Source organism: Eubacterium sp. AF36-5BH, assembly GCF_003460505.1.
Classification (GTDB): Bacteria; Bacillota; Clostridia; order Lachnospirales; family Lachnospiraceae; genus Eubacterium_G.
Window position 1 is genome coordinate 142058 of record NZ_QTVG01000007.1, and the last position, 57671, is coordinate 199728.

Consider the following 57671-nt stretch of genomic DNA (forward strand, 5'->3'; position numbering starts at 1 on the left):
AAAAGAAGCACATACAGCTTATAATCCAATTTCCAACAAAACATTATAATGTCTATGCTGACAAGGGAAAAATCGAGCAGGTTCTTTATAACCTTTTAGATAACGCCATTAAATTTAGTAATGTGGGTTCGAAAATTATATTAAAAGTTTATAACAAGGGCGAAAAAGTCTACTGTTCTGTTAAAGATTTTGGTATGGGTATTCCTAGCGACAGCATTGATAAAATTTGGCAAAGATTTTATAAAACAGACCTTTCAAGAGGCCGTGATAAAACCGGTTCCGGTATTGGTCTTGCCATTGTTAAAGAAATTATGATGGCTCATGGTGAAAACATTGACGTTATAAGCACTGAAGGTGTTGGAACAGAATTTGTATTTTCACTAAAACGTGCCAAGAAATAGTTATATGAAATAAACAGTTATGTGAAATAAATAGTTATATCAAATAAATAATCATATTCAATGAAACAAGATTCCTGCATTTGGCTGTTATCCCAATCTCTTGTAATTAGATTTTGAGATGAGACGTCAATTAACAGGAATCTTTTTTCATTTTTCCTTAGTTTTATTTAATTTTTGTTTTATATTTTTTTATTTATTTGTTAATTATTTTATTTTTAGTTTTCTTTTTTACTTAATCTCATAATTTTTAATACATTTCTATTGATTTTGTATTATGTCCTGGGTAATTTTTGCAATGAATTCCGAATTAGTAGGTCGGTATTTTCCTGAATCAATTATGTATCCACAATTTTCCTTATGGGCCTGATCATTCCAGGCGACCTCTATGGCATGCCTTATTGCTTTTTCAACTCTTTGTGCTGTAGAATGGTGTTTTTTTGCTACATCGGGATATAGAATCTTAGTCACTGCATCCAAAGCTTCCTCATTGTTTACAGCCTCTTTTACAGCAGTTATCATATATCTGTAGCCTTTTAATCTGGTTGGTATACCAACTGCATTAAGTTTTTCTGAAATAGCTTTATCAATTTTCTTATTGTCCTCAAAAACACTATAACTTAACCCTTTGGTGTTTTCTTTAGTCATAATTTCAGTTGTTGCAACTGTCCCCTCTTCAATTATTTCATTCATTCGTGCGTATATCTTCTTTACTTTCTTCACAACGATTTTTGTATCATAAGGTTTGGTGAGAATATAATCTACATTTCTGTGAAATGCCTCACAAATTAGCAAATCACTAGTAACTGTAGTTGTCATTATAAGTTTTGTCTTATCCGACACACCATACTCATTAATCTTATCTAACAATGTGTACCCATCGTATATAGGTAAAAGCAAATCAAATATAACGATATTGGGTTCTTCTCTTTTAAAAATTTCAAAAGCATCTTTTCCGTTGTCAGTAGCCCCCACTACTGCAATTTCTAAATCTTTTTCAAGTTCTTTTGTCAAATGTTGTTTTACAACAGTCTGACTTTCTGCAACCAATACTTTTAACTTCCCCATGTTGCCCCCTTCATTTATAAAACTTTTTCTTTTTGCATTCTTAGTTTTATTTTTTTCAACAATATTCGTTAAAAATATTTCTGTTTTTCATTTTGCAGGCATTTATCAATTGCCCTACAATCTCCTTTTTTGTACTTTACTTTTTGAATCTCCCCCCTTCGTTAAGTTTACAATAATATGTTGCAAGTTAATTTTTGCAGATATTTAAACAAAATATTGCAATTTAAAATCTGCATTTTTATAATAGCTGTATTAGGAAAAAATTGAAAGTTATTGTTTTACACCAAATCTTTGCTCTAATCAATTACCCGGTGCAATTCATTATCTTTATGAGAGGGGTATGAAAATGAATATTGAAGCTAATACCAAATACGCTGAACAAAATCTTTTAAAATCAAACATTATAAAAAACATTAATAAAATACTTAATACTAACAACTGGTCAATTAGGAAACTTTCTGATTTTTCGGGGCTCCCCTATGAATCTGTGAAGAAACTTCTTTCCGGCAAAATAAAAAATCCAACTATTTACACTTTATACAAAATCAGTCAGGCTCTAGGATGTGGCATGGATTATCTCATTGGCTACGATATTGGTTGCAGTATACCTGCCGGTGAATTACCTCCAAGAGCATTTACTCTTCTTCAGGAAATTGTCCGTTTTGAATATTCAATTCAGCAAAACAATCAAACTAACGGTGTAATGGAAATCCCCGTATTGGTTCCTACAGGATTAGTCAAAGATGGCATGATTTACGATAGTATTTACACAGAAACCATTAACGCCTATGCATACTCAGACATTTGCGATAATATAATTATGTGTGGCATAAAAATATTAGGCAACTATCTTACCCCTACATATCTTGATGGTGATACTCTACTTATTGCTAGAGACCGTTTTCCTGTCCCCGGAGAAGTTGGTATATTCTTAAAAGGGAAAGCTGTTTATATTAGAAGATATGAAATGGGACAACCTATGCGTCTGGTTCCTATTACTAATTGTGGGGATACACTTTTGATAAACAACATTGACGATATACATTTTTTCGGAAGAGTAATCACTGTTATTAGGACTTAAACTTATATTATCAAAACATAAAATCAGCGCATTATTAGAAAATAATTGTTGCAATTTATCAGAACATAAATGCGGTAAATTATCTGAACATAAACTCTGTAAATATAAATATAGGGAAATTACTAACTTTGTCACAAATCTTTTATAAAATTTGATATTTTCATCACTTTTTGCAGTATTTCACACTAATAAACGGTTATTTTAATACACATAATTTCCAATTTTGTTAGGAAGATTTTCTATATGTTTTTATATATTTTTCTAAATTTGTTAATAATTAAATTGTTGCAATCTATCAGTAATTGTATTATTATATGAATATAAATTTTATAATTTAAAGGAGGCTTTCATAATGGCTTACAAGATTAATGATGGATGCATCGGTTGTGGTGCATGCGCAGGCGCTTGCCCAGTTGGCGCTATTAGCGAAGGTGACGGAGCATTCGTTATCGATGCTAGTGCATGTATCGAATGTGGAGCTTGTACAGGATCATGTCCTACAGGTTCAATCGAATTAGATGCTTAATTAGAGATAGCAAAAGGAGACACCCCAAGGTTGTCTCCTTTTCTATTGCACATTATTCATTATTTAATTCTGCTAATAACCAACTTCTACATCTGTCCCATAGAGTTACTTAATAGTTACCTACTGAGCCGGTGCTTTCTTTCCGATTTTCAAATCTCCCTTTTTCTTCTCTGCTGCCAGCTTTTTCTGTTTTTCCTGTTTAAGTCTTTGTTCTTCTTTTTTAGTTTTCTTCAGTAGAAGTTTTTCAGCTTTAAGTTGTCGTCTTTTTTCTCTTCTTGAAAGTTTTTGTTTGGAACGCATTGCCATATCTAACTTTTTATAGCGTTCTTCCTCTCTTTCGTCCTGAGTCCGCATTAGATAATTCATTTCTTTTAAAACTTTTTCGCTTACGTTTCCACTTACTTCCTTGCCTAATTCTCCGGCACTCTTCTTTAACGCCTTAGAAACAACCTTATCCATTATTGCCTGAAACTGTTCCATCTTGCTTTCGCTACTCTCAATTGTCTCAACCTTCATCTGCTCTTTAAGCACCGGTGCACTAACTGCTGTAGCTGTTAAAGCCATGTTATTTCTGCAATTATTGTTTTTTCCTTCTTTTGTATCAGGGTCCGTCAGCATCATTTTAATTGTTCTAAGTCCATAGCCCTGATTTTTTAAGTCACGCACATTCTTCAACAAATTAATATGATTGTCGGTGTAATATCGATGCCCCATTTCATTTCTTGGTATAACTATATTAAGTTCTTCCTCCCAGTATCTTAAAACATGAGATTCTACTCCCAGCATCCTTGATGCATCTGAAATCATGTATCTCTTTTCCCCCATTTTAACCTCCTAAACCTGCCCCTTTACAGGGTTTGAAATTCATACTAATTTCTTAACACCACAATTATAAGTCCATTATATTCCCCTATCAATAAAAATAGCACTGCAAAAAATGTAACCTTTTGCGGAGGTGTCGAAGAAGATATATTTATATACTTGAGTATACAAAAAACCTTTGAGACAAATTTAAAATCTGTTTCAAAGGTTTTCTACATATTAGCATTATCTATTAAAAATACTTTATATCTTCTTAGGCATACAACGATTTAAATCTGATCACCAGGTTGTTCTGCATCTTCGAATTTTGTAAACTGTGGTAACCATACCAATTCAACTTCACCTACAGGGCCGTTTCTCTGTTTAGCTACGTTAAGAATAATTCTGTTTCTGTCTTCTTCTTTTTTCTCCTTGTCGTAATATCTTGACATAAGCATTACAACGTCGGCATCCTGCTCGATAGAACCGGATTCACGAAGATCCGCCATAATAGGCTTTCTGTCTTCTCTTGTTTCAGATGCACGGTTAAGCTGTGAAAGCGCAATTACCGGAACATTTAGCTCTCTGGCAATACCCTTTAATGTTCTTGATATTTCTGCAATTTCCTGTTCACGGCTTCCGTGAGGTGTGTTGGTTGTCATCAACTGTAAATAGTCTACAATAACCAACTGAATATCTTTTTCCAGTTTAAACTTTCTACACTTTGATCTCATTTCACCGATACTTATACCCGGAGTATCATCAATAATAATTCCTGAGTTACCAATAACATTGGCTGATTCTACTATATTTTCCCATTCGCTGTCACTTAAATCACCAATACGGATTTTCTGTGAACTAACCATTGAGTTCTGTGAAATCACACGGTTTATAAGCTGTTCGCTTGACATTTCCAAGCTGAATATTGCCACCGGAATGTTATGTTTAACTGCAATTGTTTCTGTTAAGTTGAGTACGAAAGCTGTTTTACCAACAGAAGGTCTGGCGGCTATAAGAATCAAATCTGAAGGCTGGAGACCTGACAACTGCTTGTCAAGCTTGGCAAATCCCGTTTCCAAACCTGTAATAGAACCTTTCGTCTGAGCTGCCTGTTCAATCTTGTCAAAAACATTTAAAACAATCTGTCTTACAGGAACATAATCTCCTGTATTACCTGTTTGAATCAAGTCAAAAATACTTTTCTCTGTTTCTTCAAGAATTGCCTCTAAAGGCTTGTTGCCTGCATAACATGTATTAGCAATACTCTCATTTGCCCTTATAAGATTTCTCATTACTGACTTTTCATATACAATATCCGCATACTGCTTTATGTTTGCAGATGTTGGAACCATATCTAAAATATTTCTAATAAAATCAATACTAATAACTTCTGAAGGAACGTCCATTTCTTCCAGTTTTGTTTTGATTGTAACCAGGTCACCCTCACGTCCTTCGTTATACAATTCAACCATTGCCTTAAACAATGAACCGTACTGTTTATTATAAAAATCCGCATCTGATAATTTTTCCATTGCAACTGTTATTGCTTCCTGGTCCATCATCATTGAGCCAATAACAGCCTGCTCCGCCTCGTTGCTATGAGGCATTATTCTTTTTACTACTGCTTCGTCCATAGTGCATCTCCATTCATAGTAAAATTATCGCAATACATCCTTAGACATATTGCGATTCTCTTAATTACTAATTATTTTGCTTCAACTTTTACTGCTAACTTTCCAACTACATCCTTGTGTAACTTAATGTTTACATTGTAAGTTCCAAGTGACTTAATTGCGTCAGGAATGACAATCTTCTTCTTATCAATGTCCTTTCCCAGCTGTTTCTTTGCTTCTAAAGCTATTTCTTTACTTGAAATTGAACCAAATACCTTGCCTTCAACTCCAGCCTGTATCTTAACAGTAATTGATTTGTCTTCTAAGTCCTTTGCCAAAGCCTGAGCAGTTTCTAATTTTTCTTTGGCAACTTTAGCTGCATTCTGCTGTTGAAGCTTTAAGTCATTTAAATTCTTTCCTGTTGCTTCTAAACCTAAATTCTTCTTTAATATAAAGTTTCTGGCATATCCATCATTTACATTTACTATCTCACCTTTTTTTCCAAGTGACTTTACGTCTTCTAATAAAATAACTTTCATTACATGTCTCCTTCTTCAATTCTTCTACTGATTGCGTTTTTAATCATCTGTGTTACTTCTCCTAAAGATGCGTCTTTAACCTGAGCTCCTGCCAGATTCATGTGACCGCCACCTCCAAACTCTTCCATAAGCACCTGAACATTAATTTTATCTAACGATCTTGCACTTATGTATATTAAATCATTGTATGGTGTACATACGAATGATGCTTTTACATTCTTAATGTTTAACAATTCATTAGCTGCCTGAGCACCTACAACTGTTGGTGATGAAACATTCTTTGCCGTACATACAGAAATTGCATAACAGTCCTTGTAAATTTCTGTATTCTGTACTGCTGTAGCTTTTGCCTTATAGTCATTAATATCATCTCTGAACATTCGTCTGACTCTTGTTATATCAGCACCATTTTTCTTAAGATATGCTGCTGCCTCAAAAGTTCTTACACCTGTTCTGTTAGTGAAGTTGTTTGTATCCACCATAATACCACCATAAAGTGCTTCGGCTTCCATTTTGTTAATCTTAACTGTTTCTGGTATGTATTGCATAATCTCTACAACCATTTCACATGTAGAAGATGATGCAAGTTCTATATATGACAACTGTGCGTTATCTATTACGTCTTCTGATTGTCTATGGTGATCAAAAACAACCAGGCACTGTGCTCTTCTGACTAATTCAGGATATTCTGTATAAGCAGCTCTGTTACAGTCAACAACTATTAAGGCGTCATTTTTTCCTATTTTGGAAACTGCTTCGCTACCTGAAATAAACATGTCTTCAGCATAAATATCTGACTCATGGAACATTTGAGCTATCGGTATTACGCTACCTGAAATATCTTCTATTACAATGTGGGCTTTTTTACCAATTGTCTGAGCTATTCTATAAAATCCTATGGAAGCACCAAATGAATCGTTATCTCCAATATGGTGTCCCATTATAAATATTGTTTCTTTTGTTTCAATTAAATCTCTAAATGCTGTAGCTTTTACTCTTGATTTTACTTTTGTGTTTTTTTCTACTGACTTGGACTTTCCACCATAATAATATACTTTGTTGCCTTCTTTTAGCACTGCCTGGTCACCACCACGTCCCAGTGCCATGTCAATGGCTGCTCTTGCGATCTCATAATTTGCCACTAAACCATTGCCACCTACACCTATACCAATACTAAGTGTAATTGGAAGTCCATTTCCAATATTTACTGTTTTTACTTCATCTAATATTGCAAACTTATTTGTCTGCATCTTGCTAACAAATTTTGTTTTAAACATGACGAAATATTTATCATTTTCAAGCTTTCGTACAATTCCGTCATACTGTGTGAAATACTTATTTATTTTTCTATCTATTAACGCTACAAGCAATGTTCTTCTTGTTGGATCGATACTATTAAGAACTTCATCATAGTTATCAATATAAATATGACCTGTTACTAATTTTTCCTCTTTGTTCTCTTTAGCTAACTGGTGAATCAATGTCTCGTCAAACATATACATGGAAATTAACGCCCCATCACCACCAATCAATGGCACTAAAGCACTTTCTACGTTTTCCTCATTCATTGAGAATAATTTGAGAATTACCTTATACACTTTATTCTCGTGTTTAACTTCAAATTCGCTTCTGCCCTCTTCATCAAATGAAAAGTCCTCTGCGGTTATTCCTTCAAAAACAGATGCAATAGGCTTATTTCTAATATTTTTTTCACATATTTTATCCATTTCATTATTAGTCCACATTACCTTGCCGCTTTCATCTAAAAGGCAATACGGAACTTCCATGTCACGTATCATTTTTCTTTGAACCTGACTGTACTCCGCCCCAAAATCAACAAGATTTCTCATAATATTAGGCTTAAACAATAAATACACCGTAGCAGATATACATAAATATAAAACTGCTGCAAATGTCATTAACACACCTGCCTTTATACTTATTGTAAACCCTAATGCTGCCATTACAAGCCAAATAAAATTCAAGTATAATGGCCATCTAATATATTGTGGTAAATTTCCTTTAGCTTTTAATTTCTTCTCGTCCACCATTTTTCTTCCTTTCAAAAAGGTATAAAAACCTAGTATCGTTTTGATTATACCATATTTTATCTTTACAGTTAATATATTTTCCTTTAAAATCAAAGAAGTTATTTGTGAAGGAGAGATTTTTATGTTCAGAGTTTGGGGTAGAACCTTTAAAAGCAACAAAATGCTACAAAGCACTACAATTGAATTAGATATAGACGACACAAGAACCCATAAGATTTTCAAGGCTCTTGAGATGATTTGCGACGAATTTGATTTAAGCAATCCTATATGGCTTGAATCTAATATTAAAGAATTCAAAAAAATTGCCCGCACAAGATTTTATGCGGACAGTTTTGTTGAATCTATTGATTTTGATTATCTGGATTTCTATGTAATCGAAGAAGACTAATTACATTGGTCCTCTCATAAGGAAATCCATAATTTTCTTTGAATCTTCTAATTCGTGAGCTACTATTTCCATTTCAGGAATCTGTGCTGATGAAGAGAAAATTGTTGAAAGTGAAACAAGCTGACATAACTTTGATTTAAGGTTAAGTCTGTCCCCGTCATCTGTGATAAGTTCAACCTTTCCCTGACAACTGTCTATTACTTTTAAAAATTCTTCCGGATTATCGATATTCTTAATCTTCATAATTGTGTTTCCTTTCCTTATTAATTTAATATTTATTTTAATTTAATATTTAACATCACGTTAAACATTAAATTATTATCATAAAATGCAAACTTAATTATAATTTTTATATTATAAATTTGTCTATTTATTTTTCTGCTTTTCTTCTATTTCTTTTAGCATGTCAATTCTAACCTGATGTCTTCCACCTTCATATTCTGCTTCAAGCCACTGGTCTACTATCATTTTGGCAAGTTCAATACCTACAACCCTTGCTCCAAAAGCAATTATGTTTGTATTATTGTGCTGTTTTGATAATTTTGCACTATATGGTTCACTACATACACATGCTCTTATTCCATTAACCTTGTTTGCAGAAAGTGAAATTCCAACTCCTGTTCCACAAATTAAAACACCACAGTCAACTTCACCTGCAACAATAGCATTTGCCACAGCTTCACCATATTCAGGATAGTTACATCTCTCTGTTGAATCTGTACCGAAATTAACGACCTCATGACCTTTTTCTTCAAGATATGCCTTAATTTCATTCTTCATTTCTACTGCAACATGATCATTTCCAATTCCAATTTTCATTTTTCTACCTCTCATAATTTTCATATTTTAGTCTAGAAAATATTAAGAAATATCTCCTTTAAAAATTAATATGTTATACAGTAAATAACCTGTTATACAATAATATATTCTTCTGCACCCTTTACAACGTCCGTTACTTCATTGCATATTATTGTTGCCTGATTTAAATCAAGCACTTTACATAATGTACTTTTCCCCGACTTGCTACTATCTGCTAAAATATAAGCTTTCTTGGCATTTTTACATACAATTCGCTTTTTTTCAGCTTCCAACAAATCCGGTGTATTATATCCAGCCTCAAGTGAAAAACCTGACATTCCAACAAATGCCTTATCAAAATAGTAACTCTTTAAGAAATTGTTTGTTGTAATTCCTCTAATTGATGCTGTTGCTATATTAATCTCTCCGCCGGCAATAATACATTTAATGTTAGGACTTTGTAGTTCAGAATATATTAATGCGTTCGTTGTCACTACTGTTATATTCTTATCTCTTAAATATTTCATCATATCTAAAGCAGTGCTTCCTGAATCAATATATATAGAATCACCATCTTCAACTAATTCTGCTGCTGCTTTAGCTATTCTATCTTTTTCACTGACATTTTTCATTTTCTTTGACATAACAGGGATTTCATAGCTGTCTCTTTTTAAACAAGCACCACCGCCTCTTAATAAAGTAATCTCACCTTCACGTTCCATTGTTTTAAGATCTCTTCTAACTGTGGATTCAGACACCCCACCTAAGGCATCGCAAAGCTCATCTAAAGATACAACCTCATTTTCCTCTAATAATTGTGCTATCTGCAATCTTCTCTCATAAGGTATCATATCTTTTTTCCTCCTGCTCTCTATAATATCCTTTCGCCAATAAAAATGTCAATAATAATCGGTGTTTACATAACTTCTTCTAATGTTGGCATAGATGGCTGTGCTCCATATCTGCATACAGTTACTGCACTGCACTTTGTTGCAAATCTGCAAGCCTCTGTTAATGTTAATCCTTCAACAATAGAATGACTTACTGCCCCAATATATGAATCTCCGGCTCCGGTTGTTTCAACTGCATCCACTTTCTTTGCCGGAATCACTTCGATTTTACCATTTTCATATACTACAGCTCCAAGTGATCCTAATGTGATAATCACGTTATTATTGTATTTTTCGGCTAATTTCTTTATTTCTTCTTTTGCTTTTTCTAATGAGTCAATATTTTCCTTACAGTAAAATGATGCCTCTACCTCATTTACTACAAGTATATCTACTTTTGCAAGATATTCGTCCGGTAACTCAATTGCAGGTGCTGCATTTAACACAACTATACATCCTGCTTCTTTTGCTTTGTCAATTCCATATTCTATCATTGGCACAGGAATTTCGTTTTGTAAAATACAAACCTTTGACTCCTTTAATGCCGGCATGGCTTTATCTATGTCTTCTTTTGTAATCTGGAAATTTGCACCTCGTACAATGCTGGCGTGAACGCTTCCATCTTCTAACGCATGTATAATTCCCATTCCACTGCTGCCTTCAACTTTTCTAATATATCTTGTATCAACTCCGTACTGTTTTGCTGTACAAATCAAAAATTCTGCTGATGCATCAGTTCCAACACACCCTACCATATATGTAGGAGTTTTAAGTTTTGCTGCCTGCACTGCCTGATTTGCGCCTTTTCCACCGGCACTAAATGTTGAATCTTCTACTGCCATTGTTTCACCTTTATAAGGTAATCTGTCTACTTTTAAGATAACATCATAATTTAAACTGCCTATTACAGTAATTTTATTTTTCACTTTCTTACCTCCTGTCATCTGCTAAAAAAGAAAGGCGCAAAGTTTAAATCCTTGCGCCTTTTTATAATTCAAATGCTTTGAAAATATATTAGTGCCGCAATACTGTGTGCTATTTGCGGTTTTAATTGTAGTTTAAAACTAAGCTGTCTTTTTATGTCTTGAAACAAATCCTTTAATATCCTGCTGAATAAATTCGAAGTATGAAGCTACGATGATGATAATACCAGTTACTACGAACTGCCAGAAAGAATCAACGTTGATTACTACCATACCTACTTTTAATACTGCAAGCATTAATGCTCCGAAGAATGTACCAAGTGCTGTACCTTTACCACCTGCCATTCTTGTTCCACCAATAGCTGCTGCTGCGATAGCATTTGTTTCATATGCCTGACCTGCTGTTGCTTCAGCTGATCCTAAACTTGCTAACATAATCATACCTGCAATTGCTGCACAAATTCCACAGAAAATGTATGCTACATATTTTGTTTTGATTACGTTTACACCTGAAAGTTTAGCAGCTTCTTCGTTACCACCGATTGCATATAAATAATCACCACTTCTCATCTTTGATAAGATAATATGTGCAATTACGAATACTACTACCATTACTACAATGTAACTTCTAACACCGGCAAACAATTCACCGTTGAAAATATTTCTGTATGATTCAGGAACATTTGTTACTGGAACACCGCCTGTTACTACATAAGCAATACCTCTGTATAAACTCATTGTACCAAGTGTAGCAATGAAAGGCTGTAATTTTAATTTGTTAATTAAGAATCCATTGAATGCTCCAAGTACTGCACCAATTAAAATACCAACTATAATTGCTAAGATTGGATTCATTCCATAAGTTACTGTACAAGATGCAACTACGATACCGGTAATAGCGTATGTACAACCAACTGAAAGATCGATACCGCCGGTAATAATTGTGAACATCATACCTACAGCAAGAATACCATTTAATACCATCTGCTGTAAAACTGTTATAAAGTTACTATAATTTAAAAAGTTTTTATTTAGTGCTGTAAATACTACACACATAGCGATTGTAGCTATAAGAACTACGAATTCTCGCTTATACTTATTCCAAATATTTTTCATTTTATTTACCTCCAATTGCTAAATCAAGAATTGAATCTTCGTCAAAATCAACTTCATTTGTTAACTCAGCAGTTACTTTACCTTCGCTCATAACGATAATTCTGTCACTAATTCCCATTGCTTCCGGCAATTCAGAAGATACCACTATGATGCTCTTTCCTGCTTCTACAAGTTCCTCCATAAGTCTGTAAATTTCAGCTTTTGCACCTACATCTACACCTTTTGTTGGTTCGTCAAAAATGATTATATCTACATCTGTAGACATCCATCTTGCTAAAATAACTTTCTGCTGGTTACCACCTGACATATTACTTGTCAGATAATCAACACGTCTTGGATGTACATCCATTTCCTCAAAAAACTTCTCTGCGTTTTTGACTTTCTTTTTCGTGTCTGTAAATGGTCCTGTCATATATTTCTCTAAACTGGAAATAGCTATGTTTTCATAATTGTTTGATAGATTCATAAATCCCTGTGTTTTTCTATCTTCCGGTAATAAACCTATTCCGGCTCTCAAAGCCTTTGTAGTATTCCAGCCGCTCTTTACCTCTTTGCCTTTTAAAACAATCTTTCCTGAAGTTCTCTGGTCAGCTCCAATGATTGTTCTCATTACCTCTGTTCTTCCTGCTCCTACCAAGCCGAAGAAACCAAGGATTTCACCTTTATGAAGTTCAAAACTTACGTCTTGATAATTTTCGTTTGTTAAATGTTCTACACTTAAAACAACCTCGTCTGTTCGTGGACTTGGTTTTGTTCTTGAAGCCACTGCTGCTACATCTCTACCTACCATTGCATGAATTAATTCTTCTCTGGTAGTATTTTTAATGTCCATTGTCTGGATATATTCCCCATCTCTTAAAATGGAAGCTCTATCACAAATTTGGAAAATTTCTTCCAATCTATGGCTTACATATAAAATAGTTACGCCCTGTTTCTTTAGTTTTCTTACTACATCAAACAAAGCTTCTGTTTCTTTCATTGTAATTGATGCTGTTGGCTCATCAAGAGAGATAATTGTTGAATGATGGTACAATGCTCTTGCAATTGCCAACATCTGCATTTCACCTGCTGTCAATGTACTTACTAAATCTGATGATTTAAAGTTACAATTTAATTCTGCCAGTATTTCATCAACTTCTCTATTCATTTTCTTGAAGTCTATAAAGACTCCTTTTTTAGGTTCATAACCCATTGTTACATTTTGACCAACAGTAAGATCTTTTACTACTAAAGTTTCCTGATGAACTTTAGATATTTTGCCATTTACAATAGCATCATTTGTGTCTTTAAAGCTTACTTTCTCTCCATGAAGCTTTACTTCGCCTTCATATTCCGGATAAACCCCATGTAATATATTTAATAGTGTGGATTTTCCTGCACCATTTTCACCTAATAATGCGTGAACCTCTCCTTCCTCTACAGAAAAAGATATATCTTTAAGGACGTGTACTCCTGGAAAGCGTTTGTTAATATTAACAAATTCAACAGCCTTCGCCATAATAGTTCCTCCTTTTTATAGATGGGAGAAAGCAGTGCCTTCTCCCATTGTAAAATTACCTTTTATTTTCAAGTTAAATTATTTTGCAACATATGTTGGATCTTTCCATCCAATGATCTGAGCTGCATCTTCGTTTACATTTGATGAATCAATAAGTGCCTGTGGAGTATGTACTACTCTTGGGATATCCTGTCCATCTAAAATTCTTAATGTTACTTCTGTAGCAACCTGTGACATATAGTATCCAAATGAATCTACTGTTGCATCAAGCTTTCCGGCTTTGATTGAATCATAAGCTTCACCAATACCATCAACACCTACTACTAAAATGTCAGCCTTAGCTTCTTCTACAGCTTCAACTACACCTAAAGCCATATCATCATTGTTACAGAAGATTGCCTTTAAGTCAGGTTTCTGCTGAATCCATGTGCTTGCTAATTCTTTAGCTTTCTGACGATCCCAGTCAGCGTTCTGTTCTGCTACTACATTAAGTCCTGACTTGTTGTCTTTAATCCAACCCTTGAATCCTGCTGTTCTTTCACGAGCTGCGAAAGCTTTTGCCATACCTACAACGATAGCAACATCACCCTTGTCACCAAGTTTCTTTGAAACCCATTCAGCTGCTAATTCACCATTCTGGTACGCATCAGGTCCTACAAAGTAATCTGCTGCTGAAATTAATCCATCGTTTACGTTTACTGTAGGGATTTTTTTGTTCTTAGCATTATCTACTGATGATGTTAAGTTTGAATCTGAGATTGGGCTTAACATTAATGCACTGTATCCCTGGTTTACAAGGTTATCTGTCATTGTCTGCTGTCCGATTTCATCACCTTCATCTGTTGTTCCATCTACTTTTACTGTTATATCAACTCCGGCTTTCTTAATAACCTTTGCTGACTGTTCATAACCATTCTTAAAGTTACGCCAAAATTCATTTGAGAATGATTTTGCGATGGCACCTAACTTTAAGTCACTTGCAACCTTAACTTCTTCTCCGTTGTCCTTACGGATATCTTCGATTGTCTTGCTGTCTTCAATCTTATCTGGGTTGAAGTCCTCTGTTGCCTGTGTTTCATTGTTCGCCTTTGTTGAGTTATTTGAACTCTGTGATGAGCTACCGCAGCCAACTAATCCGAACACCATTGTTGCTGCTAATGCTACTGCTAAAATTTTCTTTCTCATTTGCATTTTCTCCTTTTTCTTTTATAAAATTTTCTTATTTTAACATGTCCAGTACAAGGCGATGGGCCTCTACACCGTCACGTTTAGATACAACTTCTGCGATTCTGTCCATTCCGATTTCATCAATTATTTTTGAAATCTTTTCGAAAGAATCAATGTTTGCCTGAGTTTCTTCTTTGGCATTTTCTCTAATTGGGAATGTGTCAAAGAACACAACTCCCTGATAATTATATTTCTTTAAGTAGTAAATGAACTCTGCCGCATGTGCAATATTTACTGATCCAAAAATCATTCCGCTATCCATTTGTGAATATCCGTCATTCATATGTAATCCGTATAGCTTACCCATACTTGCGGCTATTGCCAGACCGTATGCCGGGCTGTCTCTCTTCATCAGCATATGGCAAAAATCTAATGTACATCCAACATTCGGTCTGTCAATTTCCTTTATAAGGAGGAGAGTCATTCCTGTACTATCTATCATTGAAAAGTTTCTTGGTTCAAATGGTTTGTATTCAATGCTTATCTTTAAATCAGGTGCATAATCAGCAACTTCTCTAAAAGCATCTATTAACTGATTCCACGCTTCCTCGTAATCAAGTTGGAATGCATAATCAAAACCATCATTTTCCATCCAAAGGGTGATATATGTTCCGCCAAGCTCTCTACAAATATCAGCGGCTTCTTTGCAATATTGAATTGCCTTTGTTCTTAATTCTTCATCTGGATTAGTGAAGTCACCTTTTGTAAAATAATTTCTCCATCTAACTGCAAGACCATTTACCTTCAAGTCTCCAATTGCTTTCTTTATTTCTTCTAAATCATATCCTGCGAAATGTTCTGGATAGTTAAATTCTAAATGTGTAATTCCATCCATTTCGTGGTATGCCTTAATTGCATCAAAGACATTTTGACCTTTTAATATAAACGAGTTAAATCTTCCTGCGTAGTTCATAATACCTTCCTTTCTGTGTTTTTGTTTGCATTTATTTTCATTTTATTTCAAATGTTTTCATTTGTTGTCATAATTGTATAATTCTTTTCATTTTCTGTCAATACTTTTCATTATTTTTCACGTTTTTCACAGTTTTGGAAACGTACTTTTGTGCATTTTGTACATTTATCCTCAATAAAAACGTTACATTTTTCGTTAAATCATCTGTTTTCTTATTGTGGCAGAATAAAAAAGTGTCATTTTCTTTCACTTTATTTCAAATACATGAAATCATTGTGAATGAAAACGACACTTTTTTACTATTTTACATCAGTATTAAATTTCTACTAATTTCTTGGCATATATAATAGCACCCTTTACACCATTGTCCACTTTATCTTCAGAATACTGTACCTTCAAAGTTTCCGCAGGATATGGTTTTCTCATGTGAACGTAAAGTCTCTCCTCTAAATAGTCCTTTGGGAATCCTTTCATATTAATTACCCCTCCACCAAAAATTACAGAATGAGGATTTAATATATTGATTTCTGCTGCTGCAACACATGCAACATTGTCAACGAACTCCTTTAAAATAATATCATTGCTTTTCTTAACAAATAAATCGTTCATGTCTATTTCAGGAAAATACTCGTTTTTAAGTTCTACTAATTTCCATCCTGAGGCATAGCATTCTGAGCATCCAATATTTCCACAACCACATCTGTCATGGCTGCCTACCATAGGAATATGGCCCAGTTCTCCTGCTACGCCGTCTCTCCCTACAAGAGGTTCACCATTAATAAATATGGCATTTCCAACACCTGTGCCAATATAAATTCCAACACCTATTCCCTGATCATCTAACTTCTTGTCGAATTTGTCCCAATAATAGAGCATGTTTACATCTCTATCCAATGTCACCTTTATTCCTAGTTTTTTTTCTAATTCTTCTCCAAGAAATAAATGATCCATACCCTTAATATTTGGCACCTGAAGAATTTCTTTTCTATCAGCACTAAGAGCTGCAGGAATGCCAATAACTATCTGCAAAATCTCCAGTCCTACGCAATTTCTGCTAATATAATCTTCCAACACTTCTGCCAGACTTTCAGAAATATTTCCATCCTTGAAAGTCTCCTTGCTGGAGATTCTCTCAAAATCAGCAAGTTCACCTGCTTCGTCTGTATGACCGATTCTAATATTTGTTCCACCTATATCTATTCCTATAACACAATTCTTTCCCATGAATATCTCCTTTATTACAAAGCTCTTAATTCTTTAATTAACTCTTTATATGATTTATCCTTTCCAAACAATGAAGATGTGCCAAGAATAAATCCTTTTACTCCAATCTTTGATAAAGTCTCAACTCTCTCAGGAGAACATGCCCCATCAAGCATAACTTCGTATCCATACTTTTCTTTCATTTCTACTAGCTGCTCTATCTTCTCATCTACCGCATGAATATACTTCTGACCGGCGAATCCCGGATTAACACTCATTACCATTACATAATCTACAAATGGTAATAAAGGTTTGATTGTTTCTACAGCAGTTCCCGGATTAATCGCAATACCTGGCTTAGCACCTGCATCTTTAATTGTCTGAAGTGTTCTTGTTGGATGAACATCTGCTTCAGGGTGAATATAAATAATATCAATTCCAAGCTTTGCGAATTTTTCTACATAGTTACCCGGATTCTCAATCATAAGATGAGCGTCAACAGGAATTGTTGATTTCTTACGGATAAATTCCACGTCCTGTAACCCCATTCCAAAATTTGGAACAAACTGGCCATCCATAATATCAATGTGGAAAATATCTACTCCTGCATCAATTAAATCCTGAACCTCTTTTTCTAAGTTACCATAGTTAGCACACATCATTGATGGGCATAATAATTTTTCCATTGTAATACCTTCCTTTCATTTTTGTAATTTAATCTCCGTTTTTTGATGTAAACGTTTACATCAATGTGCAATTAAAAGAAACTACTTTTGCAGTTCCTTTATTTTCTTTCAGTTTATACTGTAATATATTTTCTGTCAACGATAAATTTTATAAGTTTTTTCACCATTGTTTTTGTGATTTAGTGATTACATTTTGTTTTTAATGTTTAGCTTTACTTTGCCTCTGTTGTTTCTCTTTTAATAATCTCCACCGGTAATACTGTTTTTTTATCTAATATTTCTTTTTCATCAATTAATTTTTCTAAATTGTTTACTGCCATTTCTACCATTTCATCAACAGGCTGGCGCACTGTTGAAATTGTTTTGGTTGATATAAGAGCGACTTCACTATCATCATATCCGAATACTTTAACTTCCTGTGGCACTTTTATATTTAATTCTTTTAATGCTTTCATTGCTCCTATAGCTATTATGTCAGTTGTTGCAAACACTCCATCTATGGTAGGATTTTCTTTAAAATATTTCTTAGTTTGTTCATAACCATCTTCCATGGATATAGAACCGGCATAAACCAAATGTGACTCAAGTCCTGCTTCTTCAATTGCCTTTAGATAACCTAAATAACGTTTCTTGTGAGTAGATACGTTATGCTCAGGACTTAAGCAAAGTATATTTTTACAACCTTTTTCAAGCATTTCTTTAGTAGCCTGATATCCACCTGACACATTATCGCTTTCAACAACCACAACATCATCATTTTTTATATACATTGGTTCTCTATCAATGTAAACAGTAGGCATGGGAACAGCCTTTTCCCTTTTTCTTGTAGAAGACACAATGTGAATTATCCCGCCTACCTGCTGTGCCTGTAGCATGTCCAAACACTGGTTTTCTAATTTGTAATCCTCGTTAGTATTGCAAATAATAGTTGCGTAACCTTTCTCAAAAAAAAGCATCTGCACTTTCTGCGCAATTCTGCTAAAAAATTCATTAGCAATATCAGGAACAACAATCCCTATTACTGTAGATTTTCTGGTTCTAAAGCCCTTTGCCAAAAGGTTAGGAACATAATTGTTTTCTTCCATAACCTTCAATATTTTCTTTTCAGTATCTTTTGCCACTTTTCCGTTTTTGTTAATTACTCTTGATACAGTTGCAATAGATACCCCTGCCATTCTGGCAATATCTTTGATTGATAAATTGTTGCTCATGATTACTTCCTTTTGAATTTTTGATTATAGCTTATTTTCAAGATTTGAATGTCAAAATGCCCAAATCTTGTTCCGCGCTTCGCACTTTCAAAATTATGCAAATGCAAGCGGGGCAAAACCTTTTGACACTGTAATCATTATAAAATAACTAAATTTACTTATCAACTATAGAACCGTAAACGTATCTTGCGACATTATTTGTTCTGGATACGTGCCTATTCAATAACTATTTTCTTTTGCAACGAGATTTCTTTCTATAACAAAGCCCTCAGAAATTAATTTTACATAATTTCCAAGGGCTTTGCATTATTTTATTATTTTATTTTGTTAAAACAATCTTTTCGCTCCACTTACCATAAGACTTTTTATTTTTCTTTACAATCTTGTATGGTCTTACTGAAATATAAGCAGGCTTTCCTTCAATCTTTGATGTATAGTTATCTATATCATAGCTGAAGCTAACGTTGTATTTTTTCTTGAACACCTTAGGGGCTTTAACCTTAATGCTTGTTTTTGTTGTAAAATACTTATATGTCTTGCCACCTTTCTTAATCTGAACCTGATAGCCCTTGGCACCTGTTAATTTTGCAAACTTAGCATTAATTTTATTCTTTTTGAAAGTTGCACTTGTCATTACTGTTTTTGCACTCTTTAATGACTTTGTAGAAGTCAATATTACTTTCTGGTCAAATGCCTTTGGACTCATTGCTACACTGCTCTTTAATGTAACTTTCTTTAAATTTGTTTCCTTAAATGCGCATCTGCCAATCTTCTTTAACTTTGAGTTTGTAGTTAATTCTGATACTGGGTTTTCTGCAAATGCATATGGTTCAATAGTTTTTACATTCTTGCCTAATTTTACTTCTTCAATTACCTGATTATAAAAAGCTGCTGATTTAATTGTTACTGCAGTATCAGGAATTGTTACTGTGCAGCTATCTAAAATGTGGTAGTAAACTGTTTTACCGTCAGATGATACTAAACAATCATTTGCCATTCTGCATCTGTTATTATCCTTAGCAATTGTAACTGATAAATAATCTCTGTCATGTACTTTTGCTAATGCAAGACCTAATGTTTCGGCACTTCCTTTTAACTGAACTTCCTGTACTTCACTACCTAATGCCCCATACTGGAAATTATTCATATCTCCTTCTACTACAACTTTTCCTACACCATAAAAAGCATCTGTCTCAACTGTTCTAACTGTTTTTGGAATTGTAATTGATTTTAAATCGTTAAATGCGTTACCCTTAATTGTTGTTACTGTATCTGATATTTCAACGCTGCCAACGCCATTGAATTTTGCAAAAGCGTCTTCACCAATTACTGTAATTCCATTTCCTATTACAATTTTGTCAACAGTGCCTAAATACGAATACTTAGTGCCATTCCACATAGCACCTGTTCCACTAATCGTTAATGTTCGAGTTGCTTTATCGTAGCTATAAATGGCATTGTCACCACAACGCCCTTCAATTTTCTGACTAGGTGCTGTAGTTGTAACTTCCACTGCCTTTACTACTCCTGTTGTTAATTCTAATGGCATTACTGTTGGAACTGCTAATGTTAATGCCAAAGTTGTTGCTGTTAATACTGATAAAAATTTTGATTTTCTCATCTTAATCTCCTCCTGTTTTCTCTTTGATTTATTTTGTTTGATATATATAGAACGAAGGCTTTTCAAAAAATATTGCATCAACTTTAAATATTTTTCATAGGGATTTTTTTTATAAAAAAAGAACCCGATTACAAAGGCGTCTCTTCCTTCATAATCAAGTCCTTTTTATTATTTAGAAATATATGTGTCGAAGTCTATATTGAGTGGTATTCTCCGGGTGACTTCTTCCCATATTTATTTTTGTTAAAATCTTTGAACCATTAAATTTATGATTACAATCTTGATTTTAATTCTGCTGTTAAATCTTCATAACCAGGTTTTCCAAGAAGTGCAAACATGTTCTTCTTGTAGCTTTCAACACCTGGCTGGTTAAATGGATTTACACCAAGGATATAACCACTTACACCACATGCAAATTCGTACATGTATAATAGCTCTCCAAGATAGAATTCGTTCTGTTCCGGAATGTTTACAATAAGGTTTGGAACATTACCGTCTGTATGAGCAAGAATTGTACCGTTCATGGCACTCTTGTTTACGAAATCCATATCTTTTCCTGCTAAGTAGTTAAGTCCGTCAAGGTCTTCAGGATCTTCATCAATAACTAATGATACTTTTGACTTTTCAACATTTAAAACTGTCTCAAACATAATTCTTGAACCGTCCTGAATGAACTGTCCCATTGAGTGAAGATCTGTTGTCAAGTCAACTGCTGCTGGGAAAATACCTCTCTGGTCTTTTCCTTCGCTTTCGCCAAATAACTGTTTCCACCATTCACCAAAGTAATGTAAACTTGGTTCATAGTTTGCAGTAATTTCTACTGCCTTACCCTTTCTAAGGAGGATATTTCTGATTGCTGCATATTTCATTGCATCATTATCTTCAAAAGCATTTTCTAATGCAGCCTTTCTTCCACTTGCTGCACCTTCCATAAGCTTGTCAATATCTGCTCCACTTACTGCGATTGGAAGAAGTCCAACTGCTGTAAGAACTGAGAAACGTCCACCTACATCATCAGGAACTACGAAGCTTTCATAACCTTCTGCTGTTGCAAGTCCTTTAAGGGCTCCCTTTGCCTTATCTGTTGTAGCGTAAATTCTCTTTGCTGCTTCTTCTTTTCCATATTTCTTTTCAAGCATTTCCTTAAATACTCTAAAAGCAATTGCAGGTTCTGTTGTTGTACCTGATTTTGAAATAATGTTTACTGAGAAATCTCTATCTCCAATTACATCGATTAATCCCTGTAAGTATGCCGGGCTAATGCTGTTTCCTGCGTAATAGATTTCAGGTGTCTTTCTAATTTCCTTTGATACATTGTTGTAGAAACCATGTCTTAAGAAATCAATAGCTGCTCTGGCACCTAAGTATGAACCACCAATACCAATAACAACAAGAACTTCTGAATCTCCCTGAATCTTCTTTGCTGCCTTCTTAATTCTGTCAAATTCATCCTTATCATAGTCAACCGGTAAATCAATCCATCCTAAAAAGTCATTACCTGCCCCTGTTTTTTCAACTAAAACTTTCTTTGCATCTTCTGCGATTTTCTTCATGCTTGTTACTTCATCTTCTGAAATAAATGAAGTAGCTTTAGAATAATCAAATGTTACTTTAGACATATCTTTTTCCTCCGTTTAAACTTAAAACAAAACTCAACTTTTATTATACTTTTTTGAAACGATTTTTTCAACCCTGTATTTTATGGTATTTTTCACTAAAAAGTCCCCTATCTTTTATGTTTTTTTACCTAAGAAACTCTCCAATAACCTGGTCTAAAACTTCCTCTTCTCTTGCCTGCTCTTCTTTTTCAGATGTTTTCTGAGAGTAGGCAATATCAGGTTTAATATTTTCATTTTCAGGTATTTCATTAGCCACTTTGTTTTCAATCGTTTGACTCTGGTTAAATCGTCTGCCATTGCCTTCTTCCAAAGCCTCAGCCAAAACATATGTTAATTCCATTTTTCTATCACTGCAGGCAAGTGTCCTATTAACCATTTCCAAACTAATTGCCACAAAACTGCCTATAATCAAATATTGAACCCATGTAATTTCATTAGGACGTTCTAAGTACACCTCATAAGATACAATTGAATACACTGCCATAATAATTAGCGTACAATAGTTAATTATATTATTTACCCTGTTTATGGAAATATACATTATTCTGCATCTGTTCAAACTCTTTTGCACAAATCCTATAGGATTTTCCATGTTGTGATTTACCTGTCTTAAACTATCATATTTAGTTTTAATCTGTCTTAAAGTTGCGTTGTTGGTTTTGTTTATATTGCCTGCCTTTCTTATAAGCTTATTGTAATTATGTAAAACAAGCCATTTTGTGACAACTCCTAACGCAAAAAAACTCCCTACAATAAGTAGAAAGTTTTCCTGATTTACTATCTTTGGTATTGTTGTTTCAGCCCAGTTTTCCAACTGACTTATGTAATAGTCAAACATTTATTTTCCCCCTTACTGAAAATTAATTTCTTTTCAGTAAATGGTAGCACAAACTTAACCTTGTTGCACTAAAAATCGTTCGACATATTTTCTAATAATTTTTAATAATTTTGTACATTAATTCAATTGAATTTTCTGCGGCTTTTTTCTCAAATGTTGGATAATCCATTTCTGCACCGCCATCTGCTTTGTCTGAAATAGCTCTTATTACCAAAAATGGAATGTTGTTTAAGTATGCTGCATGGGCAATTGATGCCCCTTCCATTTCCGCACAGTCGCCGCCAAACTGGTCACGGAGATATTTTTTCTTTTCTGCAGTTCCGATAAACTGGTCACCTGAAACTACCTTCCCTTCAAATATTTTCACATCCAATTCAGCTTCTTTTGCAGATTTCTTGGCAACCTCCATAAGTCTCTTGTCAGCTTTAAACACTGAAGTTTCCATGTCAGGAATTACGCTTTTTTCATATCCAAGTGGTGTAACGTCCATATCATGTTCTAAGGCTTCAGTTGAAATTACAATATCACAAATATTAATATCATTATTAAGGGAACCTGCCACACCTGTGTTAATTACCCCATCAACCTGAAAATCATCTACTAATATCTGTGTGCAGATTGCTGCATTTACTTTTCCAATACCGCTTTTTACAACTACAACGTCTTTTCCAAAAATATTACCCATGCAGAATTCCATTCCTGCCTTCTTTGTTACTTCCAAATTATTAATGGCTGACTTTAAAGTTGCCACCTCCACTTCCATTGCTCCAATTATACCAAGCATGTTTATCCTCCTAAAATTCTTTCATTTAAAGCTAACAAAACCGTTGTCATATTGTTTTCTGACAACGGTTCTATTAAATTAATTTATTTCTGCTGTTCTAAATACTGTTCTAATGCCTGTGCAAGCTGGTCCGGACATGAAGTTCCTCTACCGTTACAGTCAATACCTTTAAGTCTTTTAATAACTTCGTGAATATCCATTCCTTCAACTAACTTTGCCACGCCCTGTGTGTTTCCGTGACACCCCATAACAAACTGCACGTCTTTTACCTTGTCACCGTCAACGTCAAACTTAATAAGTCTTGAACATGTTCCTCTTGTTGTATATTCCATTACCTTGTCCTCCTTTTTCTAAGAATTACATACGACAATGTTTTAGTCATTTAACTTGCTCTGGTAAATTGCTGACACTTCATCAATATCACCTTTGGCAATTAACCGACCATGATCTAATAATATAGCTTTATTGCATAAACGTTCAACCTGCTGCAAACTATGTGATACAAAAAGTACCGTTACTCCATGGTCAAACATCCCCTGCATTTTCTTTTCACATTTCTTTCTAAACTTAGCATCACCTACAGATAATACTTCATCTAAGATTAAAATTTCCGGTTCAACTACTGTGGCAATTGAGAAACCTAATCTTGCTTTCATACCTGAAGAATAATTCTTAATAGGTACATCAATAAATTCACCAAGTTCAGAGAACTCTAAAATTTCATCATATTTTTCTTCCAAGAAACTTCTTGAAAATCCTAACACTGAACCATAAAGGAAAATGTTTTCTCTTCCTGTGTAGTTAGGATCAAAGCCTGCTCCAAGTTCAATCATTGGAGCTATATGACCGTTTCTTGTAACCTTACCTGTTGTAGGTTTGTAAACTCCTGCAATAACTTTAAGAAGTGTAGACTTGCCTGCTCCGTTAAGACCAAGAATTCCAAGTCTGTCACCTTTTTGAAGTTCAAAATTAATATTTTTAAGAGCCCAGAATTCGTTAAAACGAATTGTCTCGCCTTTTATTTTCTTTATAAGTAATTCTTTTAAATTATCTACTTTTTCTTTACTTAAGTTAAAACGAATACTTATATCTTCAACTTTAAGTGCCGGTTTTTCCATAGTTCCTCCTAAATATGCAAGATGAACTTATCTTGATTCTTCTTGAACATTACAATTCCAATTACTAATGCTACCAAACTAAATCCAAGTGAGTAAAGCATCATTGTTAAGTTTGATAGACCATAACTCATGCTTGTGAAAAGTGAACCGCCTTCCATAACTACACATCTTACATTACTGATAATGCAGTATAATGGATTAAACTGAAGTACAGTTTTTACCTTTTCAACTTTGTCTACATAATAGAATATTGCTGAGCAATACATAATAAGCATTACTATAACTTCCCATAAGTATTCCAAATCTCTAAAGAATACACATACAGTTGATAATATAAGTCCAACTGCCACACAGAAAATAAATAATATTCCCAGTGGTATAAACACTTCAATAATATGCCATGACATTGGAACTCTATAGAATATAGCCAATATTGCAAGTATTATTAATGATAATAAGAATAAAATAAAGTTATATATAATTGTTGATAATGGGTATAAATATTTTGGTACATATACCTTCTTTATCATAGCCTGATTTGCTCTAATGGATCTCATTGCCACCTTACTTGTACTTGAGAAGCAACTGTAAATCAATCTACCGCATAAAATATATACCGGGTAGTAAGGATGACTGTTTCCTAACAGTTCACCAAATACAAATGCTAATACCATTGTTGTAAGTAATGGTTCCAACAGTGTCCACACTAAACCTAAATATGATCTTCTATATTTGAGCTTAATACCTTTATATACTAATTCTTTTAAAAGGTATCTATATCTCATAAATCCTTGAATATACTTCTTCATATTACCTCCATCTTTTCTTAGTAATACTCGCAATAATTATATATTATTCTTTTGTAATGTCAACAAATAGCCACATTTTTTTATTATAACAAAAAAGTTATTAAATGTGAAATTTATAGTATTTCTTTTTTATTTGTACTATAATATAAGGAATACTAGATTCAAAAGAACGGAGATTTTTATGGGATTTTTAGGCAAAGTCAAAAGAAAAGCCGGCAATTTCAAAGAAACTGCAAGGCGTTCCAAATATGCTAAATACTACAAAAACCTTTTAATTGAAGATAAGGTTATTTTATATGATTCTTATTTTGGACGAGGCATGATTTGTAACCCCTTTGGCATTTTTCTTGAGTTACTTAATAATGACGATTTCAAGGATTATACCCACGTTTGGGTTATTGAAGATAAATATGGAAACGAACCTGTTATGGAGCAGTTTGCAGAAAACAAAAATGTATTTGTTATCGGCAGACACAGCGATGACCATCTTCGCTATTTAGCTTCAGCAAAATATATTATAACTAACGTTTCCTTACCCTTTTATTATTGTAAGAAGCCGGACCAAATATACATTAACACATGGCATGGAACTCCTATTAAGAGTTTAGGTTTTGATATGCCAGACGCACCGGTTACAATTTCTAATGTCCTTAGGAACTTTCTTTCTTCGGACTATATGATTTCAGCCAATCCTTTTTTAACATCTGTATTTCTTGAAAAATACAAATTACAGGGATTATACGAAGGAACAATTATAGAAGAAGGATATCCTAGAAACGACAGGCTTTTTAATACTGATAGAAAAGCTCTATTATCACTTCTTGGAAAATACGGCTTAGATATTGATTCAAAAAAAGAGATTATTTTATATGCGCCAACCTGGAAGGGCAACGACTATAATCACCCACAGGTTGATGTTAATGAATACATTGATTTTAAGCGGTCACTGGAGTCCTTAATTGACACTGATAAATATCAGGTTCTACTTAAGCCTCATCAGGTAGTTTATAAGGAGCTTAAGAAATCCGGCAGAATAAGCGATTCGCTTATACCTGCTTTTGTAGATACAAATGAACTTTTGTCAATTACAGATGTTTTGATTTCAGATTATTCAAGTATTTTCTACGATTTTCTTGCAACTGGAAAACCTGTTGTTTTCTACATTCCTGATTTGGAAGAATACAAGAATTATCGTGGTTTATACCTTGCTTCGGAACAACTTCCGGGACCTTGTTTAACAAACATTGATGAAATTGGAAAAGTTATTAACAATTTAGATTTTTATATTAACAAATATCAAATTAAATATAATGAAGCAAAAGCTTTTGGTTGTCCAATGGATGACGGCAATGTGGCAAAACGTATTGTAGATGTTGTTTTTTATGGCAGAACATCTGATGCTAACGGCAGGGACTATAATTTAATTAAATGTAGTAACCATAAGAAAAAGCTTTTATTCTTCGGTGGCGGTTTACGAATGAACGGTATTTCCACTGCCCTTAGAACAATGCTTGATTATATTGACTATGACAAATATGACGTAACTGTTTACGCAGGGAATTTGAAATTTCCTGACAGTAAAGAAATGATTTGTTCATTTAATAAAAATCCTAGAATTTTTGCTAGAGTTTCTTACACACCTTCAACGTTTGGCGAAATGATTCGCAATGATTTTCTAAGAGTCTTTGGTTTTTGTAATGGTCTTATGAAAAAGATCTATCCAAAGGCAATGTATGACAGGGAATTTGTAAGATGCTTTGGTACAAGTCATTTTGACACTGTTATTGATTATTCAGGTTATGGTAGTTTCTATTCCATACTTCTTTTAAGTGCTACAGGTGCAAAGAAGTTAATTTGGCAGCACAATGACCTGCTTACTGAGAAGAACAAAGTTGTAAACAACAAGAAACCACACAGTCGTGAACTTCGTGTTGTTTTTTCAACCTATCAGTTTTATGACAAAATCGTTGGTTGTTCAGAAGCCACAATGGAAGTAAACCTTGAAAAAATCGGTTACAAGAATTTGAAGAGAAAATGTACTTATGTTAGAAACGCAGCTAATTTTGACAGGGTACTAAAAGGAGCCAAGGAATCATATAATGAAGAGACTGCTATAAATGCAGGCTTACCGGAGCTTCTTAATAAAGATTTAATTTCTTTTGTTAATATGGGCAGATTATCACCTGAGAAAAATCAGGAAGCTTTAATTAAAGGTTTTGCCAAAGTTAACAAAGAGAATCCTAACACAAGACTTTACATTATAGGTGACGGTCCATTAATGGAACACCTTAAATCTTTAATCAAGTCTTTAGGTTTAAAGGGGAAGGTTATTATGACCGGTAATATGGAGAATCCTTTTATGTTAATGAAAGAATGCAGTTGTTTTGTTCTACCTTCATTACACGAAGGACAACCTGTTTCATTATTAGAAGCAAGATTACTCGGTCTGCCAATTATAATGTCTGACTTTAGCTCTGCTAAATCTTCTTTATTTGAAAACGGACAACTTTTAATTGGTAATAGCGAAGAGGAAATTTATAAAGGATTAACTACTTTTATTAACGGTCAGGTTCCTACTTGCGATTTTAATTACAAAGATTATAATAAAACTACAATAGAACAGTTTGAGGAAATTATCGGGTAGTTTACGATAACCTGTCACGTAACCCCCATATATAATTAATATAACATTTAACTATTTACTTATTTCAAAGAAAGGACAAGTATTTTACTTGATTATGGTGCAAGTATGGAGAAATATTCAGCCACTATAAAAAATGGGTTTAAATACACTCTGAAGCGAAACATAAAGAAATATACTCAAAACATAAAGATGCCTGAAAAAGATTTAGGTAAAAAACAATACTACTCATTTTTGTCTATACCGGTTCGTGAGCATCATATATTTTACGAAGCTTTCTCAGGACTTGGTGTTCTTGATAATCCTCGTGCCATTTTTCTACAGTTATTGAAAGATCCTGCATTTGAGGATATGATTCATATTTGGTCCATTTCAGATATGGATATGGCAAAAGACAACATTAAGGAATTTGAAGATTTACCAAATGTTCGTTTTGTTAAGCGTGAATCTGAAGATTATTACCGTTATCTTGCCAGCAGCAAGTATCTTGTATCAAATTCAACTTTTGGGTACTTTTTTGTGAAACGCCCTGAGCAAACATACATTAACACCTGGCATGGCGTTCCAACCAAATACATGGGTTACGAACATACTGTTGAACGTGTTGAAAATGCCAGAGGCCCTGCAAGAAACTTCTTAGGTGCTGACTATCTTATTTCAGCCAACAAATTTATGACAGAAGTTATGTACAAGCGTGCGTACAAGCTTGACGGTCTGTATGAGGGCACTACTTTGGAAATTGGTTATCCAAGAAGTGATTTACTTATAAACGCAGATATTAAGAAGGTAAAACAAAAACTTGAAGACATTGGTATCAAGACTGACAAGAAAATTATTTTGTATGCACCAACCTGGAAAGGTAATCTTTACAATCAACTTGAATATGATGTTGAAGAGTTTAAGAATACTGTTAAGAAGTTTTCAGAAAACATTGACCAAAGCAAATATAGAATTTATTTAAGAGTTCATTATTTCTTATACAAAATTTTAGCTGAGGATTCTGAATTAAAGGATATTTTAATACCTTTTACAATTGATACTAATGAGCTACTTTCAGTTGTGGATATTTTAATTTCTGACTACTCAAGCATCTTCTTCGACTTCCTGATTACAGGTCGACCAATTGTTTTCTACGTTCCCGACTTGAAGGAATACGAAAGTGGTAGAGGGCTTTATGTACCGGTTAATACTTTGCCGGGAATTGTATCCTCTGATTTAGATGAAGTTGCTTCCTCACTGGATGCAATTTGCAAGAATAGAAAAGAATATTGCGATTTCTATAAACCACAGCTAGATGAAATGAATCGTTGGTGTACTTACAATGATGATGGATTGTCTACTCAGAGACTTATTAACATTATCTTTAAAGACTACACCTATCTATCATCAAGAAATCAGGATATTATCAAAACTTTTGATGAAGGGAAGAAAAAAGTTCTTATATGTGTTAATTCAAAACAAAAGAGCAATGCCTTTTGGGCTGAATTTTATCAGAAGCTTAAGAAATACGATTTTAAAACTACAGACGTAACTGTACTTGTTACTTCTTTTAAAGATTTAGAATCTAAAAAATATTTTAACAATCTTCCTGATGAAGTAAGAGTTTTAGTTTGGTTTGCATTACCATTTGTCATTGAGGCGTCTAAAACTTTCTATGACAGAGAAGCGCTTAGAGCTTTTGGTGATGTACACTTTGATGAAGTTTTGGTTGAAGGTGACATTAATGAATATTTTGCAGACTTTGCAAACAACCTAAATGGCTTATACGAAAAGGAGCCACAACAGGGTTAAATAATAACTGCAAAAGTTGAATAATAATTACAGTAATACAGTAGTTACAGAAAAAAATAATAATTACAGAAAAACCGGTTAGTATGGATTTTACCCAATGCTAACCGGTTCTTTTCTCATTTCATATATTATTGATTCTATATATTATTTTAAAATATTATTCATATATATTCATTTAAATATATTATACGTCAATTATCTCCATCATTTGTTATCTGTTTACAACACCATAAATAATGTACCGGCCGTTATTAATATCGAGCCAATGGCTGACTTGTATGTAAAGACCTCATAGGATGAGGCCTTTTTATTATGATTCTTTAAAAATCTTATTTACAACTCTTTCCGTAGCATGACCGTCATCTATGCAACAGAATCTATTGTAAAATTCTTCATATCTGTCTTTATATTTTTCCTGAATTTGGTCAATGTTCTTTATGGCATCTACTACTTCATCATTTGTTAGAAGCATTGGTCCTGGAAGATCATCTTCCATGGATAAATAGAAACCATGTAAAACATCTCTATATCTTTCAAGATCGTAAGTATAATAAAGAACCGGTCTCTTTAAGTTAGCAAAGTCAAAGAATACTGATGAGTAGTCTGTTATTAAAATATCTGTTATTAAATACAAATCCGTAACATCATCATAAGCACTTCCATTAACTGCAAACTCACCGTATTTTGACATATCTAAAGCTTCAACAACTAAATAATGTAATCTAAGCAATAACACATATTCGTCACCGAATTCTTTTTCTAATCTGTTTACGTCTAAATCCAAGTCAAACTTAAACTGTCCAATTTCATAGTAATTATCATCACGCCATGTTGGAGCGTACATAATTACTTTCTTGTCGGCAGGAATTCCTAATTTTTCCTTTATCTTTCTAGCACGTTCTTCTCTGTCAGGTGCATATAAAGGATCATTTGCAGGATATCCGTATTCAAGAATTTTTTCTTTTGGATACATAAAGCAACTTTGGAATTTTTCAGTTGAAAACGGATTGTCTGATAAAAGATAATCCCAGTTTTCTTTCTGTCTGTAAAACTTGTCCTTGTAATTTGATACGCCGCCTACAACATCGTTTAAGTCAAAAGCCAGTCTCTTAAGTGGTGTTCCATGCCATGTTTCCAAAAGCACTGTATCTTCCCTTTTTGGAACACTAAGTGGCTGTTTCATATTTAGAATCCAATACTTACTTCTATTCATGTAATAGAAATATCTAAGACCTGATCTTCTAACTGTTTTATGTTTTCCCGGTATCTTCAAGCCTCTCTTATCCACAGACCACACATAAGTGTATTTATCTCCAAAATGTTCCTGCATGTATTCGTAAATATATTTAGGCTGTCCGGAATAATTTCTTCCCATAAAACTTTCAAAAATTACATAGTTTTCTTTCATTGGCATTTTGTTAAAAATATGCAATGCAAAAGCTTTATTTCTAGCCCATTTATTTTTGAACATTCTCTTTAACTTCTTCTTTGCCAGATATCTGTTGCCTGTTTTTTTAACCTTTGCCAAATCGCCCTTTGCCATTGCCTTTATTACAGGCTTTTCAAGAAAATAAAAATATCTTCTTTTTAAATTCTTCTTATCCATCTGGCTACATCTATTGTAGAATTCCTGGAAGTATTCATTTTCCCAGCACTCTTCTTCCTCTGTATTCCAACGGAGTTTTTTAATTAAGTATAATGTGACGAACTTAGCTTCAATAAGATCAAAATGTCCCTGAATTTCAGGATGTCCCTCAGCTACCTTCTTTGCATTGTCAATTGCCATAAAATAATAAGGCATTGACTCTATCTTAGGTGTCTGTTCGATTGCCGGATTATTATATCTGTCATTATGATGTCTCTTTACATAAATTGCATTTACGTTACTTTTGATTTTCTTTGTTGTACACAAAATCTCTGTAAGCACTCTAACATCTGCGAAACAATACTGTTCTTCATTAAACCTAATGTTATTGTCTGTAAATAATGACTTTCTATATAATGCACCAAGAACTGTTAATCTTTCCAGTCTTCTAAAATGAGTAAGTCTTGACTCAATGGGATTATCAAAATCATATTTTTCAAGATTTTCCTCTTCCTTTTCAATATCACGCTTTTCCTCAAATGTAACTGTTCCCTGATATGTTCCCTGAACACGACCATAAGCCATGTCTGTATCTTCATCCATTACATCTAATAATTTCTTAATTCCATCATCGTAAATGTAGTCGTCATTATCAAGAAAATAAATATATTCTCCCTGCGCCTTATCCATGCCCAAATTTCTGGCTGCGGATACGCCGGTTTTGCCTTCCAAATAGAATATTTTTAAATTAATTTTGTCCTTGTATTCGTCAATAACCTGCTGGAATTCATCTTTGTCATCCTGTAAATCATCTACAACAAGCACTGTTTCATAATCCTTAAATTCCTGTTCTGAAATGCTTTTGAAGCAGTCTTTTAAATACAATAGCCACTTTCTGTGGGTTACAATTATACTTACCATTTCCATCTCCTACTTATCGCCCTTAGCAGTCATGTCTTTTTTGTTAAGGTCTTCTTTTATCTGTGTAGTTGAAATACCTTCTGTTCTTGGTAAATAAACTACTTCGCAATAATCTTTAAGGAAATCAAATTTGCCTTCCCAATCGCTACCCATTACAAAAGTATCAATCTTGTAGTCCTGTACGTCTGAAATCTTCTGATCCCAGTTATTTTCAGGGATAACTAAGTCTACATATCTGATAGCTTCAAGTACCTGCTTTCTTTGCTCATAAGTAAAGTAACATTTCTTTTGCTTTGAGTTCCAGTTAAATTCATCTGTTGAAAGCACTACTACCAAATAGTCTCCCATTTCCTTTGCTCTTCTTAAAATATTAATATGTCCATAATGAAGCATATCAAATGTTCCATATGTTATAACTCGTTTCACGTATTCTTCCTCCATTTCTGCATTCGTGTGATTGTATAATCTTAACGAACCCATAGTATCACAACAATTATACTAATTTTCTATTATCATATCCAGCACTTTTTTACTGACATCAGGTCCGTCTAAATAATTATACTTCTCGTTAAACTTTTTATATTTATCATCAATGACAAAATTGTCAATGAATTTCTTAACATACGCCATTGTTTCCTGCTGATTAAACACTACCGGACCAGGCAACTCTTTCACATCAAAATAAAAGTCTCTGGTCTTATTTTTGTATTCGTCATAATCTGCCATAAAGAAAACAATTGGTCTTTTCAGATTAGCATAATCAAAGAATACCGATGAGTAATCTGTAATAAGCATATCGCTTATGGCATAAAGAGTGTTTACATCTTCAACTGAAGATACATCATAAACAAAGCCTCTATACTCACTTACATCCAGTTTCTTTGATATAAAATAATGTGCCCTAAATAAAATTACATAATCATCACCAAGTTCTTTGTACGCTTCCTTAAAATCAATATAGTTAGCCAGCTTAAAACCTTCTGCTGCACTGTACTGATTATCCCTGAATGTGGGTGCGTAAAGTACAACTTTCTTATCTGTTGGTATATTTAGTTCTTTCTTTATATTAGTACACTGGTCTTTTGTAAATTTAAAAAGATAGTCATTTCTTGGATAGCCTGTTGTCAGCACATTGTTCTCTTTAGACACATTTTTCATATTAAATGCCGAAATAAACTTATCTGTACAATACTTAGATGGTGAAATCATGTAAGTTATTTTCTTTGATTCCTCCACATAAATATTTTTCATCTGAGACTTGTTTGTTAATGCGTTTCCCTGCTTTTCCACATCAAGACCTATTTTTTTCAAAGGTGTACCATGCCATGTCTGAACAAAAATCTGGTCAGCCTTAGGTTTCAAAAACATTCTTGGATTTGAATTAAAAATCCAATATTTTGCTTTTGCCAAGGCTCTGTAATAGCCAAAACTTTCAAACTTAACAGCGTTTTTCACATCTGTTCTGTTAGGATTTCTAAGAGACCAAACCAGTGTGTAATCTTTATATTTAGGATTATTTTTCATTTCTTCATACAACGCCTTTGGGTTACACGAAATATTTCTTCCCTGAAAAGACTCAAACACAACCATTTTGTCATCTCTTTTTTCTATGAGTTTTGCCAGAAAATATAAAAATCTTTTGTAAAGCAGCATTAGTTTTCTCAGTATGTCTTTTACCTTTTTCATTTAATACCTCCGAAAACTTTCTTTTCCACTCTCTGACAGCTTTCGCCGTCATTGTAAGAGTTTATAATCATATTAACTCTCTCTCGTTCTGCTGCGAAAACATCATTATCTTCTGCCACATTCACCACATATTTTTCCAAATCTTCATAGGAATTAATCTTCTCACCTGGCATGTATTCAAATGGATTATCAAATACAAAACCTCGCTTCTTTCTATATTCTTCAATATCTTCAACTGTAAAAGCAATCGGTCTGTTAAGAAGCATATAGTCAAAGTAAGCTGATGAGTAGTCAGTAATAAGCGCATCTGCATTTCTAAGCAGTGCATACACACTTAGACCTTTCTTCTCAAGTGCCTTTTGTGTCATGAATTTAATGTTGCTGTGCTTTTCTTTGTAAGCATCAGCTTTTTGAAGTGGATGCATTTTTATAACCATCTTAATGTTTGATTTTTTTAATTTTGAATTCAACTCTTCAATTTGAGTTTTCTTTAAAACCGAAACAATATAATCATCATTATATTCTCTGTATGTTGGAAGCCACAAAATTAATTTCTCATTTGGCTTTTTCAACAATTCATCTTCTTTTTTGTTTGGTATAAATAGCTCATCATTTCTTGGATTTCCAAGTATTTGTACCTGTTCCTCATTGCAGCCGAAAATCTTTGCCATAATTGGTTTATACAATGGCGAACTTGCAGCCACAATGGTAAAAAAGTTATAGTCTATTTTCTCTAATCCTTTTTCCAAATTTCCGATTTTCTTCAAAGGTGTGCCATGCCACAAATTAACAACTGTCTGATTTTTACTAGGTTTTATTGGATATTTACCAAAGCAGTAAAAAGCGTATTTTGATTTTAGAAAATACTTAATGCCCTGCTTGTTTCCCACAAATGTAACATTAGTAGGAGCGCTTTCAATATATTTTTCATAATCATTACTGCTTACCACAATCCGGTAATCATCGTTATAGTTCTTTCTTATTAAATAATCATAAAAAGCCTTAACATTATCTCTAAAGCCTAAGTTAGTATAGAAAAATATTAGCTTTTCGTCTTTTTTTATAGCCTTGTTAAACCACGTTAATGGTTTGAAAAAAACTTTTAAAACTTCTTTATTCATTGTCCTACTACTTTCTTAATGTCTTTCCATATAAGGTAGCTCTTAAGCCGTTAGGAATAATACTTACAATACTTCTTGTTAATACACTTGTAAGGAAATTTCCCATAGATATGAATCCTATCTTTTTCAAATGTTTTCTGAATCTGTAAATATACCTTACATAAGAAACACCGCCACGTCTCTTGTACATTTCACTGCCACCACGCATATACAGGAGATTTTCCTTAACATTATATCCTTTGTAGCCTTTGTTTAACATTGTACACCAAAGATTATAATCCTCGAAAAATCTATAATCCTCATAAAAGCCGGCTTCTATTACTGCTGATTTTTTGTACATTACTGATGGATGATTAAAAGGACTTCTGTTTTTTGCAAACATAATTATTTCTTCATTATTCTCAGGAACCACGCGCATGTTTCCGGTGTTACTAATATCTCCCACAAACTCAATTATGTTAGAGCCAACTATATCTGCATTTTTTTCCTTCATTGCCTTCATCTGCTTTTCAACTCTATCAGGCATACTTACATCATCGCTATCCATTCTAACGATTATCTCATTTTTACATTGTAATATTCCATTGTTAAGTGCCTTTGCCAACCCCATGTTATGCTCAAGCCTGTAAACATTGAATAAGCCTGAATAGGTTGTTACAAAATCTGCAATAACTTTATTCAGGCCTTCTGTAAGATGGCCATCACATACAATTACAAAATCATTAGTTTTTACTGTCTGATTAAGAATGCTGGTAATGGCCTCCTTTAAATATTCAGGTTTTTCTTTTATATAAACTGACATTAGCACTGAGTAATTCTCTGTCATATAAATCACCTATTTCTTATCTATAATTGCTGTCTTCTGATTTTTGTCCACGCCTTCAGTATTATCCTTCATGAACATAATCTTAAAGGTCATTAATATTAACTGAATATCAGTCCAAATCTTATAATGCTGAATATAATACATATCCAACTTCAATTTATCATAAGGTGTTGTGTTATATTTTCCGTATACCTGAGCATATCCTGTAAGCCCTGCTTTTACCTTTAATCTGAAACAAAATTCAGGAATTGTTTCCTCGTACTGTTTTGCTATTTCAGGTCGTTCAGGTCTTGGACCTACAACTGACATCTTACCTGAAAGGATATTAAACACCTGTGGTAATTCATCAAGATGTGTTGCTCTTAATATTTTTCCCACCTTAGTAACTCTGTCATCATCTTTGGCTGCTAAACGTGCGCCGTCTTTTTCGCAGTCAACTTTCATGCTTCTGAACTTTAATATTTTAAAAACTTTTCCATTAACCGTAAGTCTTGGCTGTGTGTAGAAAACCGGTCCTCTGTCCCAAATCAAATCGCATACTGCAACAATCACAGTAATAATAACTGTTGGTATACATAAGATTAAGGCAATGACAATATCAATAATTCTCTTCACAAAAGCCTGTTCCCACTTAAGTCCTCTTATCTTAGTTACCAATAATGGCGAGTCAAATAAATTATTCTGTTCTGCACCAATGATAATAATATCTGATAACTTCGGTGTAATATATGCTCTCTTATCATACATATAACAAAGTTTGATAAATGAGTTTCTTGTTCCACTTGGTATGTCACAAAGCAATACTGCTGAATGTCCCAAAATGGCTTCTTTTATTTTTGAAAAATCTTCATCACAATGAATTGACTCTTTAATGTGATATTTATCTTCTCTTATTTTGATTTTCTTTACTAAATTATCCGGATCCCTATCACTATATATTAATAACATGTCTTTTGGTGGATATAACCATTTGTAAACCAACATGGCTATTGCCGCCCAAATGAGACAACATAAAATATTATCAAAGCTCATCCCGATAATAGGTGCCGGATTTACTAATTTAAGACTTAACATGGAAATCTGCAAATACATTATTACATTAGTAAATAACAATGCAAGTAATTGCGAGAATACCAAATCCGAATACTTAAGTCTTCCTAACTTAAATGCTCCGTACACCTGACAGAACACTGTAAACAATAAAGCATATACAAACAACAGCACCATATGACCTTTAAAGAAAAAGCCTCTGTCCATTCCACCGCTGTAATGATTATCCCAACAATACCAGAATACTATTGTCTGTACAGTTATTACTGTTGCAAGCAACAATAATACTATTATTCTTCTAAACGCTCTTGACTGTTTCATTTTTTCTCCTACAACATAAGCTGGCTTGCATCAGTTTCAAAGTCCGCAACGCCAGCTCATAATATTCTATAATTTTACCAAAGCCACTATTATTTGTCAATTTTACCACCCTGACCGTATAATAGGTAGACTGTTATACTTTGTTTTTTTATAAATATGTAGTATAATTAGACCGAATTTTGCGAACTGTCAGGAACAATTTTTGATAGTTTTTCAACGCATTTTAATTTGAATGAAATATTAATGAATATACTTGAATGAATTATTTATATTTTGCTCAATAAATATGCATTTTATTTCGTATAACAGATACAAACAATTATATGGCTAAAGTTTTTTAATCACTTCTTCAAATAAAGTGATTATTTAGCTTTTACTAAAAATTAAAATGTTACTCTATAAAAGAATTTAGGAGGTACTTATGAGTAAAAAACAAAATTCATCAGATACAAAAGCCGGCTATTACGGATATAGCTCTGAAACAACATCAGCAGAAAATCATGCCAAATCAAACTCCGGTAGTAAAAAGAGTGTAAAGGCTAAAGATCCAACTAAAGGTTCAAAGGCAGGAAAAATCGTCGGGATTGTTCTAGTGCTAATTCAGCTTGCATTGTCAATTACTGATGTTTATTTATTCCTTACTAAAGACTTTGCTTTTATCACACCTACAATAGTTGGTGTAACAATACTTATTCTTCTTGTACTTTTAGGCTTAGTTTTCTTCTTATTACAGAAGTCTAAAAACGCTCAAACATTTGGGAAGATTATTTCAGTTATTGTAATTATTTTATTGGCACTTGCATGCTTTTTCCTTTTCCGTGATTTTTCTAAATTCACTAACGGTAAAAAGCTAGATAATAAACCATTTGTAGTTTTCGTTTCTGCAAATGATACTTTTGGAGAATTTAACAGGAAGTCATTAGGACGTTCTGATACAAATATTTTAGCAGTTGTAAATCCAAAAACTCACAACGTTTTAATGGTTTCAACTCCTAGAGATTATTATGTAGAAGTAAAGGCAAAATGCGTTGCCCCTGATTCATACGACAAATTAACACACGTTGGTTTATATGGAAAAGGCACGGCTAAGAAAGCAGACGGAACTGCTGCTACTGTTAGTGACTGGCAATGGGCAAGTGAGGTTTCATGGAATCCAGGCAATAAAGCTTTAATGGACACATTAAAATCTTTATATGGATTCAAAATTTCAAGCAGCCGTTATCATTATGTAAAGCTTAACTTTACAGGTTTTGCCAAACTTATTGATGCCATGGGTGGCATTACTGTTAAGGTTGATAAACCTTTCAGTACAACAACTTATGCTTCATACGGTGATACTGAAACAAAAGAACGTAAGAAATACACATACACTAAAGGTAACATGAAAATGGATGGTGCCACAGCCCTTACTTATGCAAGAGAGCGTCATTCATTCGGCAATGGTGATATGCAAAGAAACAAAAATCAGGTTAAGGTTCTTAAAGCCATTGAGAAAAAGGCATTAAGCGGCACAACATTGCTTCATTATAATAGTATTTTAGATGCTATCGAAAACAGTTTTACAACTGACATGGATATTTCATCATCAATTAATTTATTAAAAGATGGTGGTTCTGACGGTTGGAACATTATGTCATTTGGTGTAATCGGTACTCCTTCAAAAGACTTATGTACTTATACAGGAACATATCTTGCAACTGTTTTACAGGATAAAGATTCTGTGGCAAGAGCTACTGATTTAATGAACATGACTTTAAATGGAAAAACTACACAGGAAATCAAAAAACAAATTAAAAAATATAATAAAGAACAAGGAAACTAGGTGAATACTATGAAAAAGATTATTTTAACCGGTGGTGGAACAGCAGGACATGTTACACCAAACATTGCCCTTGTACCTCAGCTTAAAGAGGCAGGCTTTGAAATTAAATATATTGGTTCTGAAGGTGGCATGGAAACTAAGTTAGTTGAAGATGCCGGCTTGGATTACCAGGGAATTTCTTCAGGTAAACTTAGACGTTATTTTAGTTGGAAAAACTTTTCAGATCCATTTAGAGTTTTGAAAGGCTATTTTCAGGCAAAGAAAATTATCAGAAAATTTAAACCTGATATTGTATTTTCAAAAGGGGGTTTTGTTACAGTTCCTGTAGTCTTTGCTGCAGCCAAATACAAAGTTCCTGTAATTATCCACGAATCAGATATGACACCGGGACTTGCAAATAAACTTGCCATAAAGAAGGCAACAAAAGTATGCCATAACTTTCCTGAAACTGCTAAGTATTTAGGCGAGAAAGCTGTTCACACAGGCTCACCTATAAGAGCAGAGTTATTTACAGGAAATAAAATCACAGCTCTTGACATGTGTGGTTTCACTGCAAACAAGCCTGTTATTATGGTAACAGGCGGTAGCCTTGGTGCCGAGAAGGTAAATAAACTTGTTAGAGCTGCTTTACCTGAACTTCTTAAAGATTTTCAGGTTGCACATCTTTGTGGAAAAGGCAAGGTAGATGAATCTCTTAATGGTACAGAAGGTTATGCTCAGTTTGAATATATCAGTGAAGAAATGAAAGATTTCTTTGCAATGGCAGACATAATTATATCAAGAGCCGGTGCCAACAGCATTTGCGAGATTTCAGCATTAAACAAGCCAAATATTCTAATTCCACTTTCCGCTAATGCAAGTCGTGGTGACCAGATATTAAACGCAAACTCTTATAAGAAGCAGGGCTTCAGTGAAGTTCTAGATGAAGATGTAGCCACAAAAGATGATTTGATTTCAACAGTACATAAAGTCTTTGACAACAAGGACACATACATTGAAGCAATGTCAAAATCATCAGGTACAGGTGGTGTTGAAAAAATTGTTGGCTTAATAAAAGATTTGAGCAAATAAAATAATATAAATAAAATATAAGCCCTATGTTAAAACTGATATGCATACAATAATTTAACTTCATATCAGAATATAACATAGGGCTTTTTTATTAATAACTATTTCAATATTTCTTTAACCTTTGCGGCAATTTTTTCTAAACCTTCTGTGTCCTGTGTGCCAGGTGTCCACTTAATGTTTGCATCATCCTCATCATATCTTGGAATAATGTGAATATGCAAGTGGAACACTGATTGACCTGCTACTTCTCCATTGTTCTGTAAGATATTGATACCCTTACAACCTGTTGCTTCTTTAAGGGCTGTTGCCACTTTCTTTGCAACAATGTGAGCATGTGCAAGTGTTTCATCATCAATCTCAAACACGTTTGCTGCATGTGTTTTTGGTAAAACCAAAGCATGTCCTAATGTTGCCGGACCTGCATCAAAAATCACCTTTACCTTGTCATCTTCATATAGCGCAGTGCTAGGAATTTCTCCTGCTGCTATTTTACAAAAAATACAATCACTCATGTTATGCCTCCTAATCTTTTTTATAATTTTATCATATATAATTTGGGTGTCAAAAGCATCCAAATATTTTTTCTACTACAAATTAAAATATCTGCCTCTGTCTTTAATGCGATATAGCAAAAATCCCATTGCCACACCAATTAATGCTCCGCCAAGATGCGCCATTACATCCACACCTTCTTCCATATTTCCAAATACCATCAAAACAAATAAAATAATAAGTCGTGGTGCAGACACCTGTCCCATTCTTTGTCTGTTTTTGAAAATCATAACAAGCATAACTCCGAATATTCCAAATATTGCGCCTGAAGCACCTACGCTAACAACAGCTTCTCCTAAACTCATTTCAATTAAAGCCGACAATACCGCGCCACCTATACCACTTACAAAATAAGTAATCAGATACTTAATTGGTCCATATTCTTTTTCAATCTGATAGCCCAATATTCCAAGCATAAACATATTATTTGTTATGTGGTTGGCACCTGAATGTACAAACATATGGGTTATCAATCTGTACCACTGGCCATCTTCCAAAACAGCCGGCCAGTACATTGCGCCATGTTCATATAAAAACTGAGTATTTTCAGTGCTGCCTGTGAACTCCATTACTAGAAACACGGCAATATTTATAATTATCAAAATTGTTGTCACTATTGGTATGTTCTTCTTATTCATAGTTTTATTTCCTTATTTTTTCTTTGTTTACTTGATTTCTTACTTTTCCAGTGATCTATTTTCTTATATATTTTCTTACTTTCTCTGGCCTTTAATTTGCTTATCTAATGTCCTGCTTTATTCTTTCCCTTAATTTTCTTTTCTTCTTTAAGTCTCTTTCTAATGTACTTAAATGCCTCGTCCTCACCGGCTTCTGCAGTCATAACAAGCAATTTTTCAATTTCATCCCTTGTTTTCAAATTAATGCTTCTGTGAGGTTTTCTTCTACTAAAATAGTCTAAGGGATCCGTCTGTTTATATTTCTTGCCATTGTATATCTTGCTGGCAGCCAATCTGTCGCAATACATCTCAGCCACATAATTGTAAGGCATTTCCACTGGTTCATTTCTATGGGTTTCAATATTGTAATCCACCCAATATTCAAAGTGGTGACGATTACGTCCTTTGTGGTGCATCCAAGCCTTTGAATATCCAAAAACTTCCCTTTCGCCCTCGTTAGGACTTCTGTGTCCTGTATAAAACTTAACTCCCGGAATAAATTCTGTTGGCGTATATTTAGACAAGTCATGTCTAAGTCCCTGCCACAATATACCAGCTTTTTTACAATGTTTAATTACCTGATGTCTGTGTCTTGTTATTGTAAAAAAATGACCTGTCAGCCTTTGAAAAAAGTTTCTTTTTTCCATTTTAATATCTCCATTTTTATTTTCTTTTAACTCTAACGAGTGTCCATATTGGAATATTATTTATGATATCTCACCTATAATATAATCTACAAATAACTTAGCAATATCTATGTCACAAACGCTGTAAAGCATTCTTGCTCCCACTGCGTCCTCAATTTCATTAAACACAGCCTTTCCATTATGAAATGTAAAATCAATTCCACCATAATCAATTTTGAATTTGTTTAAAATCTGCTTAACCATAGCAATTTCATAATTATTTAAATTATATTCCCGGGCACTTCCACCAAGACTATAATTGCTCTTAAAGCTTTCTTTTGAAGTTCTTAAAACAGCCTTAACAATTTTGTTTCCTATAACATATACCCTAACATCTTTTCCAATGTCGGAGCAAAGTTTTTGGATAACATACTCGTCCTTTATCTTAGAAAGTGCCTGTTTCTTCTCATCTTCATTATGTACTAAAAACACCTGACTTCCACCATGTCCACAGCAACTTTTGATTACATAAGGATAAGTAAAATCCTGTATGCTTTCACGGCTACCAATTACTTCTCCCTGATAAATTATTGGTAGAAAAGGAACTATGCCTTCCAAATATTTGTAATTTTTGCCTTTGTTATTAGCAATGTCTGTAACCATGCTGTTATTAAAAACTCTTATTTCTCTTTTCTCAAGAAGTTCTGCAATGTAGGAATTTCTGCTTCTGTTTATTGCAAAATCAATGTTTGCATTCTTTACAAACACCTCTGGTTTATCAATTTCTTCTAAAATAACCAGCTTAAGTTCAACATTATATTGGTCGAAATCTTCCTTAAGCATTCTGATAAAACCTTTATTTTTTTCTGCATCTTCTCTTGAATAAATCACCCAGCCAATGTCGCTCATTTTTTGGAATGTTTCCTCCTATATTAATCAACTAATTTTAAGTTTCTATTAATAAATTGAATCTTTTTCTTATTTACTTCAAATATAAATCTTGGCTTACTAATATGTATAGCATCAATTTTCCACTCATTTAATTTCAATGCTAATCTTTAATACTTTTAACAATATAATCTAAAATACTCTCCGCTACATTCACGCCTGTGCAGTCATATATGTTTTTAAAGTGAGCATTGGAGTTCACCTCGCAAAGAACCGGTTCTCCCTCTTTTCCAAACATGATATCCACACCTGCAAAATCTAAATTAAGTTCGCGGCATACATCTATAGCCATCTGTGCCTGCTCTTTAGTTGGTGTGTACTTTTTCATTTTACCACCGTTAGTTATGTTGGCGCGGAAATCATTTTCATTTACACGCTCCATTGCCGTAACAATTTCATCACCTACAACGTGTATTCGAACATCTTTACCCTTAGAACTTTCGATGAACTCCTGCATGATAAACTCATGATGCCCTATTTCTTTTATTTTATCAACTGCTTCATAATAGCTATTTACCAAATATACCTGTTCACCAAAAGAACCTTTGTTCTCCTTAATCACCATAGGATAGCCAAGGCTTCCTTCAACCTGAAGTAAAAAAGTATAATCTTTATATTCCTTATCAAATGTCATTGGTGCAATAAAAGTTTTTGGCATTTTTATGTTTTTGTTTTTTAGGCGGATAAAAGTTAGCGCCTTGTCATCGCACGCCTCAATTCCATCTGCATTATTAAATACCCTAAAGCCTTCTCTCTCAAGCATTCTTGCCAAATTAACATCCTTATCCCAAAACAAAACAAATTCCGGTCTTTCTCTCCAGTTTATATTTTCAGGATTTGCCGGAATAATTGAATCAAGCTGGTCATTAGGCAACTTTTTCAAATTAATGTTTCTTTCCTTTGCTGCTTCAATTAACCAACTATATATTTCTTCAAACTTTTCACTTTTCAAATATCCATTTACTACCAACCAAGCTGTCTTCATATTGCCCTCCTACATTTGTATTTTCCCTTTAACAGCAAAGAACGGTTAAGGCCCCCTTGCCATTAACCGTTCCGGACTGAAAAATATGTTAGTATACTTATGAGTCTTAGGAGAGACTTATAAGTAATAGGTACTACCCTTTAATTATAACAAATTCTTATTTTTTATCAACATACTTTTGCTTTTTACCTTTAACTTATTGACCTTTTATGCTAAAATTATGTAAAGATTAGCTTTAAGGAGGCGGCAAATGCGCGATACAAAACAAACAACGAACAAAAATATAACATATATCGTTATATTTACAATAATGATTATAGTTGTTGCATTACTAATAATTTTTATACCAAAACTTAAGAATAAAGATACTAGCAGCAGCAATTCATCACCTGATTCAGTATCTGTAATGTCAACAGAAGGTTCACAGGATGAAACAATTAGTAAATCCATTAAGAATTTAACTGATGTTAAGTTTGGCAGTAAACGTAAATCTATTTCTTCTTATGAAAAGAAACAGAAAGGTACTCAGGATGGTTCATACGCAGCTTCTTCAGATGGAAAAGTCGCATATCTTACATACAAATTCAGCGAGAAGAATCCACCTGAATACTTTGGTGCACAAGTTCTTCCTACTGATTCTAACGCTCTACTTCAGTATGTACTTAACGAAAAAGGTAAGCTTTATGAAGTGCGTTTACAGTATGGGAAACTTTCAAAGGATTCTTATGATGCTATAGTTTCTAACATTTCAGGTACATACGGAAATTATACATTTGCAAGAACATATTCAAATGGTTCCGCTGAGCATTGGTGGAAAACAAAGAGTATTACACTTATAGCATATTACCAAAGTACAAGTGTAAGTGTTTATCTCAGAAAAAATTAATTAACATGACACCAGACAACTCTTTGCTTATGCTTAGAGTTGTTTTTATTTGAAAGGAAGGTTTCTATGTCTTATTCAGATTATGTACAGGCAGCTAAAATTGGGAAAAAAGACTATCAGTCAAAACTTATGGCTGGAGAAAGTCCAACTCTTGAAGTTCTTGATGATATTTTGCATACAACCAAAAGTTACAGAGAAGTATCTCTTGGGTTAGTTCAGATTCCATTAGCACAGGTGGTAGGTACCAAAACTGCCGGAAGAAGCAATTCTTTTTCCAGCAACTTTATGCCTATTCTCGACCCTAATTCCGAGTTTGCTTCCAAGTGGATGACACTTTGCACAGCCCAACAGGAAGAAGGAATTACCGATCCTATTATTGCTTATGAATACATGAACAAATTCTATGTTTTAGAAGGAAATAAACGTGTCAGCGTTTTAAAATACTACGATGCAGTTTCCGTAATGGGACAGGTAACAAGAATTTTACCGAAAAAAACAGATGATTATGATGTTAAACTTTATTATGAATTTGTTGATTTCTATAGTTTGTCAGAAATCAATTACTTATATTTTTCAAAACTAGGAAGTTTTGAAAAATTGCAAACTGTTGTAGGCAAAAAGCCTGGAGAAGTTTGGAGCCATAACGAAAGAATAGATTTTCGCTCGCTGTTTCTAACTTTTCAATCCAAATATGATGAAATCGGTGGCGAAAATCTTAAGGAAATCACTTGTGGCGATGCTTTCCTAGCGTTTACACAACTATATGGCTATAAAGAACTTTTAGAAATGTCAGACAGTGAATTAACTAAATTAATTAATTCAAATTTCTCTGAGTTTGAGCTTATGTCAGATACCGAAGTTGACTTAAGAATGACTGCTTCAACCAAAAAAGCTTCTGTTTTAACAAAGCTTTTGACACCGGGTGCAAAGCATTTGAAGGTAGCATTTATTTATGAAAAAACTTCAGCATCCAGTGCATGGACCTATTCCCATGAGTTAGGTAGATTGCACCTTAACGAAGTTTTTCCTGATGATGTAACTACCGTATACTATGACAGTATTAATTCACACAATATTGAAGAGGCAATTGATGATGCCATTGCCAATGGCTGCAATGTAATATTTACAACATCGCCAACTTTTTCTCAGGCAAGCTTAAAGGCTGCAATTGCTAATCCAAAAATTACAATACTAAACTGCTCACTGCATGACCCTCATACTTCAATGAGAACATACTACGCAAGAATGCATGAAGCTAAATTCATTATGGGTGCAGTTGCCGGTTCAATGGCAGCGCATGACAAAATTGTATACATTGCCGATTATCCTATATACGGAACAATTGCCAATATTAACTCATTTGCACAGGGTGTAAAAATGACTAACCCAAGAGCAAAAATTCATCTGCTTTGGAGCTGTTTAAAAGACGTTGACGTTGAAGAACAGATTAAACAATTACAGCCTGACTGCGTTTCCGACAAAGATTTGTCTGTTCCAGAAGCCGGAACAAGATACTACGGTTTATACATGTCATATCCTGACAGTATTTGGAATCTTGCCATTCCAATATATAACTGGGGAAAATTCTATGAGCAGCTTATAGAAGCCATTCTTAATGGTACATGGAAAGCAGATGACTCAAAGAATGTAAAGGCAATTAACTACTGGTGGGGCATGGCTGAAAACGCAATTGAAGTAATTAGTTCTCCATGGTTACCTGAGGGCATTAAAAAATTAATAAATCTATTAACAAAAACAATTCGCTCCGGTGATTTTAATCCATTTTCAGGAATTATTTATTCACAGGACAAAACAATAAAAAATGGTGAAAACCAAACTCTCTCACCAAATGACATTATTACAATGGACTGGCTTTCGGACAATATTATCGGTGAGATACCTGTTATTGATGAACTTGAAGAAGAAGCAAAACCTGTTGCAATGCAGCAAGGTGTAAATCAATAGCCAAAAGAAACAATGGGGTTTCTTAAAAATAAGTTCGGAGGACTAATATGAAGATTTTATTTATATCAGACGAGGAATCCAAATACTACTGGGATTATTACTCACCTGATAAATTAGAAGATATTGATTTGATAATATCTTGTGGTGATTTGGCTCCACAGTATTTGTCATTTCTTGTAACACTATCTCACGTTCCAGTTCTTTACATACATGGTAATCATGACGAATGTTATCTTTCAACACCTCCAGAGGGATGCGTGTGTATTGATGACGATTTGATTGTCTACAACGGAATTAGAATAATGGGACTTGGTGGTTCAATGCGTTACCGTCCGGGAACTTTCCAGTTTACAGAAAGACAAATGAGACGCCGCTACGCCAAACTTAAGCGTAAGCTTTTCCTGAAAGGTGGTGTTGATATTTTGGTTTGTCATTCACCTGCCAAGGGAATTAATGATGGAGAAGATTTGCCGCATACAGGTTTCAGTGTGTTTAAGGAAATTATGACAAAATATAAACCAAAATATTTTGTGCATGGTCATGTTCATAAAGCATATGGTCACGAATTCAAACGCTACGACAAATTCGGCAACACAATTATCGTTAATGCCTGTGAACGCTGCGTAATAGATTACGAAAAATAAAGATGTGATAATTCACTTTAATGTTTAAATCTCAGATTATATATCTGATTAAACCGGTGAATTATCACATCTTTTTTATTTGTTTTTATTTTTCTGCAATACTAATATGCAAATATACACACCTATTATCATAAGCGGTACAAATGTTATAATTTTCAATGCTTCAAATCCCACAACTGCTGCTATAACCTGAAAAGCAATAGCTATAATTGTTTCAATGGTATTTTCAGAATGTAAAATCCAAATTATATTAATGCCCGCTATAAGTCCTAAAACCAACATAATAATTGAACACCATACAAATTCATATGTAGAATTATATGTAAGACTTACCTTTGATTCAATCTTATAATTTAAATATTGTGCAACTATTACTGCAACTGCCAAAATTAAACTTGATAATGTAGTTTTGAATTTCATAATTTTTTCTCCTTTCCTAACAATTATATTATAATTTATACACAAGTCAATTTATATATTGGTTTAATATTTACAATCAAGCGTGTAACTCCATGAAGATTTTCCTCTTTTCAAAACAATTGTCTGATTGGCTCCCATATTGCAACTATGTTCTGTTAAAACTGCCTTCCAGGATTTCGGTGGCTCATATTGAAAGCTCTTTCCAAGTATAGTCTTTCCACTTCCTGACTTACTAAATTCCTTGTATCCATCTTTCTTTGTAAAACCATCTTGTCCAACCGTGTATGAACACTTAACTAATGTCACACCAGAACCCAGCCTTATTCCACCATTACATCCACTAACCTTTCCTATAACCTTGCTAATGCGTCCATATTCTTGTTGCCTATATTCAGATAATTCATACCATATTTTTAATGTAATCTTAGCAGTACCGCTTCTATCACTACCTGACTCCACTACAGTTCTTTTTCTTGCACTCATTTTAGAAACATTATATGTGGCAATACCATTCCACTGAGTCTTTGATTCATCATCTTTTGGATCCACAACAATTTCTTCCTCTTTTAAATGCGATTCTATGTTATTGTTTGAGCTTATAATTTTATCAACCGTCTTAGCTATAATGCCACTTTTCTCATCAATATACCATTCACATTTGTTTTTTTTATCGACAGCCACCTTATTCTTCTCTGACGCCATCACTGTTGTTGAACCTATGCAACCTAAGATTGTCAAAACTATTATTCCTTTTTTCAAAATTCTTTTCATTTGTTTTTATAACTCCTCTTCTCTTATTTTAAATTCTAAAGCTTTAAAACTGTTGCTACTATACCCCCCTTTTTTGGTATGGTCAATACTTTTTGCACAAGCGTCAAAAAAAACGACATAAACGTCGTTTTTTTCTAAAAATTTATTTGTTTTACTTATACTGAATCCACATTGCCGGACGAATGTTAATATTCTGGCTTGATACCTCGTAACCATAATCCATGACCTTGCCGTTAGATACGAACTGAGCTGTATTGTCGCTGATACCCGCATCAATAAGCCACCAGTCTCTTGTATAATTACTTAGGATTTCTTCATATCTGTTTGCCTGCTCAGCATTAAGCATGAACAACTTATCTGTTGTTTCCTTTCCACCCTTTGTCTTAGACTGACTATTAAGGGGAATTGAAATCCTTGTTTCTAATATTTTTGACTTCTGACTTTCAGAGAATGTTTCATCAATAAAATCACTATTTAAGAATTTTCTAAGAGATGACTTTTCCCATGTTACGCTAATATTTTCATCATTGTATGCATATCCTGGAATTGGTTCTGACTTAACCAAAAATGCTTTTCCCTGTTTTTTCTCAAGAATAAGCCACTTATACTCTCCAAAAAGTATACTTGTGCCAACCTCAGACTTATCAATATTGTTAAGTTCCAATTCGCACAACTGAGCTTCGGAATCTTTATAATCTCCCAAACTTCTCAATGTATTCTTTGCAACTTCGTATTCATCATTCTTTTTGCAATCTATTCCATATTCATATTTGCTTAAAGTTGCTCTATCCTGACTGTCCTTGTAAGACTTTAAATTATTGAACATCTTATAGGACTTTTCATAATTGCCAACCTTTTCATAATATGAAGCTCTAACATATCTTCCCTGTTTTGTCTGAGAAAAAATTACTCCTACAATTCCAACAACTATTACTACAAGAATAATTCCTAAAACTATTTTTCGGACAACTCCGTTACTCTTCTTCTCTTCTTCCTGAAAATTATCAGGTTTCTTTTCATTCTTTTTGTTAGCATCAGCCTTTTTCTTAAATTCTTTTGCCTTAGCCTCTGCCTCTTCAGCTAACTTAGCCGAGTCCTCATAGTCACCCAGCTCTCTATATTTCTTAGCTATTGTTCCGTAAATTTCTGCTCTTTCCTTGTCTCTTGTAAGACAATTAACAGCCTGTGTCAGTTCTTTCGCTTTCGCATACTTTTCTTCGTCAGTCAACTTAACTTCTTTAACTTTTGTTTTTACCGCCATATATACCTCCATTTTATCTTTTTCATTATATTACTCATACAATTTAAAAGCAACTGAAAAAGTGGCATGGACAGTTTATTATAACAATTTGTTCTTTTCTGTTTTTGTTTTTTTATATTCTCGATATAGAAGCATCATCATAGTCTCAAGTATCATTAAACAACTAAACTGAAAATCATCTGTAACATTTAACAGTACCAGACTCATTTCCTTTCCGTCACCTGGTCCGTAAACAGGAAAATTACTAATTCCTATAAACAAGCTTATAATAAAATAATTTCCAATCCAGAAATATTTATTTTCTGCAATTATTTCTTCAATAATTTTCTTTTTATGTAAAACTATACACATTGCAACAGATAGTATAGCTGCTATAATTATTGAAATATAAATTGTTGCATAATCTACATAATAAATGTATATCTTAAATATTTCCGAAAAATTTATATTTAAAACAAAAAATATAAGTCCCACAAATTCATAAAAATAGACAAATAAAAATATTCCATCCGTCATATAATCTTTTTTTTGAAATTTAACATATAGGTATCCCAACACCATCCCAAAAGTTAAACCTAAAAGAATAACTTTTATAGAGCAATTAAGGTAACACGGAATAACCGTTCCTAATATCCCACCAAAGTAAACTACTGTTACATAACATTTTAATGTTTTAGACACATACTTTTTACTTAAGATAAGTAAAATTCCAACCAAAATCCTTATAATAGTTATAAAAATATCACCATAAAATTCATTATATATGTTTATTAACTGTTCCATATTTCCCTCTTTCTATCTCCATACTGGATCTGCATATTTTACTAAACCATCTCCTATAGGATATTGTCTTGCTGTAGTTCTAAACTTTTTTTAGTTCCATGCAACCACTCATACAGAAACATATTTGCCCTATTTAATCCTTTTTTACAATTTATTTGGGTATAATCTGTTTTTCCCTTATACGCATATGTCTCACCTTGATTTTTTGTATGGCTAGCTAACCCATACTTATTATACCAAAAGATTTTTTTGCTTAAAGCTAAAGCTTTCTGGTCCCATTCATAGCAGAGAATTTTATTGGTTTTAAAGCAAAAAGCATTTTCTCTTTGTTGTTGCAAGTTTTTATCAACAAATGCATTTATTTGTTCCTTTTTGCATTAACCATTTCACATTTCTTCTCCAATAGGCATATTTACATTAACAAAATAATTTCTGCATAAATGTAAAAACAGTATTACTATAATTAAAAATATTAACACTGCAATTATTCGTAAACTCTTTTTTTGTATGTATTTTTTTATATATCTATATATCTTATATGTTGAACAAACTGTAAAGATTAGTCCTGATACAATCATACCAATAATCGCTATTATGTATAATTGGGTACTGACAGGGCTATACTCATATTTAATATAATCGTAGAAGTTATTTTGTATTTTATTTGCTAGTTGAATTTTCAATCCATCAGTAGCATATATATAACAAAATACTGTATACAGTATAATTATAAACACCAAATATATTTTTCTAATCATTTTTTTCATTCATATCCTCCTAATATTCCATGTAGTGTCAAACAACACTCCTTTTTTTACTTTATATCCTTGAGGGAATTTGCACCAAAAGTGATTCTTCCTAAATAATCACTTTTGGTGCAAAGTTATTAATAAACTTTTCGTTATTTCCTTGTAAATATATTTCTCATAAACAGTATAATTTTCAATAATTCTTCCTCTACATAATATTAAAAATTATAAATAAAATCTGGAATTGTGACCAACATCTGATTCAAATTACTACCCTTAATAGCTCATTAAGAACTACTCACTTATTTACACGATAAAAACTTACTTTTTTCAGTCTCATTACCATCAATAATCAGCATCAAACAATTCTTTATGTGCTGTCAAGGGTAGTGTTTGTATCACATAACTTATATATTTACATTTTCAAAGTTCATTTTTAACCCTTTTCTTCGTCTAATTTTTCATTGGGTATTTGACATTATTATACCGTTTGCTTATCGTGGAGCACGAATAACTGATTTAGTATAGGTTATTCTTTTAGCACCTTTATCTGCTACCGGATAGCAATCAGCTGGACCTAAACCTCGCCCAAATATTTTTTGCCATATAGAATTATCTCTTATTAAATTGTTTATAACAATTTAACGTAGTTTTTCCGATTTTTATTTCACCGATTTAAGCTTAGATATTCACTTAAAGTCGAAATTAATTTGATTAGGAAATACTTTATATAATCCAGAAATTTTCAAGTATTTATAATAAAAATTTTAAGGTTTTATCTATCATTAAGACTATTTCCTTCTTCTTGTGAATAATAAATATAATATAAGCATTGTGTCTATTATAAATAAAATTAATGTATACTGTGTTCTCCAAAAGAAATTATCTAATGTACCACTTAAAATATTAAACACGCAAATCAAAATAGATACTACTATTACTGCTAATAACAATATTTTTCTGTTCATTATTATCACTCTTCTTTCCTAATTATTTATTTGACAAATTTAATCCTTCTAATTGTCAATTATTAATGCCGGTTCATCACTACCAAGAGTTTCATAATTTATCTTTTGTAATTTAATCATTTTTGTTGAATCAAAGATTTTTTCCAATTCATTTGATAAATTATTTTTATCATGCGATTTATAGCTATTGTTTTTATAATCGATAATCATATAATTATTATTCTCATTAACTAAATATAATTTACTCTCTTTAGAATTATCATAATAAAAAGTAATTTTATCAAATATAGACTCATCTTCTTTTAAATCATATATCGTGTAATCAAAACTACTCATCATTTGAAATCGTCCGTCACCTACTGATAGGTAAGTGTCTCTTCCAGATTGATATTTTGTTTTTTTTGTATTTGCACAGCCTGATAAGCACAATGCAAATATCAACACAAGTATTGATAATCTTTTAATTTTCATTTTTATTTCTCCACTTTGTAGTATTTTTCTATCATTCTTTTTACAAATCATTTATCCACTTCTTTACCAATTCTACTTCTGACTTTTCCCAATACTGGGTATGTTTTGATGGTATTCCGGTATAAAATGGTAATCTCAGTTTTCTTCCATTTAACATAACAAAACAGCCAATCGTTTTTTCTTGAAATTCTACTTTCCTATTGGTTTTATACCTCTTTAAACATGAGTAAAAAATCAAATTATTCTCATTATATTCCACTTTGTAAATAACTCTGGTCGATGAATAATACATAAATGTTAATACGATTGTTAATATTAATGTAAACCATACTATTGCAACTATTGGTTTGTTATAAAATATAATACTGATACCTACTCCAAACATCATCAAATAAAAAATCGAGAAAATAATAAATTGTGCTGCATAACCCTTAATCTTTTTCTCTATCATAAAACAACTCCCTTTATTTTTAGATGATATAAGTAAAATTTCTACTTTCTAACCACCTTCGTTCCACTAGCAACGCCAACCATTTTAACCTTTTTGTCACATACTACCTTTGACATTTCTAAAATTCCGGTTAAATCAAGAGATGAGATATTATTATGATCACAATACAAATCTCCCGGCCAATCCTCAAACAAATTTCCAATATCTATGTCTGTTATGGCTACAATCTATATTTTCTAAAAGACGTACTCCTTTAATATTTAATTTCGTTATTTTATTATATGAACAATCTAACGCAAACAGCTTTTTCATGCTTTTACTAATTTTTAACTTTTTTAATGAATTATGCGAACAATATAATCCAGATAACTTTTCCTTATTTATTACATTTAGTTTCTTAATGTTATTGTTTGAACAATTCAAAATTCTTATTTTTGTATTGCCTTTAATATTTAACTTATTCAAGTTATTTTTTGACACATTAATACGTCAAGATTCTTAAGTTTATTTATATCAATATTTTTCAGGTTATTTCTTTTAACGTTTATGTATCTTAATTCTATTAATTTATTAAAATTAATTTTTCCTTTAAGTCCTTTTTTGTACCAGTTTATTTCTCGCAGTCTGCCTGTTTTCTTGCTCCATTTGTACTGTTTCTTATTATCTAATTTTGCGCTAACCTTTGCACCTTTATTTCTCTGGATTGTTATTATTTTCTGAATGGCTTTTACATCATTAATATCTTTTGACTGTGCATATGCATTGTTTGATGTTGCTGTAAACACACCAAATAATATCATTAGCGATAGAATGATTGTTATAGGTGTCTTCTCTAGTTTTCTGTTCTTCATAAGTTTTGTCCTCCTGTTAAATTGTTTATAATCATTTAACGTAGTTTTTTCCAATTTTTATTTTCTTTTAACTTTGACTTTTTTTGATAAGCCGGCCAAATCTACTTTCTTGTCACACACAACTTTATTCATACTCTTTATTCCTGCAAAATCAATTCTTGTAATATTATTGTTCTAACAATAAAGTTCTTCAAATTCATCACATGGTTTATCAATGTTCAATTCCGTTATTTGATTATTATCGCACTTCAAATATGTCATATTGTAAAAAGAACCTTTTATTTCTTTAATTTTATTGTTAGAACAATGAAGTACCTGTGCGTTGTATGTGTTTACAGCCTCCATCTTGTTATAACTACAAAATAACATTACAACTGCAACATTTGAAAAATTTAACTTCTTAAGCTTATTATTTTCGCAATAAATACAAATGTCACCAAGATTCTTAAGCTCTAACTTCTTCATTCCATTATTATCGCAATCAAGAACTTCCAACATCTTTAACCCCTCAACATGTAATTTATTTATTTTATTGTTTGAGCAATAGACATATGAGAGTTCCTGCATACTTTTGTCAAGCTTTAACTTTTTCAAACGATTGTGGGAACAAAATAACTCCTCTAATTTTTTATGCTTTTGTATATTAAGCTTCCTTAGGTTATTATTGGAACACTCTAAAAATTCAAGTTTCTTCAACTTATTTATGTTTATTTCTGTAACTTTATTTCTAGTAATAATGATATCTTTTAACCCTGTCAGCCTATTGAAATTGATTTTTCCCTTTAAGCTCTTTTTAGCCCAACTTACCTCAATCAATCTGCCTGTTTTCTTACTCCATTTGTACTGCTTCTTATTGTCTAAATTTGTGCTAACCTTTGCACCTTTATTTCTCTGGATTGTTATTATTTTCTGAATGGCTTTTACATCATTAATATCTTTCTCTTGAGCATGCACATTTTTTGATGTTGCCGTAAACATACAAAATAATATCATTAATGAAAATATAATTGTTATAGGTGCTTTCTTTAGTTTTCCGTTCTTCATAAGTTTTCTCCTCCTGTTAAATTGTTTATAATAATTTAACGTAGTTTTTCCGATTTTTATTTCACCGATTTAAGCTTCGATATTCACTTAAAGTCGAAATTCATTTGATTAGGAAATACTTGAAATACTCGCAATGCCATTATATATAAGACATTGCGAGGTATATAAAGTTTTATGTACTTTTTATAATCCTGAAATCCCAAGTATTTATTATAAAGATTATAAGCTCTCTGCCATTAAGACTATTTTCTAACCACCTTGGTTCCACTAGCAACGCCAATCATTTTAACCTTTTTGTCACACACTACCTTTTCCATTCCTAAAATTCCGGTTAAATCAAGAGATGAGATATTATTATGATCACAATATAAATTTCCCGGCCAATCCTCAAACAAATTTCCAATATCTATGTCTGTTATCTGATTATGACTACAATATAACGATGACAAGCTATTACTTCCACCTTTTAATTCTCTTATATTATTATAAGAGCAATTCAATTGCCCCATATAGTTTACATCTATTGATATCAGTTTATTATGAGAACAATTTAATTCTGCAATATTTTCATTAGGGTAATTTAATTCTGTTAATTTATTGTTTTGGCAATCTAAATAAACAACAGATCCAATATTTTTTATGCATAACTGCTTTAATCTGTTATGGCTACAATCAATATTTTCTAAATGATGTAATCCCTTAATCTTCAACTTTGTTATTTTATTATATGAACAATCTAACGCAAACAGCTTTTTCATGCTTTTACTAATTTTTAACTTCTTTAATGAATTATGAGAACAATCAAATTCACATAATTTTTCGTTTTTTACTACATTTAATTTCTTAATGTTATTGTTAGAACAGTCTAAAACATCTAATTTTTTATTTTCTTTAATATATAGTTTATTTAGTTTGTTCTTTTGACACATTAATATCTTAAGTTTCTCAACTTTATTTAGACTAATATTTTTCAGGCTGTTTCTTTTTACATTTATGTATCTTAATTCTGTTAATTTATTAAAATTAATATTTCCCTTAAGTCCTTTTTTATACCAGTTTATTTCTCGTAGTCTGCCTGTTTTCTTGCTCCATTTGTACTGTCTCTTATTATCTAAATTTGTGCTAACCTTTGCACCTTTATTTCTCTGGATTGTTATTATGCTCTGGATAGCTTTTACGTCATTACTGTCTTTTGACTGTGCGTATATATTTTTTGATGTTGCCGTAAACATGCATAACAACAGTATTAACATCAATGAAATGCTTATACACATCTTGTTTTGTTTTATACTCTTCATATATGATATTCCTCCTTAAAACTAATATTTCAATTTATAACTTTTTCTATTCTCATTTTTTACAAAATGCATTAAATATTTCACACAAGCCGTACGTGCTTTTTTATACCTTGGATTCCTCCACCTTGATTTAACAAATACCCATTTTCCCTTTTTAAAATAGGCTAACGGATTATCTGCCGTCATTGAGTGTATCCCTAATTTTTTTCCTTTCTTTTCTTTTTTCGTTACTTCAGCAGCTATGCTTCCACGTTTTTTTTCATATTTTTCAATAAATTTGTCTGTAATATATTTTGGATGCTTACCCAACGTGAATTTTCCATCTCCTGAAACTTTAACTACTCCATCTGCCACCTTTCTGGATGTAACCACTTCACCATCTAATTTAACATTATGTGCATAAAAATCCTGAATTGTATGTAATGCAATTCCTAATTGCCTGCTACATCCTTCATAATTTTTATTCTTATAAATTTTATTTGCACCACTTAATGCCCTTGACATAACTTTATCATAATTACCATGTCCATGGTATGAACCATCTTTATATCGAGGATTTGTTCCCCTTTGTTTATCTGGAAATGTACAATTCTTTTGTAAACGCTTCAAGCCAATATTTTTCAGTCTTTTCCTTTCTTTTTTTGACAATGACTTACCAAGAACCTTATTGTATGCCGATTTCGTTAATGCCTTATGTATCTCTTCGCCCCACATTCCTGTCGGATCTGTATAGTTTATAGGATCACCTTCGCAGTATCCATACAAGT

At 32.9% G+C, this 57671-nt stretch carries 58 protein-coding genes (2 of these 58 running past the window's edge); 11 read left to right on the top strand and 47 right to left on the bottom strand.

Going from position 1 to position 57671, the window contains the following annotated elements; genetic code table 11:
- A protein-coding gene (locus DW006_RS08815) for a HAMP domain-containing sensor histidine kinase (RefSeq protein WP_117999951.1) crosses the window boundary here: on the top strand, window positions 1-401 show its 3' end. 1024 nt of this gene lie to the left of the window's left edge; 401 of the gene's 1425 nt are visible here — the last part of the coding sequence; its start codon lies off the left edge, out of view; the stop codon is at window positions 399-401.
- Window positions 402-659: 258 nt separating this feature from the next.
- Here DW006_RS08815 and DW006_RS08820 read toward each other — a convergent pair whose 3' ends face one another.
- Window positions 660-1466, bottom strand: coding sequence for a sporulation initiation factor Spo0A C-terminal domain-containing protein (locus DW006_RS08820; RefSeq protein ID WP_117999952.1), 807 nt, complete (start codon window positions 1464-1466; stop codon window positions 660-662).
- Window positions 1467-1806: 340 nt separating this feature from the next.
- On the opposite strand from DW006_RS08820, the gene DW006_RS08825 reads away from it, so the two are divergent.
- Both DW006_RS08825 and DW006_RS08830 read left to right on the top strand, forming a co-directional pair.
- On the top strand, window positions 1807-2547 hold the full coding sequence (locus DW006_RS08825) for a helix-turn-helix domain-containing protein (protein ID WP_117999953.1): 741 nt from the start codon (window positions 1807-1809) through the stop codon (window positions 2545-2547).
- Between the two features lie 352 nt (window positions 2548-2899).
- Window positions 2900-3073 (top strand): 4Fe-4S binding protein, encoded by a 174-nt coding sequence (locus DW006_RS08830; protein ID WP_117999954.1) that lies wholly within the window; start codon window positions 2900-2902, stop codon window positions 3071-3073.
- Window positions 3074-3193: 120 nt separating this feature from the next.
- On the opposite strand, the gene DW006_RS08835 is transcribed toward DW006_RS08830, so the two are convergent.
- The 4 genes from DW006_RS08835 to DW006_RS08850 form a co-directional block, all read right to left on the bottom strand.
- Window positions 3194-3898: a helix-turn-helix domain-containing protein gene (locus tag DW006_RS08835; RefSeq protein ID WP_117999955.1), complete on the bottom strand. Its 705-nt coding sequence runs from the start codon at window positions 3896-3898 to the stop codon at window positions 3194-3196.
- Between the two features lie 266 nt (window positions 3899-4164).
- On the bottom strand, window positions 4165-5508 hold the full coding sequence (gene dnaB / locus DW006_RS08840; protein ID WP_117999956.1) for a replicative DNA helicase: 1344 nt from the start codon (window positions 5506-5508) through the stop codon (window positions 4165-4167).
- Between the two features lie 71 nt (window positions 5509-5579).
- The gene (rplI, locus tag DW006_RS08845) at window positions 5580-6026 is read right to left on the bottom strand and encodes a 50S ribosomal protein L9 (protein ID WP_117999957.1); all 447 of its coding nucleotides are present in this window, start codon (window positions 6024-6026) and stop codon (window positions 5580-5582) included.
- Complete coding sequence (locus tag DW006_RS08850) at window positions 6026-8077, bottom strand: DHH family phosphoesterase (protein WP_117999958.1); 2052 nt, start codon at window positions 8075-8077, stop codon at window positions 6026-6028. Before DW006_RS08850 ends, rplI begins: the two co-directional genes overlap by 1 nt.
- Window positions 8078-8198: 121 nt before the next feature.
- On the opposite strand from DW006_RS08850, the gene DW006_RS08855 reads away from it, so the two are divergent.
- Window positions 8199-8465 (top strand): hypothetical protein, encoded by a 267-nt coding sequence (locus DW006_RS08855; protein WP_022165113.1) that lies wholly within the window; start codon window positions 8199-8201, stop codon window positions 8463-8465.
- Here the strand turns inward: DW006_RS08855 and DW006_RS08860 are convergent, their stop codons facing one another.
- From DW006_RS08860 to DW006_RS08945, 18 genes are all read right to left on the bottom strand, one after another.
- Window positions 8466-8708, bottom strand: a complete 243-nt coding sequence (locus DW006_RS08860) for a polya polymerase (RefSeq protein ID WP_117999959.1) — start codon at window positions 8706-8708, stop codon at window positions 8466-8468. It lies immediately after the preceding gene.
- A 123-nt stretch (window positions 8709-8831) separates the two neighbouring features.
- Window positions 8832-9284 carry a ribose 5-phosphate isomerase B gene (gene rpiB / locus DW006_RS08865; protein WP_118000039.1) on the bottom strand — a complete coding sequence of 151 codons (453 nt, stop codon included), beginning with the start codon at window positions 9282-9284 and terminating at the stop codon, window positions 8832-8834.
- A gap of 92 nt (window positions 9285-9376) precedes the next feature.
- Window positions 9377-10114 carry a DeoR/GlpR family DNA-binding transcription regulator gene (locus DW006_RS08870; RefSeq protein WP_117999960.1) on the bottom strand — a complete coding sequence of 246 codons (738 nt, stop codon included), beginning with the start codon at window positions 10112-10114 and terminating at the stop codon, window positions 9377-9379.
- Window positions 10115-10179: 65 nt separating this feature from the next.
- On the bottom strand, window positions 10180-11079 hold the full coding sequence (locus tag DW006_RS08875) for a ribokinase (RefSeq protein WP_117999961.1): 900 nt from the start codon (window positions 11077-11079) through the stop codon (window positions 10180-10182).
- A gap of 138 nt (window positions 11080-11217) precedes the next feature.
- Window positions 11218-12192 (bottom strand): ABC transporter permease, encoded by a 975-nt coding sequence (locus DW006_RS08880; RefSeq protein WP_117999962.1) that lies wholly within the window; start codon window positions 12190-12192, stop codon window positions 11218-11220.
- 1 nt (window position 12193) lies between these two features.
- A complete protein-coding gene (locus DW006_RS08885) occupies window positions 12194-13690 on the bottom strand; it encodes a sugar ABC transporter ATP-binding protein (protein WP_117999963.1) in 1497 nt (498 codons plus the stop codon).
- A gap of 78 nt (window positions 13691-13768) precedes the next feature.
- Window positions 13769-14875, bottom strand: a complete 1107-nt coding sequence (locus DW006_RS08890) for a substrate-binding domain-containing protein (RefSeq protein ID WP_117999964.1) — start codon at window positions 14873-14875, stop codon at window positions 13769-13771.
- A 34-nt stretch (window positions 14876-14909) separates the two neighbouring features.
- Window positions 14910-15830 carry a sugar phosphate isomerase/epimerase family protein gene (locus tag DW006_RS08895; protein WP_117999965.1) on the bottom strand — a complete coding sequence of 307 codons (921 nt, stop codon included), beginning with the start codon at window positions 15828-15830 and terminating at the stop codon, window positions 14910-14912.
- Between the two features lie 315 nt (window positions 15831-16145).
- Complete coding sequence (alsK, locus tag DW006_RS08900) at window positions 16146-17054, bottom strand: allose kinase (RefSeq protein WP_117999966.1); 909 nt, start codon at window positions 17052-17054, stop codon at window positions 16146-16148.
- Window positions 17055-17068: 14 nt separating this feature from the next.
- The gene (rpe, locus tag DW006_RS08905) at window positions 17069-17719 is read right to left on the bottom strand and encodes a ribulose-phosphate 3-epimerase (protein ID WP_117999967.1); all 651 of its coding nucleotides are present in this window, start codon (window positions 17717-17719) and stop codon (window positions 17069-17071) included.
- 212 nt (window positions 17720-17931) lie between these two features.
- Window positions 17932-18930: a LacI family DNA-binding transcriptional regulator gene (locus DW006_RS08910; RefSeq protein ID WP_117999968.1), complete on the bottom strand. Its 999-nt coding sequence runs from the start codon at window positions 18928-18930 to the stop codon at window positions 17932-17934.
- A gap of 319 nt (window positions 18931-19249) precedes the next feature.
- Window positions 19250-20551, bottom strand: coding sequence for a leucine-rich repeat domain-containing protein (locus DW006_RS08915; RefSeq protein ID WP_117999969.1), 1302 nt, complete (start codon window positions 20549-20551; stop codon window positions 19250-19252).
- A gap of 272 nt (window positions 20552-20823) precedes the next feature.
- Entirely contained in the window at window positions 20824-22170 is a 1347-nt protein-coding gene (locus DW006_RS08920) for a glucose-6-phosphate isomerase (RefSeq protein ID WP_117999970.1), read from the bottom strand.
- Window positions 22171-22294: 124 nt separating this feature from the next.
- Window positions 22295-23008 (bottom strand): hypothetical protein, encoded by a 714-nt coding sequence (locus DW006_RS08925; protein ID WP_117999971.1) that lies wholly within the window; start codon window positions 23006-23008, stop codon window positions 22295-22297.
- Window positions 23009-23099: 91 nt separating this feature from the next.
- Window positions 23100-23792: a 5'-methylthioadenosine/adenosylhomocysteine nucleosidase gene (locus DW006_RS08930; protein WP_199521902.1), complete on the bottom strand. Its 693-nt coding sequence runs from the start codon at window positions 23790-23792 to the stop codon at window positions 23100-23102.
- 83 nt (window positions 23793-23875) lie between these two features.
- Window positions 23876-24124, bottom strand: coding sequence for a TIGR03905 family TSCPD domain-containing protein (locus tag DW006_RS08935; RefSeq protein ID WP_022165129.1), 249 nt, complete (start codon window positions 24122-24124; stop codon window positions 23876-23878).
- Window positions 24125-24166: 42 nt separating this feature from the next.
- A complete protein-coding gene (locus DW006_RS08940; RefSeq protein ID WP_117999973.1) occupies window positions 24167-24910 on the bottom strand; it encodes an ABC transporter ATP-binding protein in 744 nt (247 codons plus the stop codon).
- A gap of 8 nt (window positions 24911-24918) precedes the next feature.
- Window positions 24919-25719 (bottom strand): ABC transporter permease, encoded by an 801-nt coding sequence (locus tag DW006_RS08945; protein ID WP_022165131.1) that lies wholly within the window; start codon window positions 25717-25719, stop codon window positions 24919-24921.
- A 181-nt stretch (window positions 25720-25900) separates the two neighbouring features.
- On the opposite strand from DW006_RS08945, the gene DW006_RS08950 reads away from it, so the two are divergent.
- Together DW006_RS08950 and DW006_RS08955 are read left to right on the top strand one after the other, a co-directional pair.
- Entirely contained in the window at window positions 25901-28363 is a 2463-nt protein-coding gene (locus DW006_RS08950; protein ID WP_117999974.1) for a glycosyltransferase, read from the top strand.
- 105 nt (window positions 28364-28468) lie between these two features.
- Window positions 28469-30151: a CDP-glycerol glycerophosphotransferase family protein gene (locus DW006_RS08955; RefSeq protein WP_117999975.1), complete on the top strand. Its 1683-nt coding sequence runs from the start codon at window positions 28469-28471 to the stop codon at window positions 30149-30151.
- Window positions 30152-30461: 310 nt separating this feature from the next.
- Here the strand turns inward: DW006_RS08955 and DW006_RS08965 are convergent, their stop codons facing one another.
- The 6 genes from DW006_RS08965 to DW006_RS08990 form a co-directional block, all read right to left on the bottom strand.
- Window positions 30462-32657: a bifunctional glycosyltransferase family 2 protein/CDP-glycerol:glycerophosphate glycerophosphotransferase gene (locus DW006_RS08965; protein ID WP_117999976.1), complete on the bottom strand. Its 2196-nt coding sequence runs from the start codon at window positions 32655-32657 to the stop codon at window positions 30462-30464.
- Between the two features lie 9 nt (window positions 32658-32666).
- Entirely contained in the window at window positions 32667-33083 is a 417-nt protein-coding gene (gene tagD, locus DW006_RS08970; RefSeq protein WP_117999977.1) for a glycerol-3-phosphate cytidylyltransferase, read from the bottom strand.
- A 72-nt stretch (window positions 33084-33155) separates the two neighbouring features.
- Window positions 33156-34343: a CDP-glycerol glycerophosphotransferase family protein gene (locus tag DW006_RS08975; RefSeq protein ID WP_117999978.1), complete on the bottom strand. Its 1188-nt coding sequence runs from the start codon at window positions 34341-34343 to the stop codon at window positions 33156-33158.
- Window positions 34340-35464: a CDP-glycerol glycerophosphotransferase family protein gene (locus DW006_RS08980; protein WP_022165137.1), complete on the bottom strand. Its 1125-nt coding sequence runs from the start codon at window positions 35462-35464 to the stop codon at window positions 34340-34342. The genes DW006_RS08975 and DW006_RS08980 overlap by 4 nt, the downstream gene beginning before the upstream one ends.
- 7 nt (window positions 35465-35471) lie before the next feature.
- Window positions 35472-36290: a glycosyltransferase gene (locus DW006_RS08985; protein WP_117999979.1), complete on the bottom strand. Its 819-nt coding sequence runs from the start codon at window positions 36288-36290 to the stop codon at window positions 35472-35474.
- A gap of 9 nt (window positions 36291-36299) precedes the next feature.
- A complete protein-coding gene (locus tag DW006_RS08990; protein WP_117999980.1) occupies window positions 36300-37661 on the bottom strand; it encodes a sugar transferase in 1362 nt (453 codons plus the stop codon).
- 421 nt (window positions 37662-38082) lie between these two features.
- Between DW006_RS08990 and DW006_RS08995 the strand changes: the two genes are divergently transcribed.
- Both DW006_RS08995 and DW006_RS09000 read left to right on the top strand, forming a co-directional pair.
- Window positions 38083-39483 (top strand): LCP family protein, encoded by a 1401-nt coding sequence (locus DW006_RS08995; protein ID WP_117999981.1) that lies wholly within the window; start codon window positions 38083-38085, stop codon window positions 39481-39483.
- A 9-nt stretch (window positions 39484-39492) separates the two neighbouring features.
- Complete coding sequence (locus DW006_RS09000) at window positions 39493-40554, top strand: undecaprenyldiphospho-muramoylpentapeptide beta-N-acetylglucosaminyltransferase (RefSeq protein ID WP_022165141.1); 1062 nt, start codon at window positions 39493-39495, stop codon at window positions 40552-40554.
- A gap of 98 nt (window positions 40555-40652) precedes the next feature.
- Here DW006_RS09000 and DW006_RS09005 read toward each other — a convergent pair whose 3' ends face one another.
- The 5 genes from DW006_RS09005 to DW006_RS09025 form a co-directional block, all read right to left on the bottom strand.
- Window positions 40653-41066 carry an HIT family protein gene (locus DW006_RS09005; protein ID WP_022165142.1) on the bottom strand — a complete coding sequence of 138 codons (414 nt, stop codon included), beginning with the start codon at window positions 41064-41066 and terminating at the stop codon, window positions 40653-40655.
- Window positions 41067-41141: 75 nt separating this feature from the next.
- Complete coding sequence (locus tag DW006_RS09010; protein ID WP_022165143.1) at window positions 41142-41744, bottom strand: rhomboid family intramembrane serine protease; 603 nt, start codon at window positions 41742-41744, stop codon at window positions 41142-41144.
- A gap of 104 nt (window positions 41745-41848) precedes the next feature.
- Entirely contained in the window at window positions 41849-42430 is a 582-nt protein-coding gene (locus DW006_RS09015; protein WP_117999982.1) for a DUF5662 family protein, read from the bottom strand.
- Window positions 42431-42490: 60 nt separating this feature from the next.
- Window positions 42491-43318 (bottom strand): ATP-grasp domain-containing protein, encoded by an 828-nt coding sequence (locus tag DW006_RS09020; protein WP_117999983.1) that lies wholly within the window; start codon window positions 43316-43318, stop codon window positions 42491-42493.
- A 142-nt stretch (window positions 43319-43460) separates the two neighbouring features.
- On the bottom strand, window positions 43461-44342 hold the full coding sequence (locus DW006_RS09025) for a RimK family alpha-L-glutamate ligase (RefSeq protein ID WP_117999984.1): 882 nt from the start codon (window positions 44340-44342) through the stop codon (window positions 43461-43463).
- A 250-nt stretch (window positions 44343-44592) separates the two neighbouring features.
- Here DW006_RS09025 and DW006_RS09030 point away from each other — a divergent pair, with 250 nt between their 5' ends.
- The 3 genes from DW006_RS09030 (at window position 44593) to DW006_RS09040 (ending at window position 47837) form a co-directional block, all read left to right on the top strand.
- Complete coding sequence (locus DW006_RS09030; protein ID WP_117999985.1) at window positions 44593-45228, top strand: hypothetical protein; 636 nt, start codon at window positions 44593-44595, stop codon at window positions 45226-45228.
- A 66-nt stretch (window positions 45229-45294) separates the two neighbouring features.
- Window positions 45295-47193 (top strand): BMP family ABC transporter substrate-binding protein, encoded by a 1899-nt coding sequence (locus DW006_RS09035; RefSeq protein ID WP_117999986.1) that lies wholly within the window; start codon window positions 45295-45297, stop codon window positions 47191-47193.
- Between the two features lie 47 nt (window positions 47194-47240).
- A complete protein-coding gene (locus tag DW006_RS09040) occupies window positions 47241-47837 on the top strand; it encodes a metallophosphoesterase family protein (protein WP_117999987.1) in 597 nt (198 codons plus the stop codon).
- A 75-nt stretch (window positions 47838-47912) separates the two neighbouring features.
- On the opposite strand, the gene DW006_RS09045 is transcribed toward DW006_RS09040, so the two are convergent.
- The 13 genes from DW006_RS09045 to DW006_RS09105 all read right to left on the bottom strand — a co-directional run.
- Window positions 47913-48257, bottom strand: a complete 345-nt coding sequence (locus DW006_RS09045; RefSeq protein ID WP_117999988.1) for a hypothetical protein — start codon at window positions 48255-48257, stop codon at window positions 47913-47915.
- A 63-nt stretch (window positions 48258-48320) separates the two neighbouring features.
- Entirely contained in the window at window positions 48321-49028 is a 708-nt protein-coding gene (locus DW006_RS09050; protein ID WP_117999989.1) for a hypothetical protein, read from the bottom strand.
- 151 nt (window positions 49029-49179) lie between these two features.
- Entirely contained in the window at window positions 49180-50289 is a 1110-nt protein-coding gene (locus DW006_RS09055) for a DUF6273 domain-containing protein (protein WP_117999990.1), read from the bottom strand.
- A 78-nt stretch (window positions 50290-50367) separates the two neighbouring features.
- Window positions 50368-51072 (bottom strand): hypothetical protein, encoded by a 705-nt coding sequence (locus DW006_RS09060; protein ID WP_117999991.1) that lies wholly within the window; start codon window positions 51070-51072, stop codon window positions 50368-50370.
- Between the two features lie 386 nt (window positions 51073-51458).
- Window positions 51459-51839, bottom strand: coding sequence for a hypothetical protein (locus DW006_RS09070; RefSeq protein WP_117999993.1), 381 nt, complete (start codon window positions 51837-51839; stop codon window positions 51459-51461).
- A gap of 773 nt (window positions 51840-52612) precedes the next feature.
- Window positions 52613-52789: a hypothetical protein gene (locus tag DW006_RS12060; RefSeq protein ID WP_158561104.1), complete on the bottom strand. Its 177-nt coding sequence runs from the start codon at window positions 52787-52789 to the stop codon at window positions 52613-52615.
- 48 nt (window positions 52790-52837) lie between these two features.
- Window positions 52838-53260, bottom strand: coding sequence for a hypothetical protein (locus tag DW006_RS09075; RefSeq protein WP_147337645.1), 423 nt, complete (start codon window positions 53258-53260; stop codon window positions 52838-52840).
- 40 nt (window positions 53261-53300) lie between these two features.
- On the bottom strand, window positions 53301-53711 hold the full coding sequence (locus DW006_RS09080) for a hypothetical protein (protein ID WP_117999995.1): 411 nt from the start codon (window positions 53709-53711) through the stop codon (window positions 53301-53303).
- 41 nt (window positions 53712-53752) lie between these two features.
- Window positions 53753-53905, bottom strand: a complete 153-nt coding sequence (locus DW006_RS12065) for a hypothetical protein (RefSeq protein ID WP_158561105.1) — start codon at window positions 53903-53905, stop codon at window positions 53753-53755.
- Between the two features lie 267 nt (window positions 53906-54172).
- Window positions 54173-54562, bottom strand: coding sequence for a hypothetical protein (locus DW006_RS09090; RefSeq protein ID WP_117999997.1), 390 nt, complete (start codon window positions 54560-54562; stop codon window positions 54173-54175).
- 174 nt (window positions 54563-54736) lie between these two features.
- Window positions 54737-55606: a leucine-rich repeat domain-containing protein gene (locus tag DW006_RS09095; protein ID WP_117999998.1), complete on the bottom strand. Its 870-nt coding sequence runs from the start codon at window positions 55604-55606 to the stop codon at window positions 54737-54739.
- 242 nt (window positions 55607-55848) lie between these two features.
- Window positions 55849-56904: a leucine-rich repeat domain-containing protein gene (locus tag DW006_RS09100; protein ID WP_117999999.1), complete on the bottom strand. Its 1056-nt coding sequence runs from the start codon at window positions 56902-56904 to the stop codon at window positions 55849-55851.
- 21 nt (window positions 56905-56925) lie between these two features.
- Window positions 56926-57671, bottom strand: the end of a protein-coding gene (locus tag DW006_RS09105; protein WP_118000000.1) for an RHS repeat-associated core domain-containing protein. Its footprint extends 7156 nt past the window's final position; only the last 746 of its 7902 coding nucleotides appear in the window; the start codon falls outside the window, past its right edge; the stop codon is at window positions 56926-56928.

Coding starts and splice junctions, on each gene's coding strand:
- DW006_RS08990 (WP_117999980.1), bottom strand. CDS start 37,661: ATGAAACAGTCAAGAGCGTTTAGAAGAATAATAGTATTATTGTTGCTT.
- DW006_RS09030 (WP_117999985.1), top strand. CDS start 44,593: ATGCGCGATACAAAACAAACAACGAACAAAAATATAACATATATCGTT.
- DW006_RS08945 (WP_022165131.1), bottom strand. CDS start 25,719: ATGAAGAAGTATATTCAAGGATTTATGAGATATAGATACCTTTTAAAA.
- DW006_RS08940 (WP_117999973.1), bottom strand. CDS start 24,910: ATGGAAAAACCGGCACTTAAAGTTGAAGATATAAGTATTCGTTTTAAC.
- DW006_RS09010 (WP_022165143.1), bottom strand. CDS start 41,744: ATGAATAAGAAGAACATACCAATAGTGACAACAATTTTGATAATTATA.
- DW006_RS09080 (WP_117999995.1), bottom strand. CDS start 53,711: ATGATAGAGAAAAAGATTAAGGGTTATGCAGCACAATTTATTATTTTC.
- DW006_RS08825 (WP_117999953.1), top strand. CDS start 1,807: ATGAAAATGAATATTGAAGCTAATACCAAATACGCTGAACAAAATCTT.
- DW006_RS08935 (WP_022165129.1), bottom strand. CDS start 24,124: ATGGAATATACAACAAGAGGAACATGTTCAAGACTTATTAAGTTTGAC.
- DW006_RS08885 (WP_117999963.1), bottom strand. CDS start 13,690: ATGGCGAAGGCTGTTGAATTTGTTAATATTAACAAACGCTTTCCAGGA.
- DW006_RS08925 (WP_117999971.1), bottom strand. CDS start 23,008: ATGTTTGACTATTACATAAGTCAGTTGGAAAACTGGGCTGAAACAACA.
- DW006_RS08860 (WP_117999959.1), bottom strand. CDS start 8,708: ATGAAGATTAAGAATATCGATAATCCGGAAGAATTTTTAAAAGTAATA.
- DW006_RS08910 (WP_117999968.1), bottom strand. CDS start 18,930: ATGAGCAACAATTTATCAATCAAAGATATTGCCAGAATGGCAGGGGTA.
- DW006_RS08975 (WP_117999978.1), bottom strand. CDS start 34,343: ATGAAAAAGGTAAAAGACATACTGAGAAAACTAATGCTGCTTTACAAA.
- DW006_RS09040 (WP_117999987.1), top strand. CDS start 47,241: ATGAAGATTTTATTTATATCAGACGAGGAATCCAAATACTACTGGGAT.
- DW006_RS08955 (WP_117999975.1), top strand. CDS start 28,469: ATGGAGAAATATTCAGCCACTATAAAAAATGGGTTTAAATACACTCTG.
- DW006_RS08870 (WP_117999960.1), bottom strand. CDS start 10,114: ATGATACCTTATGAGAGAAGATTGCAGATAGCACAATTATTAGAGGAA.
- DW006_RS09055 (WP_117999990.1), bottom strand. CDS start 50,289: ATGGCGGTAAAAACAAAAGTTAAAGAAGTTAAGTTGACTGACGAAGAA.
- DW006_RS08980 (WP_022165137.1), bottom strand. CDS start 35,464: ATGAATAAAGAAGTTTTAAAAGTTTTTTTCAAACCATTAACGTGGTTT.
- DW006_RS08835 (WP_117999955.1), bottom strand. CDS start 3,898: ATGGGGGAAAAGAGATACATGATTTCAGATGCATCAAGGATGCTGGGA.
- DW006_RS08850 (WP_117999958.1), bottom strand. CDS start 8,077: ATGGTGGACGAGAAGAAATTAAAAGCTAAAGGAAATTTACCACAATAT.
- DW006_RS08880 (WP_117999962.1), bottom strand. CDS start 12,192: ATGAAAAATATTTGGAATAAGTATAAGCGAGAATTCGTAGTTCTTATA.
- DW006_RS08895 (WP_117999965.1), bottom strand. CDS start 15,830: ATGAACTACGCAGGAAGATTTAACTCGTTTATATTAAAAGGTCAAAAT.
- DW006_RS09020 (WP_117999983.1), bottom strand. CDS start 43,318: ATGAGCGACATTGGCTGGGTGATTTATTCAAGAGAAGATGCAGAAAAA.
- DW006_RS09070 (WP_117999993.1), bottom strand. CDS start 51,839: ATGAAAAAAATGATTAGAAAAATATATTTGGTGTTTATAATTATACTG.
- DW006_RS09015 (WP_117999982.1), bottom strand. CDS start 42,430: ATGGAAAAAAGAAACTTTTTTCAAAGGCTGACAGGTCATTTTTTTACA.
- DW006_RS08920 (WP_117999970.1), bottom strand. CDS start 22,170: ATGTCTAAAGTAACATTTGATTATTCTAAAGCTACTTCATTTATTTCA.
- DW006_RS09060 (WP_117999991.1), bottom strand. CDS start 51,072: ATGGAACAGTTAATAAACATATATAATGAATTTTATGGTGATATTTTT.
- DW006_RS09005 (WP_022165142.1), bottom strand. CDS start 41,066: ATGAGTGATTGTATTTTTTGTAAAATAGCAGCAGGAGAAATTCCTAGC.
- DW006_RS08965 (WP_117999976.1), bottom strand. CDS start 32,657: ATGGTAAGTATAATTGTAACCCACAGAAAGTGGCTATTGTATTTAAAA.
- DW006_RS08930 (WP_199521902.1), bottom strand. CDS start 23,792: ATGCTTGGTATAATTGGAGCAATGGAAGTGGAGGTGGCAACTTTAAAG.
- DW006_RS09050 (WP_117999989.1), bottom strand. CDS start 49,028: ATGAAAAGAATTTTGAAAAAAGGAATAATAGTTTTGACAATCTTAGGT.
- DW006_RS08820 (WP_117999952.1), bottom strand. CDS start 1,466: ATGGGGAAGTTAAAAGTATTGGTTGCAGAAAGTCAGACTGTTGTAAAA.
- DW006_RS09035 (WP_117999986.1), top strand. CDS start 45,295: ATGTCTTATTCAGATTATGTACAGGCAGCTAAAATTGGGAAAAAAGAC.
- DW006_RS09000 (WP_022165141.1), top strand. CDS start 39,493: ATGAAAAAGATTATTTTAACCGGTGGTGGAACAGCAGGACATGTTACA.
- DW006_RS12060 (WP_158561104.1), bottom strand. CDS start 52,789: ATGAACAGAAAAATATTGTTATTAGCAGTAATAGTAGTATCTATTTTG.
- DW006_RS08950 (WP_117999974.1), top strand. CDS start 25,901: ATGGGATTTTTAGGCAAAGTCAAAAGAAAAGCCGGCAATTTCAAAGAA.
- DW006_RS09090 (WP_117999997.1), bottom strand. CDS start 54,562: ATGAAGAACAGAAAACTAGAGAAGACACCTATAACAATCATTCTATCG.
- DW006_RS09100 (WP_117999999.1), bottom strand. CDS start 56,904: ATGAAGAGTATAAAACAAAACAAGATGTGTATAAGCATTTCATTGATG.
- DW006_RS09095 (WP_117999998.1), bottom strand. CDS start 55,606: ATGAAGAACGGAAAACTAAAGAAAGCACCTATAACAATTATATTTTCA.
- rpe (WP_117999967.1), bottom strand. CDS start 17,719: ATGGAAAAATTATTATGCCCATCAATGATGTGTGCTAACTATGGTAAC.
- DW006_RS08915 (WP_117999969.1), bottom strand. CDS start 20,551: ATGAGAAAATCAAAATTTTTATCAGTATTAACAGCAACAACTTTGGCA.
- DW006_RS08890 (WP_117999964.1), bottom strand. CDS start 14,875: ATGAGAAAGAAAATTTTAGCAGTAGCATTAGCAGCAACAATGGTGTTC.
- DW006_RS09025 (WP_117999984.1), bottom strand. CDS start 44,342: ATGAAGACAGCTTGGTTGGTAGTAAATGGATATTTGAAAAGTGAAAAG.
- DW006_RS08855 (WP_022165113.1), top strand. CDS start 8,199: ATGTTCAGAGTTTGGGGTAGAACCTTTAAAAGCAACAAAATGCTACAA.
- DW006_RS08985 (WP_117999979.1), bottom strand. CDS start 36,290: ATGACAGAGAATTACTCAGTGCTAATGTCAGTTTATATAAAAGAAAAA.
- dnaB (WP_117999956.1), bottom strand. CDS start 5,508: ATGGACGAAGCAGTAGTAAAAAGAATAATGCCTCATAGCAACGAGGCG.
- rplI (WP_117999957.1), bottom strand. CDS start 6,026: ATGAAAGTTATTTTATTAGAAGACGTAAAGTCACTTGGAAAAAAAGGT.
- DW006_RS08830 (WP_117999954.1), top strand. CDS start 2,900: ATGGCTTACAAGATTAATGATGGATGCATCGGTTGTGGTGCATGCGCA.
- DW006_RS09045 (WP_117999988.1), bottom strand. CDS start 48,257: ATGAAATTCAAAACTACATTATCAAGTTTAATTTTGGCAGTTGCAGTA.
- rpiB (WP_118000039.1), bottom strand. CDS start 9,284: ATGAAAATTGGAATTGGAAATGATCATGTTGCAGTAGAAATGAAGAAT.
- DW006_RS09075 (WP_147337645.1), bottom strand. CDS start 53,260: ATGAAAATTAAAAGATTATCAATACTTGTGTTGATATTTGCATTGTGC.
- alsK (WP_117999966.1), bottom strand. CDS start 17,054: ATGGGAAAGAATTGTGTTATAGGAATAGATATAGGTGGAACAAATATT.
- DW006_RS08995 (WP_117999981.1), top strand. CDS start 38,083: ATGAGTAAAAAACAAAATTCATCAGATACAAAAGCCGGCTATTACGGA.